Origin of the sequence: Streptomyces sp. SAI-127 (genome assembly GCF_029894425.1) — a bacterium.
Classification (GTDB): domain Bacteria; phylum Actinomycetota; class Actinomycetes; order Streptomycetales; family Streptomycetaceae; genus Streptomyces.
In genome coordinates, this window is sequence record NZ_JARXYJ010000003.1 from 280,634 (window position 1) to 336,571 (window position 55,938).

The following is a 55,938-nucleotide window of genomic DNA, read 5'->3' on the forward strand; positions in this document are numbered from 1 at the left end:
GGAACCGGACGCTGGCGGATCTTCGCCCAGACCTCCGCCCCCGCCGACAAGAACGTCCGATTCGGCGACACGGTCCTCCTCTGGAACACCTGGGACGGCAACGGCGGCTTCCTGGAGACCAACGGCGGCAGCTCCGACACCGGCGCCAAGTACGACGTCTGCACCAACGCCTACTTCAACCGCAGTTCCAACGTCGCCGACTGGAAGATCCACCAGGCCCAAGGCTGATCACACCAGCGTGCGAGCCCCGACGGCCACACACTGCCGGGGCTCGGCGTGTCCACGGCTGGCCCGTATCCCGGGCTCACGCCGGGAGCCGCGCCCGCCCCCACCCTCACGCCTCACCGCACGGGGGAGCCGTGACGCGGCGAAATTCATCCCCACGGCTGAGGCCCGGGAGGACTGCGGATTTCGCCGCACCGGAAGGAATGCACGTGCCGCAGCCCGCTCGGTTGGGCAGCGGCCGGGGCGCCAAGATCGCACCATGGCTACCGAACGAGGGACGGAACCGATGGCAACAGGCACTGTGAAGTGGTTCAACCCCGACAAGGGATACGGCTTCATCAGCCAGGACGATGGCGGCGCGGACGTGTTCGTGGAATCCGCAGCCATCCAGACCAATGGCCACAAGAGCCTGGAAGAGAACCAGCGGGTGGAGTTCGAGGTCACCCAGGGCTCGAAGGGTCCACAAGCGGAAATGGTCCGCCCCCTGTAACCCCTCGTTCTGTCTGTGCCCTGCTCCATCCGCGGGCCGATGGGGCAGGGCGCAGCCCGGGATTCGCCAACAGCATCCCGTTCAGGCCAGGCGCGCCGCCCGTACCTCCGTTGTCGGTGGCGGCTGGAACGCTGGTCGGATAAACCGAGACGAGCAGCTGCTGCGCGGCCGGGTGTACGGCCACGACCACGACGACCCTGACCCCGGCCCGCTGCCGTGGCAGACGTACGCCGCACTCGTAGGCGGGCCGCTGGACGGGCTGCTGCTGGACATCACGGGATAGCTGCCGGAAGAAGTCGACGACGGCGCTGCCCTGCCCACCGAAGTGTCGCGGTGGCCTGGCGGCCGCGCCCTGTACGACCCGCGCCCCGGCGAGCCGCGCACAGCGGGCCCGGGCGTGAGCTGCCGCCTGTACCACTCCGGCGACACCCCCTGACCACAACCCCGACCACGGCAGGTCAGCGGGCTGCTCATCCGTCACCGTCGCCTTTGCCTGCGAGAGGGCTGCGCAGACGTTGCGTGAAGGGGGCCCCGAGCTGGTGATGCCGGAACCGGGTGAACGAGACCGGGCTACTGCGGCCGTAGATCGTCGGGCAGCGGATCCAACGTCGTCCAGATCCTGACTGCCGCGGCAGGTGCTGCCATGGTCCAGGGCGGTGGTTCTTGGTAGGCGATGACCATGCTCAGTGGCAGTTGTTGGTCCATGTTGTAGTAGCCCAGAAAGAGCCCCAGGTCACGGCAGAGAGCGGAGGCTTCTCGCCCCGTCATCCCGACCACGTCAGGGACTTCGATACTTGCCAGCCTGGCACCCATCTCCGCACCATACGGTCGACAACGTCGCAGCGGCGAGGCTTTCGCGGTGCGGTGCGCACGATGCGCGCGCATCCGCACCACACCGACCGGCGCGGTGCGCACTACATGACGGTGGTGCGCGCACCCGGTGCGGGGTGCGCACTGCGAGCCTGGCCCAAGGCGGCGGCCCTCAGCGTCCCCAGGGCGTCCGCCACGTCGCCGCTGATCCTGGCGCGAACGCTGGGTGAGAGATCATTCAGCGCCAGACTGATTGCCAGTGCCCCCTGCGAGAAGCGGAGGGTGACCGAGAGGTTCGCGCCTACGTGGTGCCAGACTGCGAGTGTTGCAGGCCGCCGGTACCGGTCCCACTTGAATGCCCCAGACGCCGACCCCATCGCTCAAGATCGATCTCACCGATAGGTGCTGTACCAATCTTCTCCATGCCGATGAGGCATTCGGGCTACCTCGGTTGGCGGGTGCCAGACGCAGTTTGGGCCACGTCAGTTGGCGGGTGCCAGATGCAGGTGTCAGGCTGCCAACTACCCGCCCTACGCAGCCGGAACAGCGGGGCCGCCTCGACCACGGAGTAGCGATGGGTGCCAACGACCTCCTCATTCTTCGCTCAGCGGATCTGGATTCCAAACTGACCGCGCTCGGCGACAAGCTCGTCTCGGACCGGACCTTCCGCGAGCTCTACGTCAACGACCCAGCTCGGGTCATCCTCAAGTCGGTCTTCCCTGACCAGAGCGTGCCGGCCGCCGAGGTAAACCGCGGCAACCGTCTCCTCTATGGCTTGCTGAGCAACCAGCGGTTCACCGCATGGGCTCAGCAGTACTCCACCGAACTCGTCCAGAAAGCAAACGAGGTCACCCGGGAGAGCAACCCGGAGAAGGCGCTCCGCGAGTACCTGGCGGTAACCGACCGCGAGAAGATCCACCGCGAGGTGGCCACGGCTGTGGCGGAGTTCGCCGACGCGGAGCTCATCGCCGCCCTGACATGGCGCCCCGATCCGGATTCCATCGGCGTGGCGCGAGTGGCCGACGTCGCGGTCGACATCGAGGTGCTCATCTACGCGGTGGTGGCCGCCGCGGCCTTTGCGGTGGCCTTCGCCGCGGTGTTCCTGGCGGCACCGGTGACGGAGCGCGAGGTAGGCGTGAGCCGGATCGACGTGCAGCGGGTGGCGGCACAGCTGACGGAACGGCTGACCGAACGCGGCCAGGAGCTGCGGGACGCTGGCGTACTCGTCGACTTCAGTCGCCGCAATTCCGGCTACACCCGCTGATCGCATGGCACTCGAACCTATTCCCCGGCCTCGCGTGCTGTCCGTGATGCCCACGTTCCAGTGCACGGCGGCATGTACCCACTGCGGCACGATGTCGACGCCCAGCGTGAAGACGACGCTCGACACCGACGTCATGATGAAGACGATCGCGGAGGCCGCCGACAACGGGTTCGGCCTGGTGGTCTTCACTGGTGGGGAGCCGACCCTGGTCGGCGAACGGCTGTTGGCGGCGATCGGCCTGGCCAAGAGCCTCGGCCTGCTGACGCGGGTGGTCACCAACTGCCATTGGGCTACGGATGACGAGGAGTCCGACCGGTACGTCTCGGTGCTCCGTGAGCACGGACTCGACGAGATCAACTTCAGTACCGGGGACCAGCACGCCCGCTTCGTCCCGCTGGAGAACGTGCTGCGGGCGGTGCGGGCGGCAGTGCACCACTCCTACGCTCCAGCGGTGATGGTGGAGACGGTCGCTACCCGCGCGGTCACGAAGGAGAGCATCGAGGCCCACCCGCACTACCAGGAGACCCGGGAGCTGTATCCGGGTAAACCGGTGAAGATCAACGAGAGTCCTTGGATGCCCCTCAAGCCCAAGCGGATCACGGACTATCCACCCGGCATGGCCATCGATCGCACCAATCTGGCCTCTTGCACAGGCTGCGACAGCATTCTCCAGACCACCACCCTGCAGGCGGATGGGACCTTCGGATCGTGCTGTGGGCTCGGCATGCGACTGATTCCCGAACTGCAATTGGGGAAGGCCGGAGAGACGCCGCTCGCTGCAGCCGTCAAGGACGGCGAGGAGGACCTGCTCAAGCGCTGGATCCGTGCCGAAGGCCCCGAGCGAATCCTTGCCTGGGCTGCCGAGCATGACCCGGCCATCGAGTGGGAGGGGATGTACGCCCACCGGTGCCAGGCATGCCTGCGGCTGTACCAGGACCCCGCAGTACGCAGTGTTGTACGCGAGCACTATCAGGAAAAGGTTCCCGACGTCCTCTTCACGGAGTGGTTGCTGCACGAGTACCGGCCGGAATTCGCGGACTCCCCGACGGAAGCCCCTGCGGAGCCCATGGCGCCCTGACGACGCGGGCTCAGCTGGTCCTCAGGGGCCGACGAGCTTCTGGACGGCTGAGCGGCCGTCCAGTGTTCCCCGAGCCGGAGTATCTCCGATCTCCTGTCCCGTTCGTGCAGGTCACCTCGGTTCGAGGACCCCTCCTGTGTCTCTCAGCCTGCCTGCCGACGACCCCACACCGGAATCAGCGGTCACACTCCATCAAGCCGCGTCACCAACGTGTCAGAACAGCACACCTAGGGCCTACGTCGACGCATGGACCGCGTCCCGCATGTTGCGGTGGCTTTGTTCACGAGAACCGGTTCTGGCACGACTTCCGTGAAGCGGTCACGATCAGTGATCAATGGGTGTCTCGAGTGCTTGGAGGATCTGTCGTACTTCCTGGCGCCACTGCTCGGCGTCGCCGCTGTCCACCCAGCCGGTTGCCATTTCTGATCCGTCCTGGAGAACCCGGTCCAGTGCGAGTCTCGCCGACGCGCGAAGGGAGGCTGGCAGTTCGGGCAGCGGTTCCCTGGGGCCGTCGTCCGGGTCAATCACGATGGGACTATCCGGGAGGGTGCTCGCGACGAGAGCGCCGGCGGCAACAGCTTCGGCCCCGTCTCCGCCATCGACGCGTTCTCCCGAGTCGGTGACTCGCTGGAATGCCCGCTCCAGCACGTCAATGACCTGCTGGTGGGTGAGTCCCTCAAGTTCATCGACGAAGTCTGCGGCGAGGTCGCTGTCGAACGGGCCGGTTCCCCACGTTCCCATGCATGGCTCCTGATACGGCTGTCTCGGACGAAGGCATGGTTCCAGGAGCCACTGACATCGGTCACGGGGCGAGGAGGACCCGCTTGCGGAGGAGTGCGAAGCCGGCGCGACCGAACATCTGGCGCTTGAGCATCTTGATCCTGTTGACGTGTCCTTCGACGACGCCGGAGTTCCAGGGCAGGGTCAGGTCGGCGATGACGGCTTCGCGGTCGCGGTCGATGCCGGCCGCGAGAGTGTGGAGGCTGGGGAGGTCGTCCTGGCGGATGGCGTCGAGCCACTGCGGAAGTCGTTCCCCTTGCCGCTCGGTGAGCATCTGGGCGAAGGACCGGACGTGACCGGTCAGGGCTTCGAGTTCAGGGCAGTTGGCCAGGACGGCCTTGAGCCGGAGCTGTTCGATCTCGGTCAGCGTCTCGGGTCGGCTGAGGATCCATCTCGTCGCCACGCGGGGTGCCGGCGGCTGCGCGGTGACCGGCCGTGGCGAGGTGCGCTTCTCTCGCAGGTAGGCGCTGACCCGGCCGTAGCTGCCTCGATAGCCCAAGGGAACGATCTCCTCCCAGAGCTTCCAGGCGTTGCTGCAGCCCTCGTCCCAGCGTTCGTCCAGGTAGGGCTTGTACTCGTCGAGGACGGAGAACCTGTTGTGCTGCCACTGGCCGCGAAAGAGGTCTTCCGGCTTCGCAGCGTCGGCGAGGCTCTTGACGGTGCGGTGGGTCATGTTCAGCTGGCGCCCGATGGAACGGCGGCTGTGATCGGCTTCCAGCAGCGCGTGGACCATGGCGTGCCTGGCTCGGACGCGGTTGGCGAACCGCTCGCTCCGCCATGGAGAGTCCGCCTTCTCCTCGGGCGGCGCCGGTTCGTCGGCCTTCCCCTCGCGATCGGGGACCAGGACGCGAAGGCACTGGCGGTGGCGGGCGGCAGCCCGCTCAGCGGCCTCCCCGAGGTTGTGCCACAAGTGCCAGCGGTCGGCGACCTGCGTCGCCTGGGGTGCCCCGGCCGTGGCGCCTTCCGCGAAGAACGGGGCGCGATCCCGGCAGACGATTTCGATCCCGGGACGCTTCTCCAGCCATGCGGCCAGGCTGGACGCCTCAAGGTCAGGCAGCAGATCCACCGGCCGACGGGACTCGACGTCGACGAGCACCGTGCCGTAGACCCGTCCTTTGCGTGTGGCGTACTCATCAACACCAACCACCCGCGGGGCCGGGACTTCGGGTTCGGGCAATGCATCGAGCAGCCGCAACACCGCGCTGCGGCTGATGGACACTCCGAAGGCCCGTGCCATCCGGGCGCCAGCCCGGCCGGCGAGGGCGAGACCCACCGCGGCAAGAGTCGACCGCAACCGCTCCGTCCACCTGCTGTGCCGCCGCGTCAGTCCCGGCATCTGCTCGGCGAACGTCCGCCGAGCACACGAAGCCTCTGGGCAGAAGAAACGCCGAACTCGCAGTTGTAGGACCACGAGACGTCCCCCACTGGGCACGTCCGCAGGAAACCGCAGGTAAGAGCTGTGCACCCGGGTCGACTCGCTCCCACAGTCCGGGCATGCCGCCCCTACCGCCGTACTGCAGACGTCGATGCATATCGCCTCGTGGCTCACGTCCAGCGACAGCACCGACACGTCCGCGATGGACGGGAACAGCAGGCCCTCCAGGCGGGGCGATGTCTCTTCCACGACGCCGCACTGTCGACCACACCAAGATCGGCCCTGGTCATTTTCAGGCAACTTCCCGGAGCCTGATCGGAGCGTCAGCCGTCACTCAGCGTGCGCGCATCACGGAAAGTGAGCCAGAACCTGGGTAGGGGAGGCGTTTGTCGTCCGGTACCGGAGGCGGCTTCGTGTCGTGGAGGGTGATGTTGCCCAGTTTTGACGGCACTTGGAGCCTTGCAGTGGGACGATCGGTGTGCTTCTCCCGCTGGGGGTTCGAATGCACATATCGACGAGCAAGGTCGAGCTGTACGCGGCGATCCGCCGTGACCACCGTGCCGGTCTGTCGGTGCGTGCTCTGGAGCGCAAGTACGGGGTGACCTGGCGGACGATCCGCAAGGCCCTGGACTCGAATTGGCCCGAGCCCCGCAAGAAGCAGGCGCCGCGTCCGACCCGGCTTGACCCGTACAAGCCGGTGATCGACGGGATGCTGCGGGCGGACCTCGACGCGCCGCCGAAGCAGAAACACACGGTGAAGAGGATTTTCGACCGGCTGCTCGACGAGCACGCGGCGGACGGGATCTCCTACCAGATGGTCCGCGCCTACGTCGCGGTGCGGCGCAAGGAGGTCCGGTGGGAGGCCGGCCGCGGGCCGGAGGAGATGTTCGTCCCGCAGTCCCATATGCCGGGGGACGAGGCGGAGGTCGACTTCGGTGATGTCCACATCGTGCTGGCGGGGGTGCCCACTCGCTGCTATCTGTTCTCGCTGCGGCTGTCGTACTCCGGCAAGGCGGTGCACCGGGTGTCGGCTTCCTGCGGCCAGGAGGCGTTCTTCGAAGGCCATGTCCACGCGCTGTCCGTGCTGGGCGGGGTGCCCCGCGGCAAGGTGCGCTACGACAATCTGAAAGCGGCGGTCGCCCAGGTCCTGGGCTTCTCCCGGCAGCGCACGGAACCGGAGCGGTGGATCGCTTTCCGTTCGCACTGGGGGATCGAGAGTTTCTACTGCCGTCCGGGCATCGAGGGCGCCCACGAGAAGGGCGGGGTGGAGGGCCAGATCGGCTATTTCCGCCGCAACCACTTCGTGCCGGTCCCTGAGGTCGCCACCCTCGCCGAGCTGAACGAGATGGTCGACCGGTGGGATCTTGAGCACGAGGGCCGGCGCATCCGTTCCCGTCCCCGAACGATCGGCGAGTACTTCGCCGTCGAACGGCCGCAGTTGAAACCGCTGCCCGTCGAGCCGTTCGAGACGGGCCGCTGGTTCACCCCACGGGTCGACCGCTACGGACAGATCACGGTCCGCACCAACCGGTACTCGGTGCCGGTCCGGCTGATCGGCAAGACGCTCCGGGTGCTGCTGCACGCCTCCGAGCTGATCGTCTTCGACGACGGCCGGGAAGTGGCTCGCCACGAAAGGCTGAGCACGCAGGGCGGCTCGTGCCTGGTGCTCGATCACTACCTGGAGGCCCTGGTCCGCAAGCCAGGCGCCTTCCCCGGGGCAACAGCCCTGGAACAGGCCCGCTCGGCCGGCCGGTTCACGCCGGTCCATGACGGCTGGTGGGACGCGGCCCGCGCGGCCCACGGCGACAAGGAAGGCACCAAGGCCCTGATCGAGGTGTTGTTGCTGGCCCGGCACATGAGCCACGAGCACCTGGTCGCCGGGCTCGCGGTCGCGCTGCGGGCCGGGGCGCTGACCGCGGACGCGGTCGCGCTGGAGGCCCGCAAGATCGCCGACGGCGACCTGCCGGACCAGCCGATGCCCTCACCACCGCCAGAGCCCGCAGCGGCCGGGCCGACGCGGGCGACCGTCACCTTTCTCGCCGACTGGCGGCTGTCCCATCTGCCCCCGACACCCGGCCGCTGCCCTCGGTTGCCGCCTATGACCAGCTGCTGCGACGGCGCGGCGGGAGTGCTCCGAGCACGGGAGAAGCGACATGAACGCCAAACGCAACCGCGGGCTGACCGAGGAAGCCCGCGACCACCGCCATCGACCAGGCGTGCCGGATGCTGCGGCTGCCCACCATCCGCGGCCAGTTCCCCGACCTCGCTGAGGCGGCGTCCCGCGAGCAGATGTCCTACCGGGGCTTTCTGGCGGAACTGCTGCTGTCCGAGTGCGACGACCGGGCCCGCCGGCGCTCGGAGCGGCGCATCAAGGCCGCAGGGTTCCCGCGCGAGAAGTCACTGCGGGCCTTCGACTACGACGCGATCCCCAACATCGACGCCGCGACCATCAACACCCTCGCCACCTGCGAATGGGTCTGCAAGGGCCACCCCCTCTGCCTGATCGGCGACTCGGGCACGGGCAAGTCCCATCTGCTCATCGCGCTGGGGACCGAGGCCGCGATGAAGGGATACCGGGTGAAGTACGTCCTGGCGACCAAGCTGGTCAACGAGCTGGTCGAGGCCGCCGACGAGAAGGTCCTGGCCAAGACCATCGCCCGCTACGGACGCGTCGATCTTTTGTGCATCGACGAACTCGGCTACATGGAGCTCGACCGCCGGGGCGCCGAACTCCTCTTCCAGGTCTTAACGGAGCGTGAGGAAAAGAATTCTGTCGCGATCGCTTCGAACGAGTCGTTCGGAGGGCGGACGAAGACGTTCACCGATCCCAGGCTCTGCGCGGCCATCGTCGACCGCATCACCTTCGGCGGCAACATCATCGAGACCGGCACCGACTCCTACCGCCTCGCCCACACCAAAGCTCAGGCCGAACGCGCCAACGCCGGCTGAACCATGGACACAGCCACCGAGCTGGCCTCGTTCGTCCACGCCCGGCTGGACGAAGAAGGACGCGACGCCGTCCTCTTCCACGAACTCGACTGCCCCGTCTCGCACACGACGGGGCGCATCAGCCGCTGCGGCTGTCCCTGCCCCGCCCGGATTCTCGCCCGGATCGAGCGCACGGCGGAGCACGCCTGACCGGGGTCCTCAGAATGGGCTTCGCCACGCGGCGGGCACTCGCGGCTCGCTCCCGGCGTGGACTATGTGCGGGCAAGCGCCCGTGCCGCCGCACTCCCGGGTAGGCGGGGAAGTAGGCGTCGTGGTGACAGCTGCCACCTGCGTCGTTCCAGAAGTGCAGCGGCATGGACGGCATCGGTCGCATGATCACCAGCTCGGCGGTCTGCCCACGGACCGGCCCGCCCGCCGGACCCCACGCCTCCAGCGTGACTCCCAGGGACGGACCGGACAGCTCACCGTGCCGGACCGGCAGGATCGTGTGCCGCCGACGAGCGCGGTCGCCACGCCCGTCCCACCGCTCGCGGACTGCACCTCGACGTGTTCCCCGACCGGGGTGCGGATCCACTCGTACGCGGATGCCGGCAGGTGTGATCCGGCTGAGACGTCGTCAGGCGCCGTTTACGTTGGCCTCGGTGTGCCGGCTTTCGAGGTCGCCGTTCAGGGACCGCGCGAGTTCTGGCACAGGACGGTTTGGACGTCATGTGGTCGTGTGGTGCTTTTGGGTCAGGGGGCGGAGGTGGGGTAGAAGGCGTTGATCTCGGCCAGGACGCGGTCGGGTGCTTCGTGGAGGAGGAAGTGTCCGGCCCCGGGGACGACGGCGGAGGTGGCGTGGGGGGCGGCGTCCTGGAGGGGCGGCAGGAACGCGTCGGCGAGGCCGGCCTGGGTGATCAGGTGGACCGGGATGGTCAGCGGGGTGTCCTGGAGTTTGGTGTTTTCGGCCTCGTCCTGGGTCAGGGTCCGGTAGAGCCCGAAGCCGGCGTGCAGGACCTGGGGGCGGGAGTACACCCGGACGAACTCGGCGAGTTCGTCGTCGGAGACGTTCTCGCCGGCGGTCTTCACACTCTGGAAGAAGTAGGTGAGGAAGGTTTCGACCCGGCCGGTGACCAGTTCCTCGGCGAGCGGATTCTGCAGGAAGAAGGAGAAGTGCCAGAACATCGATTCGAGGGTGGCGAACTTCAGGTTCTTGCCGACGAGGGCGGCGTCCATGAGGAACAGGCCCGCCACCTGGTCGCGGTACTGGGCGGCCAGTGAGTAGGCGACGTTGAGGCCGTGGTCGTGGGCGGCGACCTGTACGTTCTCGTGGTGGCCGAGGTGGTTGAGCAGCTTGTGGACGTAGGTGGCCAGGACCGTCTTGGTCATGGAGGGTGGGTTTCCGGTCGAGTCGCCCAGGCCCGGCAGGTCGATGGCGATGACGGTGCGGCCGGGCAGCAGTGAGGGCATGATCGGGCGGTACTCGTACCAGCTCTGCGGCCAGCCGTGCAGCAGCACCATGACCTGCGGCCCGTCGCCGCCGATGACGTAGTGCATCTGCACGTCGTCGATGGTGGTGAAGCCGTGCCGGAAGTACTTGTTGAACTCGGCGTCGTCCTTGGTCGCCGTGTCGTAGCCGGGGCTGAGCGGCTCCTCCGACCCGACGGCTGCGGCGGTGGTGAAAGCGTTCATGGCGGTGTTACGTCCTTTTTCAGGGGTCCTTGCAGGAAGATCGTGTTGTGGCACGGTGGAGATGTACGCAATCCCGTGTTTTCTGGGGGGTGTGACCAGCCGCGGCGGAAGCCGTGGGAGGTCGGTGACGGGTTGCGGGCCGGGGTCCCTCTGCCTCGTGCAGGTGCCGGCTCAGCCGCAGCAGTCGCAGCCGGGGCGGCGGCCGCAGGCGTCTGTCTCCCCGCCGGCGGCCGGAACCCCCACGGTGGGTCGGTGTCCGGACCCGGGCAGGAGTTCCGGTTCCACCTCTTCCGCGATACTCTCCACTCACCTCCAGTCGGCGATCGAGAAGCTGCCGCCCGCGGGCCGGACGACCGTGGCGGTCAGTTCCCTCACCCGGTCGGCAGGTACCGGAACGCCCGGGGCCTGGAAGATCCATTCCATCGTCTTGTCCAAGCTCACGTCCTTGGGCACTTCCCCGAAGTAGGGCTTGCAGTAGACGGGCGTGCCTGGTTCGCTGCGCCAGCTGTCGGCGAGCGTGCCGATGTCCACCGCGTCGTAGCCGAGGAGGTCGAGCAACTCCACGACCTCCGCCTTGGCGGCGGCATCGTCGCCGGCGATCGGCATGGCACTGCGGTCCGGCGCACCCGAGGGGCGGGCCAGGCTGAACAGCTGGCTGACGACGATGTTGCTGGCCGCCTTGACCGCACGGGAGCCGGCCAGGTGGCGTTGCACCAGCTCGCTGCTCGTCAGCTCGTTCGCGTCCAGCTCGGCGATGCGGCCGTCGCGCTCCGGGTAGTAGTTCAGCGTGTCGATCACGATCTTGCCCGCCAGCGGCTGTGCCGGGATCTTCTCGTAGGCGCTCAGCGGGATGGACACCACCACCAGGTCCCCGGCCTCGGCGGCCTCGGCGGGAGTGGCCGCCCGGGCGCGGGGGCCGAGTTCGGCGACGAGACCGGCGAGGGACTCGGGGCCGCGGGAGTTGCTCAGGACGACGTCCAGGCCTGCGGCGACAGCAAGGCGGGCCAAGGTGCCGCCAGCGTTGCCACTGCCGATGAAGGCGAGTGTCTTGTTCATGGTGCTCTGTTCTCCCATGGGATGAGGGAATGCCGGACCGGTCACAGCCACGAACCGTAACCGGACCGGCTGGTCACTTTAACTACCGTACCACCTAACCGGACCGCCCGGTCATATTGCGTAGAGTGGACCCATGAGCACTGAAGAAGAAGCCGTTGCAGCGCCTCCCGCGCGACGGATGAGAGCCGACGCGGTACGGACGCGCAAGGCGCTGCTGAAGGCTGCCGCGGAGGTGTTCGCCGAGCACGGCGCGGAAGCGTCCATTGCGCAGATCGCGGCACGGGCGGGGATCGGGAAGGGAACCGTCTTCCGGCATTTCCCCACCAAGGAGGACCTGTTCGCCGCGATCATCGGCGAGGCAATCGACGGGCTGGTGGCAGTGGGCCGCCAGCAGGCCGAGCAGGCCGACGCCGACGCCGCCCTGCTGCAGTTCATGAGCGCGGGCGTCGATCTCTACGCAAACAACCGGGCGCTCGCGGAGGCCCTGCGTATGGTGTCGGATGTCCGGCACCCGGAGATACAGGCCGGACAGGAGCAGTTGATCGCAACAGCCGGGTCACTGGCGCGGCGGGCGCAACGCGACGGCTCACTCCGTGCGGATCTGAACGGGCAGGACGTGATGCTGCTGATCTGCGGCGTGTACTACGCCGCCGCACCCTTGCTGGCTGCCGATCCGTCGGCCTGGCGACGCTACCTGCGGCTCACCTTCGACGGCATGTGCGCCACCGGCACCGGGCCTCTGCCCCCGGCACTCGTCCACAACTCCTTGCTGCCGACGATCCGGTAGGGGCGACGGCGATGCTCTCCGAGGCCGATCCTCACAGGACATCACCGACCGAGAGGGTATGGCACAGCTTCTGAGCGACTTCAAATCTCATCGACATTCACGGGCCCTCAAGCCGCCAACCGCCATCCGAAGTCAGCAACAAACGCCTCCCACTGACACCTGCACAGCCAACTGGCCAAAGCTCACGCAGGATGTCCCGGTTGAGGAAGCGGCATAGGTCGTCACGCATGCCTTCGGCGAGCACCGTTCTGTACAGGCTCATGCGTTGGCGCGGCAGGTCGAGATCGAGGGTGCGCAGTCCGGACCACGCGATGTGCAGCCTCAGGCGTGTGCAGGGCTGAATCCTGGGAGTAAGCCTTCCGGTAACCGACGAACGTGTTGGTGACGGCGACCAGCGGTACGGCGACCACCGCGCCGCCGATGCCCGCGACCATGCCGCCCGAGGCCACCGCTAGCACCACGGCCAGAGGGTGCACGCGCACCGCGCGGCCAAGGATGAACGGCTGCAGGATGTGGCCCTCGATCTGGTGCACCGCCAGCACTACCGCCAGCGTCATCACGGCGGTGAACACGCCCTGGGTGACCAGCGCGATGACCACGGCCAGCGCGCCGGAGGCGACCGCGCCGATCAGCGGGATGAAGGAGAACAGGAAGATGAACACGGCGAGCGGGACGGCCATCGGGACGTTGAGGAAGTAGATGCCGATGCCGATGGAGAAGCCGTTGATGAGCGCCACCCACACTGTGCCGCGCACGTACGCCGTGAGCGTGGCCCACGCTCGCGGCCCGGCGCCGGCCACGCCCGGCCGGGCGTTCGCGGGCACCAGCTTCAGGGTCCACTCCCAGATCCGCTTGCCGTCGTAGAGCAGGAAGAGGGTGGAGAAGAAGGTGAGCAGGATGCCGGTGACGACCTCGACGACGACCGTCACACCCTCCAGCCCGGCCGAAGTGATGGCGTCCGTATTCGCGCCGACCGCATCGGCCAGACTCTGAGTGATGCCGTTGATCTGCTTGTCGGTGACGTGGAAGGGACCGTTGAGCAGCCAGCGACGCAGACCCTCGATACCCTTCTGGACCTGCTCGGAGAGGTTGTCGATGTTTTCCAGGCCCTGCCAGATCACGAACCAGCCCATGAGGCCGATGACGACGAATCCGAAGATCGCGGTGAGCGCGGTCGCGACCCCGCGCGGCATCCCTGTCCGCTTCAGCCGTGCGACGGCGGGTTCGAGGAGAGCGGTCAGCAGCAGGGCGACGACAAAGGCGAGCACGACCAGCTGGACGGTGCTGATGACCCGCATCAGCACCCACACGGTCCCGGCGAGCACCAGCAGCCGCCAGCCTGCCTCGGCGGCGACCCGTACCCCCCAGGGGACGGCCCGCGCGGGCTCAGGGCGCGACACGAAGGCCGACGGCGGCTCAGAGACGGGCGCAGGCGGTGAGGCAGCTTCCCGCACTCCTGAGGTGACCTGCAGTTCCTGAGCGTCCCGAACCGCCCGGGGTGACTCGGACGCGCCATACTCTTCGGCGGCCGTATTGTCCTTGAGCTCGCTCCCTGACCCCCGACTTTCGCGGTCGACGTCGGCGCGCCGCTCGTGGAGCCGCTCACTCAGCTCGGTGAGCCCGGCACCGAGCCGGCCGAGCCACCCTGGCACTCGCGACATGATCGTCCCTAGAACTGGGTCTCAGGAATGTGTACTTCCATTCCGGCCATTTCGGCTGTCACAGGGACTTGGCAGGTGAGGCGGCTGTTGGAGGCGCGTGGCACCGGTACCCCCTCAAGGATCATGTCCTCGTTTTCATCAGCCGCAGGAAGCACCGGCAGGAACTTCTCATCGATGTAGGCGTGGCAGGTTCCGCAGGAAGCGCAGCCGCCGCAGTCGCCGATGATGCCGGGCACGAGATGGTCGAGTGCCGTCTGCTTGAGGCTCTGGCCGACGACGGCCTCCACGGGGTGTGTTGTTCCGTCGGCCTCGATGAACCTGATCACTGGCACGTCAAACACGCCTTTCTACGGTGGGCTGGTGTCGCTTCATCAATTCGGACAGCGGGAGGTCTTCCAAGGAGGCTTCGGCCCGGGTTATGGCGGCCCGCGCGGTGACGAGCTGCCGGCCGGCCGCGAAATCCCGCGGCCGGTTGACAGCGTGCAGGCCGGTGATGACGCCGTTGCGCAGATACACCACTGCGAAGGAGTTCGATGACGGGTCGCCGCGGACGACAGCTGTGTCGCCCGCCTGCGGCACGCCGGCCATCTGGAGCTTGTGGTCGTACTGATCGGACCAGAACCAGGGCGCCGTGAAGCGTTCGGTCGGCTTCCCGCACAGGGTCCGGGCCGCGATTCTGGCCTGGTCAGTGGCGTTCTGAACGGACTCGAGGCGCACGCTGCGGCCGAGGAAACCGTGCCACTGCCGTGTGCAGTCGCCCGCGGCGACGATGTCGGGATCCTCGGTCCGGGCCACGGCGTCGACCAGGACACCGTCGTCGACGGCCAGCCCCGCGGCGGCGGCGAGGGTGTCGTTCGGAGCGATCCCCACACCGGCCAAGATCAGGTCGGCTCTGACCACGGTGTTATCGCTGAGCTCCGCAAAGAGGGCACCGTCGCGCCGGGCGACGCTGCGGACGGATGTGCCTGCGCGCAGATCGACGCCGTGACTGCGGTGCTCGCGTTCGACGAAGGCGGAGACGGCCGGTGAGCACGCCCGGGCCAGGACTCGCGGTTGGGCCTCCAGCAGCGTCACCGCGATCCCCATGTCCGTCGCGGCGGCCGCCGTCTCAAGGCCGATGAATCCGCCGCCGACGATAAGGATCGCGCCACCGGACTGGAGTTCCTGCCGCAGCGAAACTGCGTCGTCGAGGTGATGCAGGGTCCTGCCCGCGACGTGGTCGGAGCCGAATCGGAGAGGCCGCGGACTGCCACCGGTGGTGAGGGCCAGCTTGGCGTAGCGCAGCTCGCGCCCGTCGGCCAAGGTGACGGATCGTCTCTGGCGGTCAATCCCGATCGCCGCAGTGTCGAGTTCGATCTCGATACCGGCGTTGGTGTAGGCGTCCAGGGCGCGAGTCCGCAGTCCGTCCGGTTCGACCGTGCCGCGCAAGAACGCTTTGGACAGTGGCGGACGCTGGTAGGGCAGATGGCGTTCGGCCCCGACCACGACGATGCGGTCGCCGAAGCCGGTCTGCCGAAGTGCCACGGCCAGTTCCGAGCCCGCCTGACCCGCGCCGACGATGACGACGGTGCTCACTTGCCCGCCCGGCGGAGGGTGACAGGCAGGGCCGTCACGTGCCGCATCAGAGAGTGAGGCACCCACGAAGGCTCGCCCCCGACCAGCGCGATGTCGATACCGGGTGCGGTCAGCGCTGTCACGACGGTCTCGGTGAGCATCCGGGCCACGTTCCTGCCCGGACACAGGTGACCGCCGCCACCGAAGGTCGTGCCGTGCAGGATCGTCCGGGTCAGCTGGTAGCTGTCGGGATCGGTGAACACCTCGGGGTCGCGGTTTGCCGCAGCCCAGACCATGACGACCGGGGTACCGGCGGGGATGAGCACACCCTGGTGCTCGACGTCCTGCAAGGCCAGCCGCTGACTGACCATCAGCGGCGACTCCAGACGGGTGCCCTCAAAGAAGGCGTTGGCGACCAGCGACGGGTCGGCCCGGACCTGTGCATGCGCCGCTTCATTGCTCAGCAAGCGGTAGATGACGTTCACGATGGCCACGCCGACCGTGTGGAAGCCGTCGAAGAAGTTCGCGGCTACCAGCGTACCGATGTCCTCCGGCTCGCCCTCGATGTCGATCGCGGCGAGGTCGGCCGCCATGTCGAGGAGCAACTCGTTGTCCTTCTTGGCCCAGGCCTGCCGAACCGCTTCCCCGACCACCTCCATGTAGGTCGCCACAGCGGAGAACATCCGCTGGGACTGTTCGGGGGAGCGGGAGAGCAGGAAGGTCAGGTTCATCTCCTCTATGAGCTCTTGGACGTGTGCTGCCTGGTCCCTGCTCAGGCCGAGTTGCTCGGCCCAGAAGCGGGTGACGAACCGTCCGGCGTATTCATGGGCGAAGTCGATCTGCTCCCGTCCTGCGCACTCTTCGATGAGTTCCTCTGCGAGGCGCTGCGCGGCAGGGGCGAAACGCATGATCTTCCTGGGCATCAGCTGCCGGACGAGGATGTTGCGGCTCGGCTGGTGCAACGGGGGATTGGACGTGAACACCTGATTCCGCAGGAACTGCCCGAAGCCGGCGGTCTGCTCCGGGTCGGGCTTCACACCGGGTCCTGAGCCGAGATCCATCTCGGTCGCCATCCAGAACAGAACGTCTGCCGGCATGTTGCCCAGAGCCGGATTCGCCGCCAGGGCCCTGACGTCCTTGTTGCGCAGGACGACGAGGCTGTTCTCCGGGCCCTTGAGAAGTCCTGTTCCGTCCCGGCGTATCAGCTCTCGGGCGGTCTCGACGAAGTCGCGCGAAAACTCGTCGAAAGCCATGAGGTCATCAAGCGCGGGAAGATCTGTCACCGGCGTCGGCTGTGCGGAGTGCATACGTCTGTTACCACCTTTCGGAAGGCCTGGGTCAGTCACCCAGAACTCATTGCAGGTACTCGTTGCCCAAACGCCGGTCCGGGGTCAGGCGCCCGCGCAGTTGCCATGTCTTCTTGCTTCTGCGGTGAGATCGGCGTGGCGTCTTCCGCGCATTTAGCGGACGGAACGGATGCGGTACACGAGGAGCGCTCCGACGGCTGCGGCCGCGCCTACGAGGGCGAACAGGAGCGGGTAGCCGCGATTGGAACTGATGACCACGCCGGCGATCAGCGGGGCGATTGCAGGGGGTACGACCGAGCCGATGTTCATGATGCCGAGGTCCTTGGCCCGGCTCTCGGCGTCGGGGAGGACTTGTGTGATCAAAGCCTGGTCGACGGCCATGTATTCACCGAAGCCACCACCCATGAGAGCAGATGCCACCATCATGACGGTGAGGCTTGGGGTGCTCGCCAGCAGGAAGCCGGAAGCCGCCTGGAGGAGCGCCGCCAGGGCGACGAAGATCCGTCGTCGGCCGAGGCGGTCGGACAGCACGCCGGCGGCGGCGGTGGCCAGAAGGCCGGCGAGGAGATAGAGCACGGTGCAGGCCAGCAGACTGCCGGCCGGATCGGAGACCTTGAGGCCGTCGGTGAGGAAGTAGAGCGTGTAACACGTGCCCAGCGAGTTCGCCAGGTTCACCAGGAGCCGTCCGCCGAAGGCCCAGGCGAATTCCCGGTTTCTGAGCGAGCTGCCCATGGACGCGATCAGTTCTGGGATGTTGAGCGGCGCCTCGACATTGAAAGCAATGTCGCGATGGGCGGTCAGGAACGGCACTATGCAGACGATCAGTAGGACCGCGATGATGGCGAAGCCGGACATGGGGGACAGCCCGAAGGCCGATACGAGGGCGATGCCGACGACCACGCCGAGGGCCTGGGGACCGTAGATGGCGCTGGAGATCATGCCGCGCTGGCTCTCGGGCACACGGTCGGCGATGACGGCGGTGAGCCCGGCGGTGGCTGCGCTGAGCCCGATCATGCTGGCAGCCCACGCCACCGCCACACCGGTCACGGTCGTCTGCGCGCCGGTGACGATCAGCCCGGCGGCGAAGGCCACCGCGCCTGCTGCGAGCCAGAGTCTGCGTCGGCCGAAGGAGCTGCGGGAGCGATCGCACAGGGCGCCGCACAGGGGCAGGGCGATGAGGGCGACCAGTCCGGAGACACCGTTGACCACGGCGAAGTCGTAGACCTTGGAGGCCGGGTCGATCGTCTCCAGTTGCTGAGGGAGCAGAAGCTGGAGGGGGACGAGATTCGCCATCCAGAAGCCGAACCAGACCAGGCCGTACAGGGTGGTCCAGCGACGTGTGACGGGTTCGGCTGGTCCATGGGCGATGGCCTGGCCGACGGAGCCCGCAAGGGCTGGAGCGGGGGAGTCGAAGTCGGGGAGCATCGGGCCTCCGGGAGACTGGGCCGCGGATGGGGGAGTGGTCAGAGGAAGGCGTGTCCTTCACCCCGGTAGGTGAGGACCTGACCGACGTGCTCGCTCTTGGCCACCAGGTGGAGGGTGTTCACCCGCTCGCACAGTTCGCCGGCCTTGGCGTGCCGGAACCACACGTGGTCCCCGAGGCGCAATCCGTGCGCTGCCGTGCCGAGCACCGGCGTCTGCACCTCCCCCGCACCTTCCAGGGGGTTCATCCGCAGGCCCTGAGGCCAGGCCAGGGTGGGCTGACGGTCACGGCCGGTCGGTCCGGAAGCGACCCAGCCGCCCCCGAGCACGGTGGCGATCCTGTCGGTCGGGCGGCGTACGACCGACATGACGAAGTAGGCGGCAGGCCGTGGGCGGAAGCGCCGGTAGAAGTCGAACAGGCCCGGCCCGTACAGGCCCGATCCGGCGCCGATCTCGGTGATGACGTGCTCGGACGCGGTCTGCTCGATGGAGCCGGTGCCGCCGCCGTTGACGAACTCCAGCGGTGCGACGGCCTCGACGGCGGCGATGGCGGCGGCGCGCCGGTCGGCCAGTTCGCGAGCGGAGAAGCGCTGCATGGCGCGGAGCGCTGCCCGTTTGAGGGGGGAGCCGGGCTGGTTGTCGCCGAGACCGGCGATCTGGCCCTCATAGGACATCACTCCGGCCAGGCGGAACCCGGGCCGGCTCTCGATCTCCCGGGCGAGTGCTGCGGCCTGTCGCGGGGAGTGCACAGGGGAGCGGTACGGGCCCAGGTGGATGCGGCCGCCGGCCAGTTCCAGCGCGGCGTCCAGGTCGATACACACGCGCAGGTCGGGCCGGGATGCGCCCACCACATTGTCGATGAAGTCCAGTTGGCCGACAGAGTCGATCATGAGGGTGATGCGGGCGGCTGCACGCTCGTCCATCGCGAGCTGCTGCAGCGCGGTGCGGTCCGCGGTCGGATAGCCGATGACCACGTCCTCGTGGTCTTCGGCCAACCACAGGGCCTCGGGCAGAGTGAAGGCGAGGATGCCGTGGTAGCCCTCCCACTGGGCGGCACGCTGGATCAACTCGCGGCTGCGGACCGACTTGCTGGCCACGCGGATGGTGGCGAGCCCGTCTGTCCGGCGCGTCAGATCCTCGGCGTTGGCGTCGAAGGCGTCCAGGTCCACCACGGCGAACGGCGGATCCAAGTGCTCGGTGGCCCGGTGCAGTTGGGCCATCCGGACCTCGCTCAGGCCGGCGAGGGCAGAGACGGCCGATTTCACGTCCGGCCGGGACGCCACATGTGCGCTCACATCCGCACCCTTTCTCAGTAGTTCAGGTTGACCGGCCTGGTCAGCGGTGGCCGGAGACCGCAAGGGTCAGACGGTGGACCGGTCCGAAGGCTGTGCCGTGCCGGGCTGGTGGGCGCCCGTCTTGGCGATGAGGCGCTCCCGGTGCCGTCGGCCCCTGGCCTCGGCGAGCGGGATCACCCACCGCATCAGGCGGGGGAAGACGCCGGCGATCCGCTGGACCCGTCCGCCCAGCGGCGGAAACACCACCTCGACCGGCTTGGAGGCGATCGCGTCGACGACGGTCTTGGCGATCTCTTCGGGTGCGTATGACTTCTCGGCGAAGGAGATGGCGCAAGCGGGGTCGGCCATCTCCTGCTCGAGCATGTCCGTGCGCGTGGACGGAGGGTGGATGATGGTGAAGTCCAGGGGCCCGTCGCGCTCCTCCAGGGCCACGCTGTGGTGGAAGGCCCGCATCCCGTACTTCGAGCCGCAGTAGGTGGCGTATCCGGGCAGCGGGAGGAATGCCGTCATGCTGCAGACGGTGATGATGTGGCCGTGGCCCTTTGCGGTCATCCGCTCGATCGCCGTGCAGGTGCCCGTGATGGTGCCCAGCAGATTGACCTCGACGATGTCGCGATGCTGCTGAGGGCTGAGATCAGTTGCATGGCCGGTGTGAGTGATGCCCGCGTTGTTGACCAGAACGTCCACGGCTCCGAACGCGGCCTCCGCCGCTTCGAACGCCTTCACCCAGGCTGCCGGATCGCGGATGTCCAGCACGCACCCGGCGGCCCGGCTGCCCAGGCTGCTCACGCGGGCCTGCACGGCCTGCTCATTGACATCGGTCAGCATCACCCGATGACCGCGCGCGACCGCCAACTGTGCGATCGCGGCACCGATGCCGGAGGCCGCGCCGGTCACGAGAAGGACCCGGCTGTTTTCAGGCGTTTCACTCATGGCCACAGAGTCTCCTGGTCATCTGTCCAAGTCAACTGTCCGATATGAAATCGGCCCCGGTTGTTACCGAGGGCTTCACAGGCGAAACATCTCGATGCGACCGCCGTTCAGCTCGGCGGCGCGGACGGGATCGTCGGTCGGAACCGTCGCCGCGAACAAGGTGCGCCCGTCGAGTCCCGCGGCCAGGCAGCTCAGGGTGTTCTGGCTGGTCGCGACGCGATCGAGGACGCGGCCGCCCTCGGCCACGCGCACGCATTCGCCGCGCAAAGCGTTCGCGATCCACATCGTTGTGCCGTCGCTGTGCCAGGCGATGCCGTCGGGGGCGATCGGCGAGGCGGAGCGCTTGGCGATGGCCGGGTGGTCCAGGAGCGCCGAGACGCGCCGGGTGATCCTGCCGAGCAGTCCCGGGTAGTTCACCGCATGCCACAGGAGCGGTGAGATCAGCGGGGCCCAGGGTCGCGGCTCGCCCAGGGTGCCGTCCGGTAGCACGGGGAAGGCGGAGAGCCGCATGGCGAGGGTTTCGGCCGCCACCATAGTGGCGCCGTCGGCCGTGAGGACACATCCGTTGGGGAAGAGCACCGGTTCCGTCACGCCCAGCAAAGTTCCGTCAGGCGCCAGGCATGCGATCGGCGTCTTCGGTGGGCCGGGTGGCGCGTAGAGCATGGCGTTCGCGTGCTCGCGGGCGAACGCGTGGTAGTCGAAGCCGAAGTTGCCGACGTACGCGCGTCCTATCGGATCGACGAGCATGTCGTTGACCGGGCCGCCGACAAGGTGCCGCAGATCCGCGTGCTCGACGAGTCCGCCGTCTGCTTCCAGCCGGTAGACGACGCCTCCGTCCATGGAGGCGACGAGCATGCGCCCGTCCGGGAGCCAGCCGAGCCCGCCGGCCCGGCCAGGGACCTTGAGCACCGTCTCGGCTTCTCCGCTGCCGTCCCAGCGGTGCACCGTGCCGTGGGCGAGATCGGAGAACCACAGGGCTCCCTGATGCCAGCGCAGGGACTCGGGAACACCGAAGCCGCTCAAGGCGACCGATGTCATCCGCTTCATTCCAGCTGCTCCTCGGTGACGGTTTGCCCTGGCGTCCCTAAAAGTTGGACGCTTGTACAAGACACTTGACTTGTACGGGCGACCGTCTCATTCTGGGCGAACCGAAGTCAACGTTCCGGCAGGAGTTTTTCCGTGGCTCAGACTCGATCGCTCAGCCCAGGTGGCGCCCGGGCGGACACGCCCATAGCAGTGGACAATCCGGCCACCGGAGAAGTGGTCGGCCACGTCACGGACGCGTCGGCGGAAGAGGTGGCGCAGGCGGTCGCACGAGCCCGGCGGGCGCAGCCGGGCTGGGCGGAACTGAGTACCCGCAGCCGTGCGGAATTCTTCGCGCGCGGCCGTCAGTGGCTGCTGGCCCACCGACAGGAGATCACGGACTCCATCGTCGCGGAGAACGGCAAGGCGGAAGAGGACGCGATCGTCGAGATCGTCTACTGCGTCAACGCCTTCGCCTACTGGGCCAAGCATGCGCGGCACTACCTCGCCGAGACGAAGATCCGCTCACTCTCGCCGTTCGTGCTCGGGCGCAGCATGTACACCCGCCGCGTACCGCTCGGCGTCGTCGGCGTCATCGGTCCGTGGAACAACCCGTTGATCAACTCCTTCGGTGACGCCATCCCCGCCCTGGCCGCAGGCAACGCAGTCGTCCTCAAGCCCTCCGAGTACACGCCGCTGACCGCGCTGCTCATGGAGAAGATGACCCGTGAGTGCGGCTGGCCCCGGGGCGTCTTCCAGGTCGTGACCGGCGCTGGCACCACCGGCCAGGCTCTCGTCGACGCCGCCGACTTCGTGATGTTCACCGGATCGACCAAGACCGGCCGGGCCGTCGCAGCGCGGGCGGGCGAGCGGCTCATCCCGTGCTCACTCGAACTCGGCGGCAAAGACGCCCTGGTCGTGCTGGCCGACGCCTCCCTGGAACGAGCCGTGAACGTCACCCTGCACGGTGCCCTGTGCAACGGGGGCCAGATGTGCACGTCCGTGGAGCGGGTCTACGTGGAGGAACCCCTCTACGACGCATTCGTCGCCAGGCTTCGCGAGCGGTTCCAGGAGGTCACCTCAGGCAGGCCGGCGGGGCTGGGCAGTACCGACGTGGGCGCCATGACCTTCCCGCCCCAGATGGCGACTATCGAGGACCATGTCGAGGACGCCGTGAGCCGAGGGGCCCGCGTACTCGCGGGAGGCCACGCCACCCCAGGCCCCGGCCGGTTCTTCGAACCCACCTTGCTCGTCGACGTCGACCACACCATGAAATGCATGCGCGAGGAGACCTTCGGCCCCACGCTGCCCGTCATGAAGGTCGCGAGCGCGGAAGAGGCCGTCCGGCTCGTCAACGACAGCACCTACGGCCTGCAGGCCACCATCATCAGCTCCAACATGAAGCACGCCCGGCACCTCGCGGAGCAGCTCGAGGCCGGCTGCGTCACCATCAACGACGCCCAGACCAACTACATGGCCCTCGGCCTGCCCATGGGCGGCTGGAAGGAATCAGGCCTCGGCGTCCGGCACGGCGCCGAAGGAATCCGCAAATACACCCGGCTCCAAGCGGTCAGCGTGAACCGATTCCCGATGCGCCGCGACCTTCACATGATCCCGTTCGACCCCTCGGCCTACCGGTCCATCCTGCGCCTGGTGGATGTCATGTACGGCAACCGCCTGCGCCGCCGGAACAAGTGACCGTGCGATCGATCACCCGACAACGAAAGGCCCGCCGATGACCACGACCCCCGCCCCGCACGCGTCTGTCGGAGCCATGCCCGAAGGCGTCACCCTGCCGCTGCCCCAGCAGAACCTGAGCGTCGAGGAAGAGCGCCAGGTCCGCAAGCAGGAACTCGCCGCCGCCTTCCGCCTGTTCGCCCGGTTCGGATTCTCCGAAGGCGTCGCCGGGCACATCACCGCCCGCGACCCGGAGAACCCCTCAGCCTTCTGGGTCAATCCCTTCGGCATGTCGTTCAGCCAGATACGCGTCTCCGACCTCATCCTCGTCGACCACGACGGCAAGCTTCTGGAAGGCAAGCGCCCGGTCAACAACGCCGCCTTCTGCATCCACTCCGAAGTGCACCGGGCCAGGCCGGACGTGATCGCAGCCGCACACACTCACTCCGTGCACGGCAAGGCCTTCTCCAGCCTCGGCGTCCCGCTGGACCCGATCACCCAGGACGCCTGTGCCTTCTTCGAGGACCACGGCATCTACTCGGACTACCGCGGGGTCGTCAACGACACCGAGGAAGGCCGGAAGATCGGTGTGGCCCTGGGCGACGCCAAGGCGGTCATCCTGCAAAACCACGGACTGCTCACAGTCGGGGCGTCCGTGGCCGAAGCCGCCTGGTACTTCATCACCATGGAACGCTCCTGCCAGGCTCAACTCCTTGCCATGGCCGCGGGCAAGCCGAAGCTCATGGACTCCGAGACGGCCCGGATGGTGCGGGCGCAGATCACCGGCGCCCTGCCGGGCTGGTTCCAGTTCCGCCCACTGTGGGACCAGGTCACCGCGGAACAGCCCGACCTGTTCGACTGACGCGACACGCTGATTGCATAGCGACACAGGAGTCCAGGGCGGGTGGGTCCGGCGGCAGCCATCCCTGATATTGCGTGGGTATCCCCGGCTTCAGCAGGGGAGGGAAACGCATCCTCGGCCCGGAGGCGCGAAGCGCCGGAGTTCACTGTGTTGTCAGTGGCCTCCGCTAGGTTGATCACTCATTGACCGAAGGGGGGTGGGCCGGATGATCCGTGCGTACAAGTTCCTCATGCGGCCCACCGTGGGCCAGCAAGCTGCGCTCGCCGCGATGCTGGCCGATCACTGCTCTCTCTACAACGGGGCGTTGCGGGAACGCCGCGACGCCTACCGGCACACGTCGAAGACGAGCATCAAGTACGGCCAGCAGTCCGCACAGCTCAAGGAGATCCGTTCCTTCGACCCGGAGCGTCAGGGCCGCTGGTCATTCTCCAGCCAGCAGGCGACACTACGCCGCCTGGAAAGGCGTTCGCCGCGTCCTTCCGCCGGGCCAAGGCTGGCGAGACGCCGGGCTACCCGCGCTTCCGGGGTGTGAACTGGTTCGACACAGTGGACTTCCCCAAAGACGGGGACGGCTGCCGCTGGGACTCCACTGCGCGCGACCGGGTCCCCCGCGTCCGTTTGCAAGGTGTCGGGCACGTCAAGGTCAACCAGCACCGGCCGGTGGCTGGCAGGGTCAAGACCGTGTCTGTCAAGCGTGAGGGCAAACGCTGGTACGTCGTGCTGACCGCCGAGCAGGCGCAGCCCGAGCCGCTACCCAAGACGGACAGCGTGATCGGCATCGACATGGGTATCGCCCACTTCCTCGCCGATTCCAGCGGCGAGTTCGTTCCCAACCCGCGTCACGGGCGCAGGGCTGCCGCGAAGCTCGAGGCCGCTCGCCCGGTTCCCCCGAGTGCGCCGCGACAAGCGCACCGCCGGCCACCGGCGGGCCGTGGACAAGGTCGCCGCCCTGCACCGCAAGGTCCGCCGCCAGCGGCTCGACCACGCGCACAAGACCGCCTCCGGTCTCGTGCGGGAACACGGTGTCATCGCGCACGAAGACCTCAAGATCCGCAGCATGGTCAAGGCTCCCGCACCGAAGCCCGACCCCGACCGGCCGGGCGGCTTCCTGCCCAACGGGGCCGCCGCCAAAGCCGGGCTGAACCACTCGGTCAACGATGCCGGATGGGGGTGTTCCTGACGATCCTGCACGCCAAGACACCTCACGGTTGCAACGTGTCAAGCAGCGGCGGGTAGTTCGGTGCGAAAGGCGCGAGTCTCGTCGAACAGGATGTGTTTCTGGAGGCAGTGGTAGAGCTGGCCGATCATCTTGTTGAACAGGTTCCTCTGAGCGGCAGCGTGCCAGTCCCCGACCTCGCGGCGTCGGTCGTAGTGTGCCTTGGCCCCGGTAGAAGCGGTCAGGGCTGCGAAGGCCCAGAGGTATCCGGTGTGGTTGAGCCGGTCGTTCTTCACCCAGCGTCTGGTGATGCTGGACTTCTTCCCCGAGGCCCTGGTGATCGGGGATGCGCCGGCGTAGGCCTTCATGCCGCGGGCGGTGGTGAAGCGGGTGTGATCGTCCCCGATCTCAGCGAGGATCCGGGCGCCGAGCTGGGTTCCGAGTCCGGGGAAGCTCAGGATGATCTCGGCGTCCGGGTGCTGAGGGAAAGCCTCTTCCACCGCCTCGGCGAGCTGGTCGGCGGCGATGCAGGCGGCGTTGAGCTGCCGCAGCAGGGCGAGCATCTGCTTGCCGAGCGCGTCCTCGACCAACGGTGGCTGGTGCGCGCATTCGGCCCGCAGGACCTCGCGGATGCGCTCGGCGTCGGCATCGATCCCGCGCTGGCGGCCAGCGCGCTTGAGCGCCGAGCGCAGTTGCGCAAGCGACAGCCGGGCCGCCCGCGAGGGCGTGGGGGCGAGCTCCAGCAGGACGCGGGTCTCGGGGCGGCAGAGACCGTTCTGCCAGTGCAGGTAGGCGTCGAGGGCGGCGGGGAAGTACTCGCGCAGGAGCGAGCGGAGCTGGTTGGCGAGCTGCTGCCGGTTCCAGACTGCGTCCTGCTGGGCGCGGGCGAGGACAGCGATGGCGCGGGCGAGATCGCTGTCCTGGGGCAACGGCCGGTGGGCGTGCATATCGGTGCGGAGGATGTTCGCCAGGACGAGGGCGTCGCCAGGGTCGGTTTTCTTCCGTGTGACCGCGTGGCGGTCGCGATATCGTGCGGCGGCCATCGGGTTGATGGCGTAGACCTGGCGCTTGCCGGTGCGCAGGACCGCGACGAGCAGACCGCGGGAGGTCGCGATGGCGACCGAGATCGGGGTGTCCTGGGTGTCGCCGTGCTCGGCAAGCAGATCCAGAAGGATCTTGTAACCGGTCGCGTCGTCTGTGATGTGGCGCTTGGCCAGGAGCGTGCCGTCGTCGTCGACCAGGGCGACGTCGTGCGTCCTCTCGGCCCAGTCAATGCCGCAGTAGATCAACTTCCCTCCTCTATGTGCGGGTGTTTGCGCTGGTCACGAGCGCATGCGGGCCACGCAGCGACCTAATTCCAGGCCTCGATCAAGGAACGGGCCGACACCTCACAAGCCGTTCGTGGCACCAGCTCACCGCACAGGCCCCGGTCTGTTCCCAGAGCTCAGACGACTCGGGAAATGCAAGAGATCACCGTGCGACAGGCTCGCACCACCAACTCCAACGAGTGATCAAGCGAACGGTGTTGACGCCGCTGGTGGCCGTGAAGGCGCCGAACGCCGCCGATCTTGGCGGAGACATCATGGCCGGGCTGAAAGAAGGCGTGCGTCCGGAGCCCACACAACCACCAGCAGCATCAGCGCTGGGTGGGTGGCAGCCACGAGAGCACCGAATGGCGCCGCTCTCTGGGAAGGCATCTCGGCCGTGACGTTGAGAGGTATCCACCGGAACTCACGAGGCCATCACCCGCCAGCTGGGTTGCGCAGCCGTACTGTCGGAGACCTTTACGGCCCGGTGGAGTGCAGGCGTCACAACCTGTTCGAACCAACTCACCGACTGGCGAGAGCCGGTGAGTTCCTTACAAGGGAATTAGGCTGAAAGCGCCGGACGAGAAGTGATCGCCGTTGACCCCCGCAACACCTCCCGCACCTGCCCCCAATGCGGGCACTGCGCGAAGGGGCACCGGCCCACCCAGGAGAAGTTCCACTGCCGCTCGTGCGACCACACCGCGCACGCGGACACCGGGGGCGCACTCAATGTCTTACGGGCCGGGCTGGCCCGCCGCCAAGCCCCACCGGCTTAGCGAGAAGCCCCCTCGTTCACGAGGGGAAGAGTCACCGGAACCCACCCGCTCGTCGTGGGCCGCCATCTACGGGAGCGGCGCACCCGTGAGCGGTGCATTAGATAGGTGGCTCCGTACGTCCGCCGCTAACGCGGCTGGCTCTCCGGAATTTCACGCGGGAGCGCCCCGCCGGCCCGCGGACGATGAACAGTTCGATATGCCGGCAGCTGGTGACTGGCCAGCTCACCCATGCGGCATGGCTCAGACCTGGCTCACGCCCCAGGGCAGGCCCCCACCGACAGGGCAGACGCCTGTTCGGCGAGCCCGAGGCGGGAAATGCGACCGACCTCCCCGGAGACGAAGCAGCCGCGCATTCCTGGCGCATGGGCCACGGCTTGCCGACGACGATGCCGCCTTCGTGCCGGACTCAAACGGATGATCAAATCAGCAGTCGTTCTTTGCGGCGAGGCTCATAAGGTGCTCGCCTGTCAAGCGGAGCACTTCGCGAGTGTGCTCGCTGTTACGGTCGGCCAGCCAGCACAGGGTGACGCCGTCCAGCACCGAGTTGAGATAACGGGCCAAGACAGGAATGGGCACGGTCCACTGGATTCCCGCGCTTTCGGCAGCTTCCGCGAGGAGCTGCTCGTGCACTTCCAGGTAGTGCTCGTACTGCCGTCGAGCCAGGCCCTCGAAACCGTCCTGGCGCAGCGCGTAGTGGGCGAGTTCATACCCCACCTGCTGCTCTCCCGGATTGAGCTCGACCGCCTCCCAGAACGCGTACAGACTCTTGGCGATACGCGCGCCGAGGTCACCTTCCCCCTCGAACACGCTCCGCGCTTTGGCGACGCCGCTGTCCGTGATGCGGGTGATGACTTCCTGCAGGAGCTCCTCACGTGAATTGAAGCAGTAGTGAAAAACGCCCAGCGGCATCTTCGCCTCGTTGACGACCGCACGTGTCGTTGTCTTGGCGACTCCTTCGCGGACCATGACACGGACCGCCGCAGCGATGAGCTCTTCCCGCCGGTCCTTCGCTGCCATACGAGACATCCGGTCCACCGTTCCCTCAAGAGTGACATGCTCACTCGTATGTTAACCGGCGTCTTGGACGATCGACCAACTTCAATTCGGTCTTTCACGTCACGGTCATCCGATGATGAGTGACGCTTGGAGGGGGCCTGTTGGTGGGCTGGGTGGCGGCTGGCCTGGTGTGTTGTTGGTTCGTTGAGAGGCTGGGTGGAGTGGCTTTTTGGGGGGTGGTCGGGGGTTTGAGCTGGGATTGTTGGTGGTGTGTTGAGAGGGAGTGTGGCTTGTTGTAGGTATCGGTAGGGTCAGAAGGCTCGGCGGGTGTGGGTTACGTGGGGTCGTGACGGATGTCGTGGTTCGCGCTATGCCGGAAGGATGAGGTATCCCGATGGTGGAGGGCTGACAGCAGAGGAGCGGGTTCGGCGTGAGCGGGTCCGGTTGGCGGCCGCTGATCTGATCGAGGCGGGGGCCAGTGACCGGGAGGTGGCCCGGCAGTTCAGGGTGACCCGCATGTCGGCGAACCGCTGGCGACGGGCGCTGGCCACGGGCGGTCGGCAAGCCCTGGTCTGCAAGGGACCCGGCGGTGCCCGCTGCAAGCCCCATGCGAGTCAACTGCGTGTGTTGGAGGCAGTGTTGGATGCCGGTCCGCTCGCTGCGGGCTGGAGTGACCAGTGCTGGACTCTGGCGAGGATCGCCGAGGTCGTGCGCCGCCGCTTCGGCGTCGAGTACACCTTGGCCGGGGTGGATCTGCTGCTGCACCGCATCGGCTGGAGCGTGCAGGTCCCCTCCCGCAAGGCCACCGAGCGCGACGAGGAGAAGATCGCCGCCTGGAAGGACGAGCAGTGGCCCGTCATAAAAAGACGGCGGCGGACCTGGGCGCCTGGCTCTGCTTCGAGGACGAAGCCGGCCAGGGGCTGAGGCCGCCCAAAGGCCGCACCTGGGGCCGCCGAGGCTACACACCGGTCGTGCGGGTCACCGCCGCGGGCACCAAACGCGTTTCCATGGCGGCGCTGACCTGCACCAAGCCCGGCCACCGGCCCCGGCTCATCTAGCGCATCCACCTCGACCGCGGCCCCGCCAAGGTCCGGCGCAAGGGCTTCACCGAGACCGACTTGAGAGTTCAGGAGAACTCATGGCCCTCGGCCGCGTCAACGCCGCCAAGTTCATTGCCCGTCTGCTGCCGGAACCGCACGAGAGGGACCTCGGTGGCGAGCCGGCCCATCATTTGTTGGCCACCGCTCACGCTGACGGGGTCTGCCCTCCGGCGGGCCACAGCATCGGCTGGGACGACTGCTACGCCAGCGCGAAAATGTTGCCGCTGCCCCGGAAGGCCGACCTGCTGTTGAGGTCAGACGGTGAACCCGCCCCAGTTTCGGAACACCTGACGGGCGAAGCCCGGGAGCGGGCCGAGTATGCCGCGCAGTTGGCTGCTTGGATTCGTCGCGAAGCGCACCGTCGCGGAATCCTATAAGCGACTGACTTCCCCTCTGATTCGCTTACAACGGCTAAGTAGTGTTGTCTTTCCGGGCTTGAGGGCTGCGTTTTCGCTGGTGGGAATAGGGCTGGCGATTCCATGAGTGTGATGGGCTGTCGTGTCGTCGCTCCTGTGGAGGTTGCGGATGTCGTCGGTCGTGGGGCTGCTGGAACAAGCACGAACTCTCCGCTCGGCGCCGGGTGGACGAGCTGCGGGGGGAAGCCGACTGTATCCAGGCCGAGTTGGCCGTGGCCGAGCGGGATTGGAAGGAATGGGCCATCGCCCGCCTCGCGGGTCGGCGCGGTGCTGGTTTCGGAGAACGGCAACGCCGCAGCGGAGGCCACCCGGGAGCTGCGGGATGCGGTGAAGCCGAAAATCGCAGGTGCCGGTGTGGGGTGAGGGGCTGGCCTGGTCGGTGCTGTCGGTCGACTACCAGCGCATCCTGCGGCTGGGCACCTTCATCGACAACGCGCGCCGCAGGGCCGACAAGTTGAGCGAGGAACGGCGCGCGGAACTCGCCGAGTTGGGCATGCGCTGGTAGGAGGCAGCGCGGCCAAGTCGCCGGGCCTGAAGCCCCGATGGGAGTCCGGGCCCCTGCCCGCCCGCTGACGCCAAGCCGCCACACAGGCGCACAGCCGCTTTACCGGGCCACCCAAGCGGTACAGCTGCGTGATGCGGTTCCGTGGGCATCTCTCAGTTGCCGGTGGAGGCCCGGTACGCTCTTCGCCTTGCCTGATGCCCCGACTGCCCATCCGGGCAAAGGTGTTGCTGCTCGCTACGTTTTGTACCACCTGCGCCCTCGACAGCAGTCGAGGGCGCAACGCCCTGGCACGTAGTCGCAGGAGGCACCTTGTTCCATGAGCCGGTTCGCTCCACCAACGTCCGATCGGTGGGCTACAGCCAGGCGGATCAGTTGCGGAGGAAGTCCAGGGCCTGCTGCACGAACACCTCGTGATACTGGAAGATGCCGCCGTGGCCGGAGTCGGGGTAGACGGCAAGCTTGGCGGCGGGCAGCAACTGGGCGAGGCGGAGGGTGCCGGTCGCTGTGGGCCACATCGTGTCGTTGTCGCCGTTGACGACGAGTGTGGGCTGCTTCAGGGCTGCCAGGCCGGTCGGCGAGGTGTCCTGCTCCCACGCGGTGAGCGCGGTGAGCTGGGCGCCGATGGTCTCGTTGGAGATCGGGGCGTCGCGGTCGTCGGTGGTGCGCTGGTCCAGGCGGGCGAGGAAGGCGTCCGCGGCTGCCTGGCCGGCCGGTGACGGCTCGAAGAACAGGAAGTGCTTGGGGTGCTTGCCCTGCTCGGTCGCCTGCTGGATGGCCGCCTGGAGGGTGGCGCCGGTGGCAGCCGGGCCCTGGGCGCCGGCTGGCGTGGTGGCGGCCAGGATGATCCGGCGGACGCGGTCGGGGTACTGCTGGGCGACGACCTGGGCGACGATGCCGCCCAGTGAGTAGCCGAGCAGGTCGACCGCGTCCAAGCCGAGGGCGTCCAGGAAGGTGACGGCGTCGTCGGCCATCGCCTCGAAGGTGTCGGGCGTGGTCCCGCCGGAGCGGCCGACTCCGCGCAGGTCGACCAGGATCACGCGCCGCTCGGCCGCCAGGCCGTCAATCACGGCGGGGTCCCAGTCGTCCAGCACCGCGGTGACGTGGTGCAGGAGCACCAGCGGAACGCCCTCGCCCGTTCCCACCTCTCGGTAGGCGAACGGGGTTCCTGCGACGTCCACGGTCTTGGTGGGAGCCGATGTTGCGGTTGCTGCGGACATGGTGAGGTCCTTCCCTCGTACTCGGTGTCGGCGGGACTGCCTGAGTCGTCGGCGTGTGTCCGATTGACTCGGTGGGCGGTGTGGTGTTCAGGCGGGCGTGGGCAGAGCGTCGAAGAGGGACTCCACTCGGCGGGCGAGGTCGAAGAGGTTGCTGTCCTCGCCGTGGGCGGCGTCGATTTCGAGGCCGATGGGCAGGCCCTTGGTGCTGAGGCCGATGGGGATGCTGATGCCGGGCAAGCCTGCTCCGCTGGTGGGGATGGTGTTGTAGGCGAGGAACCGGTCGTCTACCTGGTGGCCAGCGATGGTGAAGTTCGATCCGTGTTCGATCAGGGGTGCGGGGCAAGGTGTGGTCGGGAAGAGCAGTGCGTCGGCCGCGTTGTGGGTGAATACCTGGCCGAGTCGGCGCTGGAGCTGCGGGCGTTCGGCGGCCAGGGCCGACTCGTAGCCTTCGTCGGAGAGGTAGCCCGGCCCGCCCGGGACGACGACCTGGCTCCAGATCGCCTTGAGCTGGGGCTTGATGTCGCTGTAAATCTCATCGAACGTGACGGGGAAGCTGTTGCGGGCGACGAATTGCGTGACCGCCTCCCGCATCTCGCGGAAGAAGAAGTTCCACGTCAGCTGGTTCGTCGTGTCCATGAAGTCGTCGCCGAGGTCGATTTCGACGACGTCGGCGCCAGCGTCGCGAAGGCGTTCGAGCGCGGCGGTGAAGTGGGCTGCGGTCTCGGGGTCGATCACCTTCATGTACTGCCGGGGGGCCTGGGCGAACCGGACCCCGCGCAGGTCGGAGCGCTGCGACATGGGGGCGGTGGTGTCCCGGGTAACAATCTGGTCGAGCAGCGCGCAGTCCTCGACGCTGCGGGCGAGGATGCCGGTGGTGTCGAGGGTGTGGGAGATCGGGGCGACGCCGCCTCCGGGCCAGCGGCCGTTGGTGGGCTTGTAGCCGACCACGCCACACAGGGACGCGGGGACTCTGATGGAGCCCACCGTGTCGCCGCCGGTCGATGCGGGGACGATGCGGGCGGCGACCGCCGCCCCGGAGCCGCTGGAGGACCCGCCGGGGACATGGGCGTGGCTGTAGGGGTTCTTCACCTGACCGTACGTGCTGTTGTGCCCGGTCAGTCCGAAGGACATCTCCACGAGATTGTTCTTGCCGAAGACGATGCCCCCGGCATTCTGGAGTGCGACGACAACGTCGGCGTCATGCTTCGGGACAAAGTCCTTCAGGTTGCCCACGCCGAGCGTGGTGCGCACACCAGCGGTGGCGTAGCTGTCCTTGATCCCGATCGGGACACCGAGGAGGGGAGCAGTGGAACCCGCGGCGCGGGCCTTGTCCGCCTCCTCCGCCGCAGCCAGCACTGCGGACTCGTCGATGGTGATGAAAGAGTTCAGGTCGGCATGCTTGCGTGCGCGCCGCAAAAGTGCGGAAGCGTACGCCTCGGACGTGATGTCGCCGTTACGGATCGCGGCAGCGGCCGCCGCTACGCCGAGCTCAACCAGCTCGTCATCACCCGACGCTGTACCCACGGTCGTGTCCTTATCCTGCATGATTTTCTCCTCGAATTTGAGTAACTGTCGACAAGCGATCAACATTTCCGCTTTCCGACAGTCGGCCCTGCATGTCGATCACGATAGGAACTGCGGGATGCTCACAATGCAGGGAAATGGGCAACCTGCCCGAACAATTGCGGGGGTCTTCGCTCTTTTCGGGCCTGCGTGTGCCTCCCCTACTCAGCGGACATTCGCTGCGGCTGCGGAAAGGGCAGGCGGGATGGTCACGTCCAGGACCTTCAGCAAGTTGACGACCTTGCGGTCCAGTTCCTGGCCGACGGCGGCGATGTCAGGAACGTCGAAGCTGGAGAAGCGGGTGCTGGGCTGGTCGATGGAGAACAGCGTGGCGCCCTGCCGGTCCTGATGGATCGTTGTACGCAGCGGGGCGTAGAGCATCACCGCCGGGTCGTGCCGGTACATGCGCTCGGCGATGGTGTGATTTCCCATCAGGTAGGTGGCGCAGAGTCCCGGGTTGCCAGCCAGCCGCATCGTCGCCCCAACATCGGTGCTCCAGAATCGCATGAAACCGTGCGGAGCGTTCTCCGCGGCGGCGGTGACCACGGTGTCCCAACTCGCTCGCTCGGTGCGGAGCTGCGTCATCCGATCGATGTCCAATACCGGTACAGCAACTTCGTACCGGGCTCGGAAATCCTCGAAGGACGTTCCTGTGTCGATCGACCACCGGACGACCTCGTGGGGAACTGCGACGAAGTTCTGAGTGGGCATGTTCGTTCCTTTCCGACGTGCCTGTGTGAAGAAATGCAGGATCTGGATCCCAGACCACGAGAGCGGAACCCAAGCACCCGAATCACCGAGTGGGCCTGCTCCTGCGTCGCTGCGACCTCATGGGGAGCGTTCGAGCGGCACCTGACCGGCCGGCGAGCGGCAGCGGTCCTCGCCGCCGCGCGACGCGATGCAGGCTACGCACAACACTCCTCGAAGTAAAGCGATCGCTGTACTTCAACCTAGCACGACCTTCCCGCAAAGTAAATCGATCGCTATACTTGCGGCATGGGAACGAGTGAGGCTATGGCCCGTGCGACCAAGGGCGGGCGGGGAGCGCGGGAGCGGATCCTGCGCGCCGCGGTCCAGTTGTTCGCGCGCGAGGGCATCCACGCGACGGGCATCGCGAAACTGACAGAAGTGGCACATGTGTCGACGCGCACGTTCTACCAGCACTTCCCAAGCAAGGAAGCCCTGGTCAGCGCCTATGTGCAGCGCGTCGAGTCCGACTCGGACGGGCCCATCGGCGTCGAGGCCGTTCTGGAGCGCAGCGACCTCAGTGCCCGCGAGCGTCTCCTGGAACTGTTCGCCGACTCGCCGCCGCGCGTGGAGGTCGTACGCGGCTGCCCACTGCACAACACCGCCGTCGAGACAGCCGGGACGATGCCCGAGGCCGCGGCCCTGGTCGAGCGCCACAAAAGGGAGTTCACTGCCCGCCTGGTCAAAACGACCGCCGAGGCAGGCGCGCGCGATCCCGAGACCCTGGGACGGCAGCTCGCGGTGCTGTTTGAGGGCGCCCGCGCGCTGTCCACTTCGCTCAACGACAGGCAGCCGTATCAAGACGTCCGAGAACTAGCCGAAACGCTGATCAACCAAGCGACCGGACCGATCTGACGGCACCACGAACTCGCTGCGCATGGATACCAGTGCGGGCTCACGGCACCGAGGCCGGAGGCTAGGAAGACCCGCCCAGGGCCCGGCACCATAGTCAGCACTCTGGGCCACCTGCGCCACTGCCCCCTCCTGATCATGCTCAAACAGCATCCGCCTCGGGGCACATGGATTGATGCGATGAGCTGGCACCGACTTCTGCTGGTGTACCCCAGTACCGGTCGGGGGGTGTGCGTCGACGAGACATGGCAGCGACATACCGAGGACGGCGCCTAGGACCGCGTCCGCCGGCAACGCCCGGGCAACGGTCATCGCGCAAAGTCCGAAGCGATTAGCACCCAGGCCGCCGCGTCCTGCTCCTACGGTCCGGCTGCAAGCAGGGGAAGTCCGATGGGATCACGCCCCGAGATGCCGCCGGCGAGCACGCAGCGGGGCACCGGCGGTCGTCTGGCCAGCGAGTATGCAGTGATGGCAGTAGTCTGGCATGAGATGGAGACGGCGCCCGGGCGGCGATGCGATGAATCCGATTGAACCCACGCCAAGCCGCACCCAGCAGATGTCCCCTGCCGAGGGCGGTCGGCAAGGCTTCCTGCTTACGGCGGCCAGGACATTGGTACGCGACGTCGACGCCGCCGCGGCGACGGTCTTTCTCCGAGCTTCAGACGCCCCCGAGTTGCGTGCTGCGGTGGTAGCCGTCACACCGCTTGGAATCGGATCTGTGGAACGCGTATCGGTGGATGACGAGGTATACCCTTCGGCCCGAGCTTGGCGAACAAATTCTGTAGTCACGGCGCACGGTCCGGAGCTCATGTCATTCCATCCGGACCTTTCAGTGTTTGCACCATTCCCACTTCAGATCGCAGCGGCCCCCATTTCCCACAAAGGGCACAAATTCGGCACGATCACCGTCTACTGGCCACGTTCCCGCAGCGGGACTACCCAGGAGGAAATCGACCGATTGGTTGAGGTGGCGGCCGACCTGGCCGTTCATCTCGAACAGCTAGCCGATCACCATGAACCAATAGACCCTCCCGCAGTTCCTTTCGTGGTAAACGCCGAGGGTGAGGGCGCCACCGCCGAGGGATTCACTTCCTCCACCGTCCCACTGATTTACCATGTCCACAAACTCGCTATGCTTTTGACGGGTGCCGTACGGACAAGTGAAGCGATTAACATGGCCAAGGATAGACTGATGGGCGGATTTTCCGCCGCAGCCGTGTTCGTCAGCCTTGTGCAGGAAAACCGGCTGCAAATAGCTGGCTCGTCCGGTTGCTCAACGGAATTTATCCGTACAGCGGACTGGGTCAGGCTTGGGAAAAGCACGCCGGAAACTGACGCTGTCGTTCGGCAACGGCATGCCCTCTACGCAGCCACCGATCAACAGACCCGGGGTCGGCTCGCGGAGCAAGCGCTGGATGAGGCTTGCGACTGGCTGGTTTTCCCCCTACTAGTCGGAAGGCGATCTGTAGGTGCACTGTCAATGGCATTCAAACGCCAGCACCGGGATGTCGCCGTACAGCAGTCGGCGCTCACAGCTCTGGCGACAGTGCTGGCCCAAGCCGTGGAGCGCACCCAAACACATGAGGCCAGGCACGTGCTGGTCGAGAAACTGCAGCAGGCGCTGCTCCCCAGGATGCTGCCACAGCCTGCCGGCGTCGTAAGCACCGGCAGGTACGCACCAGCAACGAGTGGGACTGACATGGGCGGCGATTGGTACGACCTGTTGACACTTCCCACCGGAGGCGTTGCGATGGTCATCGGCGACGTAGAAGGCCACAATCCGGATGCCGCCGCCGTGATGGGGCAGCTTGGCAGTGCCGTGCGTGCCTATGCAGACGAAGGTCAAGGCCCTGGGGAAGTACTTGAGCGGGCCAATCACTTTCTGATCAAGCTCGACACAGACCTATTCGCCACGTGCTGTTGCGTGTGGCTGGACCCCGACACGGGTGTGGCACAGTTGGCCAGCGCTGGCCATCCGCTGCCACTTATCCGCACAGCTGACGCTATAGTCCCTCCGCCAGGCGATCTCGACATCGGGATGCCGCTCGGTATCGATCCCGATACGCGCTACACAGCTGCCGAGTTGACGCTGAACCCCGACACGATGCTCGCATGCTTCACCGATGGTCTGATCAACCTCGGAAGTGAACTCGACGCCGAGGTATTGAAGACCACCTTGGCAGGCGACGCGGATATCGAGTCTCTCGGCGACCAAATCATGACGGGCCTCGGAAGACAACACGCCACGCACGCAGACGATGCAGCGCTCCTTCTCGTGCGCTACGAAGGGCCATCCAGCGAGGCGCAGCGCGCCGTACGCCAACTCAAAATCCATCGCCGCGATCTCCAGGGAACTCAACGCACACGCAAGATCATCAGGGAGTGGCTAGACGGGTGGGGCCTTTCCGGCATGGCCGACGAGGAAGAACTGCTGGTGTCGGAAGTTGTCACCAACGGTCTGGTTCATGGAGACAGCGACGTATACGTCGTCGTGCGACGATATCCAGACCGCGTGCGGGTGGAAGTGCGGGACAGCGATCCGCATCGAGCGCGGGCTGTGACGATGCCGCGCCAGGAGGATGAAGCTGAAGGCGGCCGAGGGCTCATGATCGTTTCAGCCCTCGCCTCTGCTTGGGGTAACTCCCCAAGTGGCAGGGGGAAAACCGTGTGGTTCGAACTGCCCGTGCCAGCGTGAGTTCGGCGACTGACACGCCGCCTACGGCAACGCGAGGCTGCGATGTACTCCGTACCCGACGATGCCTGGTACCTGGAGCTGGACCTCGTCGCCTATCAACGAACCCTTGTGAACGCGACCGATTCTCTCGCCGACGTGACGGTCCATGTCGCGGTCGGCGGACGCACCTGGAAGGAAGGCTCCCGAGCCGCCTCCCGGACAGTCCACCTGCCCCCGACCGGGATCGCCTATGACGCACAGACCGGAGAAAAGCTCCCCTCCGACCTCTGACGCACGCCTGTCACTGAGGGCCCGCACCCCCGAGGGTGCGGGCCCTCTCTCGTGCTCGCCTCCGGGCGCTCCGTCCAGTCCTCGCTCACCACCCCGGCGCGGTGAGCGAGGACTGAACAGGCCGCCCGGCCACCCCGCACCGCCCTGAGAGACAAGGAGATCCTGTTGTGGCGAACGTCAACGGCACCAGCGGTACCGACTTCCCGTTGCGGCGCTTCCTGTCCCCGTTCGCCATCGCCGGCGCGGTCGTCGTCGGCGGCTGGGGACTGGTCGCCGCCCTGGCCTGGCTGCTCGGCATAGCCGCCCACACCGCGACCGTCATCGCACACGCTGCCGGACCCATCGGCGTCGGCGGTATCACCCTCAAACTCTTCAGCTCCAAGCGCTGACCTGTAAAAAGGAGCGCCGTGTTCGAGATCCGCGTCATCTGCGAGCCGGACGACGCCGACCGCGTCAGCCAGACCCTGGCCACAGCGTTCGACACCGGCCCGGCATCTGCCGCACCGCCCGCAGGGCCCTGCGCACCAACGGCGGCCGTTTCGTAGCGGCAGGCCTTAACCCTGACTTCAACACCACGCCCGGCTGGTACCACCCCTACGGCTTCGACCTGACCTGCACTAGCACCGCAGAAGGCGCCCCCGTCACCCTCCACGGTCACCTCCCCGGCCAGGAACTCCGCCTCACCGGCTACCACTGGTCCACCCACGCCCACGAAACCGCCCTGGCAGCTGCCGGCTTTGACCACACCACCTGGCACCGCCCCACCGTCTCTCCCCCCCCAGGCGCCCGTCTCCACGGCGCCCCCTACTGGAAGCCGTACCTCGACTTCCCACACACTCTCATCACCGAAAGCACTGTCCAGCCGACACCACGGCCTACAGGCACGGAACAGCAGGCCGGCACCGAAAACCTCGGTTCCCGTGTCTCCGCCCGGACGCCGCCCCTCGGTTGAAAGCGGCTGCCAGGAAGCGAGAACCGGCATCTGCGGACCAGCGTTGTCCAGCTCGGGCCTCATAGAAGGGCCGCACCCGCCTCGATCATGTCGCGGCCGAGGCGCTTCATCTCGTACACGGTGAGGATGACCCGGCAGTGCCGGGCGTGCGCCTTGACCTCCTGCGCCGTCCTCAGCGCCTCCTCGAACCGGGGGCGGGCCCGCACGCGGGTGCTGATCTTCTCGCTGTAAATCTTGGCCGTTGTTGCCCCAGGCGTCGTTCACGTGACGTACTTCGCCGACAACCAAGGCCGTCGAGTACGGAGGAGTTCTGTGTGGCGGCTGACTGAGACGGGTTGGCGGATGTACTTCCACCAGGGCACTTTGGCCAGTTGAGCAATGGAACGCCGCTGCCGCCGACTTCGTCGGTGGCAGCGGACCCCACACTCTCGGCCGTGATCATGCCGCGGTGCCCGGCCGCAGGCTCGCAGGAGCTAGTGCGTTGAGGATCGTTGAGTGAGATTGGCCGTGGATGTGCGTCCTGCCAGGTTGGAGAAGGTGGGCATGCCGAGGTCGATGGTGCGTTGACGAGTTTCCTCCGCGTCGAGCTGAGCGAGCTTGTCCTGGGCGCCGGCGAGGCTGACTTCGAGTCCCTCCATCTCGCCTAGCGGTAGTTCGTTGAATCCGGTGGTGGCACGGGTTGACGGCAGGTCGGGTTGGTCGTAGGCCGGTGGTAGGAGTCAACTGCCTTGCTGGGGGCTGAAGATGACCGCTCGCCGTCCGTGTCCGCCTGCGCCGGGTCCGTTGGAGGAGTACGCGGCCCGGTTCGACGACCTCTTCTTCAGCCTGGCCCAGCGGCGAGGGTTTCGCGAGTACCTGAACCGGGCTCCTGGCGCCGCGGGAGCGGAACAAGACGATCACCTGCCTGGCAGGGGCGGAACCGGTGGCAGGTGCGGGGATGCCGGGGGTGCAGCGGCTGCAGTTCTTCCTGTCCGAGTCGCCCTGGGAGGCCGAACTGGTCAACGACCGGCGGCTCGAGCTGCTGCGTGAGGAGCCGGCGACGGCTCCGCACGACGACGGCGTCATCGTGATCGACGACTCCGGTGACCGCAAGGACGGCACAGCCACCGCACACGTCGGCCGGCAGTGGTTGGGCCGGCTGGGCAAGACGGACAACGGCATCGTCACGGTGACCACGGTGTGGACCGACAGCCGCGTGTACTACCCGCTGCACGCGACTCCCTACACCCCCGCGCATCACTTCGCCCGCGGCCGGTCCGATCCGGCCTTCCGTACGAAACCGCAGCTGGCTGCTGCCCTCGCGGCCCCGGGAAGGAGGCGGGCTTCGGCTGCCGGGCGGTGGTCGCCGACTGCGCCTACTCCGTCAGTGACGACTGGTACCTCGCGCTGCGCGAGGTCGGCCTGGCCTACGTGGTCGCGCTCAAGCCACACCGCGGCACCTGGGCTCCGGCCGACCAGCCGCACACCCCCATCGAAGCCGCCCACGCCCTGACCTGGCGCGATGCCAAGCGTCCAGGTGACTGGACGCCCGTGGAGCGTCACTTCCGCGACGGGCACACCGAAACCTGGTGGGCCGCCGATGCCCGCCTGGCCGGCTACGGACCCGACTCACCCTGCCGACTGGTCGTGGCCACCACCGACCCGGCCGCCCTGCCGGAGAAGGCCACCTGGTACCTGGCCACCAACCTGCCCCACCCCGACGCACCCCACGCCACCACCAGCCCGCACCCGCCGGCCGACCTCGCCGAGATCGCCCGCCTCTACGGCGTGCGGCCGTGGATCGAGCAGAGCTACAAGCAGGTCAAGGACGAACTCGGCTGGGCCGACTTCCAAGTCCGATCCGACCGCGCCATCCGCCGACACCAGACCCTGGTCAACTGCGCCTTCTCCTTCTGCTGGGACCAGTGGTTCGCCCCACCCAGCCTCCTGGACGCCACCAGGCCCGACCCGTGCCCCGACGACGGGCCAGAGAGGGGGCTCTGCCGCCCCCCACCAGCCCCAACTGCCTTGCTTGCCCAGGGCCTTACGGACCGTCCGTTCCTGGCTCACCCCCGCCGTCACCCTCAACCGGTGTGGCAAGCCTGGACGGACAAGGACCCGCCCTCCGAGCTCCAGGCCCTGATCGACGCGGTTGCCGCTGGACACGGTCTTGATCTCTACCGCCTGATTTAACGAACTACCGGTAGTCCTCTGCAGAACCGACGGTCGACCAGGGTCTTCCCTCTGCCGGTTTGATGGCTTCCGGCGAGAGGACAGGCACGGGCTTCCAAGATCATGGAGTTCTCTACGCCCCGTGACCTGCCTGGAAGACCGTGCCTGCCGACGCATCATCGCTGATCCCACCTGCTCTTGACCAGCTCCGCGAGCGGCCCCAGGTTGTGCCGGGAGAGGTGCCGGGCCTGCTGGAACGGCTGGCCGAGGTGCCAGATCCTCGCGGCCCGCGCGGGGTTCGGCACGCCTTGGCCGTCGTGCTCGCGCTGGCCGCGTGTGCGGTGTTGACCGGGGCAACCTCACTGCTCGCGGTCGGCGAGTGGATCGCGGACGCACCACCGCAGGTGCTGGAACGGCTCGGTGTGCAGCCTGATCCGGTACTGCCGCGGCGGCCGGTGCCGGCGGAGGCGACGGTCCGCCGACTGCTGGCACGCATCGACGGCGACGCGCTGGACCGGGCCGTGAGCGGCTGGCTCGCCGACCGCCGCCCCGAGAGCTCCGGATTGCGCGGGCTGTCCGTGGACGGGAAGAGCCTGCGCGGCGCGGCCAAGGCCAGCGGCCGCAAGGTCCACCTGCTCGCCGCCCTTGAGCACACGTCCGGCGTGGTCGTGGCCCAGCTCGACGATGGTGAGAAGATCGGCGAGACCACCTGCTTCCAGCCGCTGTTGGACACTGTCGCCAGCCTGGCCGGAACCGTGGTCACCAGCGACGCGCTCCACACGCAGCGCGAGCATGCCGGACACCTCCTGGGCCGCCGGGCCCACTACATCGCGATCGTCAAAGGCAACCAGAAGAAGCTGCGCGAGCAGCTCAAGTCCCTGCCCTGGAAAGAAATCCCGCTTCAGAGCCGCACCCGGGACAGCGGCCACGGCCGCTCCGAGATCCGCCGGATCAAGGTCGCCATCGTCAGCAACCTGCTCTTCCCCGGCGCCCGCCAGTTGGTCCAGATCAAGCGGCGCCGCACCAACCGCAAGACCGGCAGGTCACCATCGCCACCGTCTATGCGGTCACCAGCCTGACCGCCGAGCAGGCCACCCCGCCCCAGCTCGCGAAGCTGATCCGGGACCACTGGAAGATCGAGGCCCTGCACCACGTCTGCGACACCACCTTCGCCGAAGACGCCTCGCAGCTGCGGACCGGGAACGCTCCCCGGGCCATGGCGACCTGGCGCAACCTCGCCATAGGCGCCCTCCGGCTGGGCGGTGTCAGGAACATCGCCGCCGCCCTCCGCCACAACGCACGTGACGCCCGCCGCCCTCTCTCGCTCCTCGGCCTCGCATGATCACAAAACCGACGTCAGCCGACTACGACGAAGCCCTGCGTGGGTCGGGGCTTCGTCTGTTGCCCGGCGGGGATGAACACAACCACGTAGTCCTCGAAGCCCTCGTGGATGCCCCATTCCTCACGCTCCATGGCTGCCTCGTACCGGGCTCGGGAGTCCTGGCGACCCCTGGCGTAGACGTGGACGGTGTAGACCGTGGCCGGGTCGAGGGCCAGCGAACGGTCGTCGCGCTGCCCCCCGGAGAGCCAGCCCATGGCGGGCATTGCGGGGCCGGTAGTGGGGCCTGATATTCCCATCCGTCCTCCGTACATTGGCGGGTAAGGCCACTTGCCAAGCAGTTGCCACTGCTCCGTCTGTTGGACAGGCTCCACCTCGGACAGCACGAGCGTCACCCAAGCGTCATGGGACTGCACGTGACTGACGATGGTCAGCTGGCCGGGCGTGAGAATCACTGGGTCGTTGGTGCGGAAATCCGGTGCCTGCACGGTGCTGTCAAAGCCGGGCTCGACATGTTCGCTGATGTAGAAGTGCGAGTACGCGATGCTGACGACGCCGCTGACTATGTCCATGCCCTGACCGTATGTGACCGTCACGCTACCGGTGTTCAGTTCGGGAGGCGTCTGGGTTTGGTTCCCTTGCCCTGCGAGGTTAGATGCCGATCTTGTGATGGGACGGACGGCTGTAGGCCTCTTCGGCGGCACTTGGGCGGCCAGCCGCCCTTGGAGTCGTACACCCTCGGCGGTGTCGGCCGTCGCATGACGCGGTCGGAGCGGAACCAGCCGAGGATTTCGCCAGGCAGGTCGTGCAGCGGGTGGGCGATGCGGGGTGCGTCGTATCCGGCGTCCAGCACCACCAGGACGTCCGGATCGCCCGGCTCCCGACGCGCGGGTGATCGCCGAGCAGCCGTTGCGGGCCGGGCTGCCGCCGTTTCTGCTCATCAGTGGTCTGCGGAGTTGAACTCCGCGGCCCGGGCACCGCGGTGTGCAGGTGAAGGCCCCGGCTGGACGGGGGAGACCAGCCGGGGCCGTGAGTGGTGGCGTGCGGAGGGCGGTCGCCTCTCGGCGGGGTGCTCAATGGGGCTTCAGCCGGACGATCGTCCCCATGGGCGGAAGGTGAGGCCCGGGGACACTGTCCCCTCCGCTAGCCACATACAGATGAACGGTCAACCGTGGTGAGGTGTTCCCGCTCGTTGCCTTGGCCACGGTGAGCTGAGGCACAGCCGTCCCAGTGGTCAGTTGCCGAAGTCGGCGACCGGGGCCGCGAATTCGTCCGGGGTGGCCAGGAGGTTGCCGAGACGGCGCCTTCTATACATCACCATCGGCATCGGCATCGCCGGCGTGAGGAGGCACATCGCCCACGGCCAGATGGGCGGCCACGTCGTAATTCGCGATCCGTTGAGCAAGGCCACGCGGGCTGATCCCGTGCCTGTTCTCCAGGCCGGCGTTGGCACCCGCCGCCAGGAGGAGACGCAGGACCGCCGGATCACCCCGATAGCTGAAGACCACCCGCCACAAGGCGGTGTTGCCCTGGCCATCCGGGACATCCACGGACACGCCCGCCGCCAGCAGCTCCTCCACGATCACCGGTTCCTGGGCCTGAGCGGCGAAGCGCAAGGGAGTCCACCCGGCGCCATCCGCGGCGCCTGGATCAGCTCCCTGCGCCAACGCCGCACGGACCCCGACGACATCGCCGTCAACGACGGCATAGTGCACCGCCACACGACCCAACCGATCCCCATCAGTCATGCCCCACATCCTCACCCGGCTTGACGAAGCAGATAAGGGCATCCCCCGACGGGGCCAATCACACCGCCCCACCAGGCCGGACAAGCCGTGCTGGACGCCCTGACTCGTGTTGCAGGCGCACGATGAACCCAGCGGTGATCAGATCTGTCTGAACCTCTTGTATGTTCTTCGAGACTTGCAAAGAGCGAGTCCTACAGGGGCTGAAGAGGTCGATCGTGGCTGATCAGCGGCTTCAGGCCGACTGGGTCCGCAGTTGGTGCGAGCAAGCGGACGTGACACTCACGGAAATGATGGAGTCGTTCCAGGCACGGCACGGTTTCCCACCTGGCACGAACCTGGTCGCGCTCGCAACGGACGAAAGCCACCAAGCCACAGACGCCCTGGTGGAACTGACGCCTATTCCCTCGGACCTGACCACGATGTACTGGGTGATCGACGAGGTTTCCCTGCCCGACGTGGACAGTGGCTACTTCATCCACTCTGCCTCACTGGTCGCCGACCACTACCGCGAGTACGGGGCCATCCAGATCGACGGGGAGGAGCCTGCCCTGGTATTCGCCAGCGACGGCGGCGGCCATTTGTTCGCGCTGGCAGGCTCCGGGCGGGTCTGGCGGTCCACCACCGCCTCGTGGTTCGACCAGTTCGACCTCGCCGCCGCTGGCCTCCAGGAGTTCTTCGAAGGGCTGGCCCGACTGATCAGCGGTCAGCTGTGATGATGCAGCCGCCCAACGTTGGCCCAATGAGCTACTGCCACAAGTCCGCACCGTCTTGTCCGCTCGGGTCCATCGTCAGCAGGTCCTCGTGAAGACCCGAGAGGAAGCGGCCGGTGGGAGACCCGTCCTCGCCGGACTCCACGACTACCCAGCCGGCGTCGACGCCGGACACGTTCACGTCGGCTCCGCAATCGAGCTCGTCCACCGTGGCGAAGACGGCCTCGTAAGCAATGGCCCGAGCCAGAAGCGCCAGGTCGTCCCTGTCCGCACCTGCGTCCAGCAGGCGCCGGGCCGCCGCCACCTGCTCCAAAGCGCCTGGACTGGCCCAGCCGTCGATCGCACTACGCCACAAGGAGCGCAGCAACATGAACCGCGCGAGCTGCGGCTGGTTTTCCTCGATCTCCGACCTCGCCCAGTGTGGAGCGTCTGTCGCGCCGAGAGCTTCGAACTGCGACCGAAGCGTCTCCGCTGCGGCCCGTTTCGACGGCGCTAGCTCCGACGACCACGACTGCCATGTCGCTTCAGCATCATCCATCGCACCAGGATGGACCACCCGCCGTCCACCACCGACAAGATCAGCGCGCGGGGGCCGCCAGTAGATCCGCCGCGCCAAGACAGCCTGTTGGAGCACCGGTCCGCTGCCAGCGGATGGCCACGCGACGGCGGTCGCCGACCTGTTCGGGATCATCAGCTCCCACGGCGGGGGTGGTCCCCGGGAGCACGGGCGGTCACAGAAGCACCTTGCTCAGTGTTGCGCTTGACGCATTTTTTTGCGATTGCCGTAAATATGAACCTGATTGGTGACCTCACAGCCCTCCGTATCCCCCTGCCGCAGCCCGGCGACGTCACACCGGAGGACCTCTACCCCGACGCCCTCGAAGAGGCCGAACAGGCCCGCGAAGACTACGCGTTCGCCCTGGAAGCCCAGTCCGACGAGCTTCAGGAAGACCCCCTGCTGATCGCCCTCGGCAACGCCCGCGCCGCCCGCGAGGCCGCCGACCATGAGATCCGCCGGCTCCTCGCGTACGGCCGCGAGTTCCACGGAGACCGCCCCTACAAGCTCGATCCTCTCGCCCAAGCCAGCGGGCTGACCCCCTCCGGCATCCGCACCGCCTACGGCAGCAATGAAATCGACACCGTCGCCCGCTGCATCGGCCGTACACCCGACAGCCGCCGGACCCGCCCGCCGACTACACCGGAGGCCCATGACCAACGACCCCGACGCCCCTTCGCTGGCCTGCACCTGCCTGCCCTCGTGGCCTGCCCTGACCGCGGTCATCGAGGGCACCACCTACACCGCCGCGCCTGCCCCCGCCCACACCCCCGCTTCAGCGCTCTACCTCGCCCGCTGCACCGGATGCGGCGCCCTCTACACCCACCCGTGGTGACGCACCTCGCCATCCACGCACGCCGCCTGACATTCCCTCGCCGCGCATCCGTGTACCGCACCGGCGACGGAACCGTTCGCGCGTGAACCTCAGCGACCCCGGACTGGGCCGGACCAGAGGAACGATCAGCTGCTTGAGGGGAGTGGCTGGACGATCGCTGAGCACTGCAGTCCAATCGACCGGCAGGACGTCGGGGCCGCGCACGGTGACCATGGACACCGACTCTTCCTCTGCTACCACCTCCGGAGAGTCCTGATCGAGTGCTACGACAGCGTGGCGGAGGATTGGGCACTGCTTCTTGGTATGTCATGAGTGGATGATCGAGCCGTCTGCCGCCGCGCAACTCCGCCGGATCGCCCGTCGACGGGCCGCCAGGGATCATCGACGTCTACGGAGCCGTTCGATCGGGCCGGCCGGCGATAGCGGTATCAGCCGACTGACGTGGGTGGCACTCGGGGCGTCCATGCTGCCGGGGCTGGCTGCGCTCGTCGCCCTGCTGTTCACGTGGATGTCGGTCGGGCAGACCAACAAAGATCTGCAGATTTCCGAGCAAGGGCAGATCACCACCCGGTTCAACGCCGCGATCACCAACCTGGGATCAGCATCATTGGATGTGCGCCTGGGGGGCATCTACGCGTTGCAACGCATCATGCAGGACTCCTCTCGAGACCAGTTCACTGTCGTCTCGGTGTTGTCCGCGTTCGTACGTCGGCACGCTCCCGTTCCGGTCAGTGGCTTCAAGCCTGCAGAGGAGTACAGACCCCCGACCGACGTGGCGGCTGTCGTTACCGTGCTGGGCAACCGGTCCGCCGACCGGGAAGTGGCCCAGGACGGGAAGCCGCTGTACCGAGCTGACCTGAGCAGTGTCGATCTGCGCGGCCTGGAGCGCGAAGTGGGGCTCACAGAAAGCGGCATGCCCAGGCGCAGCAACTTCCGCTTCGCGTTTTTCACTGGCGCGGATCTCCGAGATGCAGGCCTCGAGAACTTCGACCTCTCAGGCGCGTCCCTCGACGACGCGAACATGTCCGGTGTGAAACTGCTGAACGCGGACCTGCGGCACGCATTTCTCGGGGGAGCCAATTTGACCAGCGCGCGCTTGGGCGGGGTCGACATGGCCGACGCGGAACTCGTCGGAGCGAACCTCCACAACGCGCACCTGAGCAGGGCCGAGGAAACCAAGGAAACCAGTGGGGCCGACTCGAGCGCCAACTTGACCCGCGCGGACCTGACTGACGCGGACCTGACCGGCGCCGACCTGCGCGGCGCAAACCTGACCCATGCAGACCTGAGCAACGCAGACTTGACCGGGGCAAAGCTGTCTGGTGCGAAGCTGTCGGGCGCGATCCTTGAGGGCGCACGCGGAGTGCCTCCCCACACCCGTGGCGGCTCGCCGTGATCCTCCAGCCGCCGCACGCAGACGGCCGCTACACGACGATCGGTGGCTGTCGGCGGCGCCGGACAAGTCTACGACGACGGACGTGGCCGCTCACGAAGACAACCACAGCCGAGGCGGGCCCCGGGCCGATGGCGGTGGTGCGGTAGCCCGCGTCCACCCAGGCCTTGGTGATATGTGGGTGGGCGGTGGCGATGCGGGCCAGCAGGGTCACGCCGGCCGCGGTGTCGGAGACGCCGGTTCTGCGCTCCTCAATCACAGCCGCGAGTACCGAACGCACTCCTCGCCCCAACGCCATGGCTACCGGCAGCGAAGGGCCATCATGGCGGCGGGACGCGTGCAGCGGCTGAGATTCGCCGCCGAAGCGCGCAAGGAGCTATACGTCCAAGCCGCCAGCCGCTGCGCTGGCAGCCTGGAAGGCACGGTCGCATCAGAAAACCGGTGACGACCCGTCACCACGCAGCAGCCCGTGACGGAAATGCGCAGTGCTGGAAGGGTCTGCTCCAGCCAGCCAAGGCTCAGGCGTTCGGTCTCAGGGAACGCAGCCGGTCGGCGATGTCGTACACGGTCAGGCGCAGTGCGCGGATGTCCTCGACCAGGTTGCGCCACGGCTCGTACGCGGCGGTGTCCACGCTCTCCCCGGAAGCCCGGAGGTAGGCGACGGCGACGCCGTAGGCGAAGAACTCGTTGCGGGCCGCCAGCGGCCGCAGCAGCACAAGCTGCTCCATGAGCGCGGCCGCCCGCCAGAAAGCATCGGGGGAACCCTCCGCCAGCTGCGGGGTGTTGACCCGGTGTCGCGCCACGGCGGCCACCAGTGCGGAGTAGTCCAGGACGCCCAGCTCCTTGCCGAGCAGTTCCTCCTGCTGGTCCAGGAGCCAACGGATGTCGATGTACAGGTGCAAGGTTAGGCGCGGCGGCCCGGGCGGGCCTCGGCGTGATGGCCCACTCCCGGGGGCTGATCCCGCCGAGTCTGGTACGGGTACCGGAGCGGGCCGGACTGCCGGAAGTCGGCCGGGTCGACTTCGTCTTGGTCCACGGCCACCGCCGCACGACCGCCGGGGACGCCGCCGACGCGCTGGCCGCCGTGATCCGGGTGGGCGGAGACCGCCACCGCCGCTGAGTCCACCCTGGAACACGGAGGCCGCCGTTCTCACCGGGTGCGACCGGTCAGCGTTCGGGCTGCCGGTAGGTGATCTGCTTGACCCGGCGCAGGAAGGGCGTCGCCTCGACGTGCCGGACCCCGGACAGGCGGCCGAGTGGGCCGCTCAGGTAGGCGTACAGGCCGGCCGTGTCCCTGACGACGGCGGTCACCACGATGTTGCAGGGGCCCGCGGTGGCGCTGGCGTAGGCGATCTCGGGGTGGGTGCTTAGGGCCTCCCCGACGGACTCGAGATCACCGGGCGCGGTCGTGATCCACAGGACGGCGGCGCGCGGGTAGCCGAGGGCCTCGGAGTGGTACTCGATGTCGATGTACAGGGCCCCGGACGCGAGCAGGGCGGAGAGGCGGCGCTTGACGGCCGACTCGGAGCGGCCGGTGGCGCGCTGGAGTTCGGGATACGCGGCCCGCCCGTCGCGTTCGAGAGCCTTGACCAGCGGCTCGTCCTCCGGGTCGATGTGTACCGGTCCCGGCCCGGGCTCCGGGTGCGGGCGCAGAGCGGCGATCTGGTCGTCGGTGAGTACCGTGAACTTCGCCAGCCAGCCCGTCGGCCCGCCGAAGTAGCGGTGGAGCAGCTGGTGGGCGCGGATCTCCACGACGCTGGGGGTTCGGGGCAGTTTGCCCAGGAGCAGTTCGTCGTGGTCCCCGGGGCTCCGGGGCCGGGTCATGCACACGATCTCGGTGCCACCGGAGGCGAGTCCGATCCATGCCGTGTCCGGGCGCCTGGCGAGTGCCTCGGAGATGGTCTGGGCGCTGTCGGGAGCGCACCGCACCCGCAGCATCCACTGGTCCTGCCCGAGCCGGTGGGCGTCCCGGACCGCGACGACCCGCAGCCCGGCCTCGGCGCACAGTCGGCGGTACCGGCGCGCGACCGTCTGGTCGGACACCCCGAGCACGGTTCCAAGGCGGCTGAAGGACGCCCGTGCGTTGATCTCCAGGGCCGCCAGCAGCCGGAGATCTAGGTCGTCCACCGTGGAGGATATCAGCGTCAGCACGCCATCTCCTGTCGAGTTCCGGCGCTCGGGTGCCCGTCACCGCGGCGATCGACCGGGGCGTGGCCATCGTACGGAGAGACAGGGAGACGTCGCAAAGGAGTGGGGACATGCGTACATGGGGACCGCTGACGGCGGTGTGCCTGGGCACGTTCATGTTGTTGCTGGACGTGACGATCGCGGTCGTCGCGCTGCCGGACATGGCGCGGGCGCTGGACGCGTCGCTGAGCGATCTGCAGTGGGTGATGGACGGGTACGCGCTGGCGCTGGCGGCGCTGCTGCTCGGAATAGGGGCGGCCGCCGACGTACTGGGTCGGCGGCGGGTGCACGTGGCCGGCGTGGTGCTGTTCGCGGTGGCCTCGCTGCTGTGCGGGCTCGCCTCCGGGCCCGGGATGCTGGTCGCGGCCCGGGCGGTGCAGGGCGTGGGCGCGGCGGCGATGTTCGCCACCACGCTGCCGCTGCTGGGCTCGGTGTACCAGGGCCGACGGCGGTCGGTGGCGCTCGGGGTGTGGGGCGCGGTCAGCGGTGCGGCGGCCGCGGTCGGGCCGGTGCTCGGCGGGGTGCTGACGGACGGGCCGGGCTGGCGGTGGATCTTCTTCGTGAACCTGCCGGTGAGCGTGGCCGCGATCTGGCTGACGCTGCGGGTGGTGCCGGAGTCGCGCGGGGCGAGCGGACGCCGGGTCGACTGGGCGGGCACGGTGACGTTCGCGGCGTTCGCCGGTGCGGTGACGTACGGGGCGGTGCGCGCGGGGGCGCACGGCTGGACCGAGGGGACGACCCTCGTGTGGTTCGGGTGCGGCGTCCTGGCGCTGGCCGGCTTCGTCGCCGTCGAGCGGCGCGCAGCCGACCCTCTGATCGATCCGCGGCTGTTCCTGAAGCCCGCGTTCTCCGGTGTGATGGCGGGCGCCCTGGCCTTCAATGCGGCCGCCTTCGGTGGCATGGCGTACACCTCGATCTGGCTCCAGACGATCCTCGGGATGAGCCCGGTGCGCGGCGGTCTGGTGTTCCTGTGGCTGTCGCTGGCGTCATTCGTGGTCGCGGCGGCCGGGGGCCGGCTGCTTCACGGAGTGCCGCCGCGGATCACCATCGGTGGCGGACTGCTGCTGGTCGCCTCCGGCCAGTTCTGCATGGCGGTCCTGGACGCGGGCTCGTCGGCCGCCGCCCTGGTCCCGGGTCTCGTGCTCGTCGGCGTCGGCACAGGGCTGGTGTCGCCGGGCATCGCGAGTGCTGCGCTGGCGGCGGTACCGGCCGAGCGGGCAGGCATGGCCGGCGGCGCGGTCAACACCTTCCGGCAGCTGGGCTATGCGCTCGGGATCGCGGTCCTGGGGACGGTGCTGACCTCGCGGATGCAGGACACGCTGCCGCACGACGCGGCGCACACCCTGGCGGGTGGCGGGGCGGGGGCACTGCGCGACGCGTTCTCCGAGCACACCCTGCGGGCCGTCTTCGCGACAGGGCTCAACCATGCGGCGGTGGCCGCCGGTCTGACGGCCCTGGGCGGCGGGATCCTGGTGCTCGCCCTGGTTCGCACGCCCCGTGCGGCCGGCGGCGCAGTGACGGATCCGACCCTGACAGAGGAGAAGGCCAACCGGCAGAGCCCAGCGATGCGTGAGTTGTAGCGCCGTGCCTTCCCCGAGCCCAACGTCGTCCCGGACGATGGGGTCTGCGGCTGGGGCAAGGTGACGTAGCCGGACGTGGAAGCGGTGCAGCGGCCCTCGCCCGCCCCTGGCTGGTTGTGAAGGGCACCGGCCGGGGCCAGGCAGCGGCACCGTCGGCTTCAGCGAGGATAGAAGCGACCGTGACCACCCAGGCGTGGCCCGCGAACACCGCTGGGAGCGGGAGCGCGGCCGCCAAGCCCCGTGCCGAAGCCGCGGCCGCGCGTCCCGTCGTCGATGAGCCGGCCGCGCCTGCGGCCCCGGTCGTGCTGCCCGCTCCCCGCCCGGCGCCCGCCGCACCGGAGCCGGAGACCATCGACGTCGACGGTGACCAGGAGCTGATCCTCGAGGACCTGACCCGGAGCAGGTCCTCGATTGGCGCACCCGCGCCGCGAAGGACCACGAGATCGTGTTCGCGCACATCGACCGGTACGGCGAGGTGTCGGCGAGGCGCCTGTTCACCAGCCGATTCGTCGACCAGGTGACGCCCCTGTCCGGCCTCGGGCACCGCAACCTCGGCTACACCCCCTGGGGGCAGGCATGAGGGGCCGGCTACTCCGCGTTCAGCGAACAGCACGGCGAGCCGCTGGACGCTGAGACCCGACGCAAGGAATACGCCGACAACAGGGGAGCCGCGGCGTCGTCGTGATCCCAGGGCGACTGAACCCCCGGGCGCCCGCCGGTGGTTCGCCGTTCCCCGACCGGGCCGATTGCGACCGGCGCGCAGGCCTCGCCCGGGCTGCGCACAACACCTTCGTCGCCACCGTCGGCCGCCTCTTGCGCACCCTGCCCCATGTCCGGTGAAACTGAACCTTGAGCGTGTGCCATCGAGCCTTGATGGACGCGAATTCGTGTCACTGAAGACGGGGGGCAAGCCCTGGAGTTGTGGCTTCGCCCTCATGGCCCGACTTTCCGCCTGGTTGTCGGTGGCGGGTCGTACCTTGTAGAGGGACTCGTCGTGTTGCTACCGGGTGGGGGACATCTGTGGCGAACTTCGTCTTGCATACGCGGTACTGCATCGAAATCAACCTTGAGTATGGCGACCTCGGGCAGCGGAGGGCGCGATGACCCACAGAGCACGACCGCGTGTTCACCTCCTGACCGGTGGCCCGGCTTGGGAAGAGCGTCGAGCCCAGGGCACCCCCGGGCGAGGTGCCAGGTCAGCTGGGTTCACGAAGAAGCAGAGGCAGGCCCGCAAACCGCTCCTCAATGCTATGAACCAGCTGGGTGAAGCCGTGAAGCGGGGAGACTGGCGCGCCGCTCGGATAGCCCGAGCGGCGGCCTGGGACGAGGTGGACAAACTCAACCCGGACCTGACCCACGAAGAACGAAGGAAGCTGTGGGAGTACAAGCAACGCATCCTCGCTGGCGAGGCGCGGAAACGCCGCCCTCCGTGCCAGCGCAACAGCCAGTCCACGTCTACGTCGACCGTGAACGCGAGGACCGGCTCGGCACGCGAGCCGTCTCCCGTATGGGTTCGCCCACCTGACGCTGACCGGATCCAGGAGCAGATCAGGCAGAACGCCGCGCGTACAAGAGCGGCGGCCGAGAAGAAGCGACAGGCACAGGCAGCTAAGAAGGCAGCCGCTCGGGCGGCCGCAAGGATGAGAGCCGCGTCTGAGGCAACGAAGAAGCCTCGGGAAGTCCGAGTGAGTACCAGCGTGCGAACGGTGTCCGGTGGACTACCCACGCTCGGGAAGCGCCGCTGAGTCCGTTATTGCGAGACACTTTCCTCAGGTACGCGGCAAACCTTTCCGCACATGCTGAATCGCGAGACGGGGGGCGCTCAGATGACGCCGCCTCCCTCTGTGCCCCCCAACCCAGACGAACCTCCCTGGCCGTTATGCGGGCATCGTGAACCGGGCGTTACTCCCACTGCCGACCCGGTCGGCTGCCGTGGGATCTACGTCCCTGGCACACTGCATGCTTCGTTCACATCACCGATACCGAACGAAACTCCTACCTCGCAACGCTCGCCACCGGCGCCGACGTCAACCACTGCGGCACCCCTTTCACTCAGAGTCTTCTAGCTGAACTCCTCGGCGCCCTAGAAGACCCCAACACCAACATCCCCCACATCGGCCATGCCAAGTTCGACGAGGCACAGTTCGCTGGCGACGCCGGGTTCATTGGCACGCAGTTCGGTGGCGGCGCCAGGTTCGACAGAGCGCAGTTTGGCGGCGATGCTTCGTTCATCAGGGCGCACTTCGCCAGTACAGCCGGGTTTGTCGAGGCGCAGTTCACCCACGACGCCGGGTTCAACGAAGCGCAGTTCACCGGCAGCGCCATGTTCGGCAGGGCGCAGTTCGTCGGCGACGCCGCTTTCCTCGATGCGCAGTTCACCGGCGACGCCAGGTTCATTGGCACGCAGTTCGGTGGTGACACCTGGTTCGTTGGAGCGAAGTTCGGCGCCACCGCCCAGTTTGAAGCGCAGTTCGGCGGCGGCGGCATGTTTGGCAGGGCGCAGTTCGCGACCGCCCTGGACCAGCTTGGCGAGGAACCCGGTAGCGCGACCATCGCGGCGTTCCTGCCGAGGGTTCAGAAAGCCGTGGTCCAGATGATCTCGGTCCGGGGCATGTGAAGCAGATCTGCTGCCCGAGCGGGCCGTCTCATGCGGCAAGTGTCCCGTCTCAACGGAGTTTGACCAGTCTCACCGATTCCTAATGCCGTTCGTCAAGCCGCGGCGCACGCTTGAGGTAGCGGGCAGGAGGTGTCGGAGGTGCGCGGTACAGTCCGTTCATCCGACTGGGGAGGGCTCATGGCGACCAAGTGGAGCTTGACGATCGACTGCGCGTACCCGTCGAAACTGGCCGCGTTCTGGGCGCTGGCGTTGGGCTACGAGGAGAAGCCCGCGCCCGCAGGGTTCGGGAGCTGGGAGGAGTGGTTCTCGCATCATGAGGTTCCGGAGGACGAGTGGGATGACGGGGCGTACCTCTCAGATCCGGACGGCGTGGGCCCCACCTTGTCCTTCCTGAAGGTGCCGGAGCCGAAGGTGGCGAAGAACCGGCTGCATATCGACGTGCAAGTTGGTGGCGGCCGTGAAACCCCGTGGGAGGTGCGCTGGCCGCGCGTGGTCGAGGCGGTACAGCGGTTGACCACTGCGGGCGCGACCGTGGTCCGCGAGGACGAGTTGCAGGGCAGGCCGGATCACGTGGTGATGGCAGACCCGGAAGGTAACGAGTTTTGCCTGGTCTGACGAGGTCGGTCAGGCCAACTGGCCGCGCGCAGCGTGTCGCGTCCCTTCCTATGCGGCAGCCCTTGCCGGCGGAGCTGGCTCGTAGCGCCGTCCGTCGCGCAGAAGGGCCCAGAGGACGTTGACGCGGCGGCGAGCGAGAGCCAGGACGGCCTGGGTATGGCGCTTGCCCTCGGCACGTTTGCGATCGTAGAAGCGCCGGGATTCCTCGCAGTGGCGGATGCTGAACAACGCCGAGGAGTGGAAGACGCGTTGTAGGCGGCGGTTGTATCGCTGCGGACGGCGCAGGTTCCCGCTCAGTTTCCCGGAATCGCGAGGCACCGGGGCGACGCCGCCGAAGCCGGCGAGGCGGTCGGCGGTGCCGAACGCCGTCATGTCGCCGCCGGTGGCTGCCAGGAACTCGGCGCCGAGGATGACGCCCAGGCCGGGCATGCTGGTGATCACCTCGAAGGTGTGGTGGTCGCGAAACCGGGCCTCGATGGCCTTGTCGAGCTCGGCGACCTGCTGGTTGAGGCTCATCACTTCCTTCGCCAGCGTGTGTACCAACGTGGCGGCCAGCTTCTCGCCGGGCAGGCTCGTGTGCTGCCGTTCGGCGGCCTGGACAGCGGTTTCGGCGAGCCGGTCGGGGCGGACGACGTCGCGGTTGCGCAGCCAGGTCTCCAGCCGCTTGACGCCGATCCGGCGAATAGCCGCGGGGGTCTGATAGCCGGTGATCAGGGTGAGGGGGCCGGTGTTGGTGAGGTCCAGGGCCCGCTCCAGGCCGGGGAAGATGCCAGTGAACTGGGCACGGAGGCGGTTGACGGTGCGGGTGCGGTCGGCGATCAGGTCCATGCGGCGGCCTGTGAGGATCTTGAGATCGATGACGGTGTCGTCGCCGGCCCGCAGCGGATGCAGATCGCGGCGGACGCGGACCTGGTCGGCGATGACGGCGGCGTCCTTCGCGTCGGTCTTGCCCTCGCCGCGGTAGCTCTCGGAAGCGCGGTGGATGGCCCGGCCGGAGATGTAGTGGACCGGCTGGTCGCGGTTGACCAGGAGCGCGATGGCCAGGGCGGCTCCGCCGTCGGCCAGGTCGATGCCCCAGGTCACCTCGTCCCCCAGGGCCAGGATGTCGGCGAGGAGTTCGAGCAGTTCGGGTTCGTCGTTAGCGACGCGTCGCGACAGCAGCCGGCGGCCGCTCTCGTCGATCGCGACGCAGTGATGGTGGGCTTTGCCTGCGTCGATGCCAGCCCAGATCGCGGCCATGTGGTGCCTCCGTGCGGTGGTGTTGCTGGTGCCTCCCACGGACGACCTCGCTGTCGATTCCCTACGTAGCGATCATTCGCAATTCCTAATTGGCAGCCGAGTCGTCGTGGGGCGTCGGGCGGCCAATCGATGGAAGCCACAAGTGACAGAAGACGGTCGCGCCCGCAGTGGTCAACCGCTGTACCGCCTCGACCACG

At 67.6% G+C, this 55,938-nt stretch carries 53 protein-coding genes and 10 pseudogenes (2 of these 63 only partly in view); 32 read left to right on the plus strand and 31 right to left on the minus strand.

The window, feature by feature from the left end:
* From M2157_RS48605 to M2157_RS48615, 3 genes and pseudogenes are all read left to right on the plus strand, one after another.
* Positions 1–228, plus strand: the final stretch of a protein-coding gene (locus M2157_RS48605) for a hypothetical protein (RefSeq protein WP_280859119.1). Its footprint begins 351 nt before the window's first position; only the last 228 of its 579 coding nucleotides appear in the window; its start codon lies beyond the left edge, outside the window; it ends in the stop codon at positions 226–228.
* A gap of 283 nt (positions 229–511) precedes the next feature.
* Positions 512–715 (plus strand): cold-shock protein, encoded by a 204-nt coding sequence (locus M2157_RS48610; RefSeq protein ID WP_280859633.1) that lies wholly within the window; start codon positions 512–514, stop codon positions 713–715.
* Positions 716–854: 139 nt separating this feature from the next.
* Positions 855–1,151, plus strand: a pseudogene (locus tag M2157_RS48615) (hypothetical protein).
* Between the two features lie 134 nt (positions 1,152–1,285).
* Here M2157_RS48615 and M2157_RS48620 read toward each other — a convergent pair.
* Positions 1,286–1,630, minus strand: a complete 345-nt coding sequence (locus tag M2157_RS48620) for a PASTA domain-containing protein (protein ID WP_280868726.1) — start codon at positions 1,628–1,630, stop codon at positions 1,286–1,288.
* Between the two features lie 469 nt (positions 1,631–2,099).
* Here M2157_RS48620 and M2157_RS48625 point away from each other — a divergent pair, with 469 nt between their 5' ends.
* Both M2157_RS48625 and M2157_RS48630 read left to right on the plus strand, forming a co-directional pair.
* A complete protein-coding gene (locus M2157_RS48625) occupies positions 2,100–2,789 on the plus strand; it encodes a hypothetical protein (RefSeq protein WP_280868727.1) in 690 nt (229 codons plus the stop codon).
* A gap of 46 nt (positions 2,790–2,835) precedes the next feature.
* The gene (locus tag M2157_RS48630; RefSeq protein ID WP_280868728.1) at positions 2,836–3,867 is read left to right on the plus strand and encodes a radical SAM protein; all 1,032 of its coding nucleotides are present in this window, start codon (positions 2,836–2,838) and stop codon (positions 3,865–3,867) included.
* 324 nt (positions 3,868–4,191) lie between these two features.
* On the opposite strand, the gene M2157_RS48635 is transcribed toward M2157_RS48630, so the two are convergent.
* Entirely contained in the window at positions 4,192–4,608 is a 417-nt protein-coding gene (locus M2157_RS48635) for a DUF4259 domain-containing protein (RefSeq protein WP_280868729.1), read from the minus strand.
* Between the two features lie 61 nt (positions 4,609–4,669).
* Positions 4,670–6,271 carry an ISL3 family transposase gene (locus tag M2157_RS48640; RefSeq protein WP_348541850.1) on the minus strand — a complete coding sequence of 534 codons (1,602 nt, stop codon included), beginning with the start codon at positions 6,269–6,271 and terminating at the stop codon, positions 4,670–4,672.
* Positions 6,272–6,524: 253 nt separating this feature from the next.
* On the opposite strand from M2157_RS48640, the pseudogene istA reads away from it, so the two are divergent.
* The 3 genes and pseudogenes from istA to M2157_RS48655 form a co-directional block, all read left to right on the plus strand.
* Positions 6,525–7,415: pseudogene (istA, locus tag M2157_RS48645) on the plus strand (IS21 family transposase); the annotation flags it as partial.
* 760 nt (positions 7,416–8,175) lie between these two features.
* Positions 8,176–8,971, plus strand: a pseudogene (gene istB, locus M2157_RS48650) (IS21-like element helper ATPase IstB).
* A 3-nt stretch (positions 8,972–8,974) separates the two neighbouring features.
* Positions 8,975–9,160 carry a hypothetical protein gene (locus M2157_RS48655; protein WP_033329514.1) on the plus strand — a complete coding sequence of 62 codons (186 nt, stop codon included), beginning with the start codon at positions 8,975–8,977 and terminating at the stop codon, positions 9,158–9,160.
* A gap of 543 nt (positions 9,161–9,703) precedes the next feature.
* Here the strand turns inward: M2157_RS48655 and M2157_RS48660 are convergent.
* Both M2157_RS48660 and M2157_RS48665 read right to left on the minus strand, forming a co-directional pair.
* Positions 9,704–10,642 carry an alpha/beta hydrolase gene (locus M2157_RS48660; protein WP_280868730.1) on the minus strand — a complete coding sequence of 313 codons (939 nt, stop codon included), beginning with the start codon at positions 10,640–10,642 and terminating at the stop codon, positions 9,704–9,706.
* Between the two features lie 306 nt (positions 10,643–10,948).
* Complete coding sequence (locus tag M2157_RS48665; RefSeq protein ID WP_280868791.1) at positions 10,949–11,698, minus strand: NAD(P)-binding domain-containing protein; 750 nt, start codon at positions 11,696–11,698, stop codon at positions 10,949–10,951.
* A 133-nt stretch (positions 11,699–11,831) separates the two neighbouring features.
* Between M2157_RS48665 and M2157_RS48670 the strand changes: the two genes are divergently transcribed.
* Positions 11,832–12,485 carry a helix-turn-helix domain-containing protein gene (locus M2157_RS48670; RefSeq protein ID WP_280865379.1) on the plus strand — a complete coding sequence of 218 codons (654 nt, stop codon included), beginning with the start codon at positions 11,832–11,834 and terminating at the stop codon, positions 12,483–12,485.
* 221 nt (positions 12,486–12,706) lie between these two features.
* On the opposite strand, the gene M2157_RS48675 is transcribed toward M2157_RS48670, so the two are convergent.
* The 8 genes from M2157_RS48675 to M2157_RS48710 form a co-directional block, all read right to left on the minus strand.
* Positions 12,707–14,146 (minus strand): AI-2E family transporter, encoded by a 1,440-nt coding sequence (locus tag M2157_RS48675; protein WP_280868731.1) that lies wholly within the window; start codon positions 14,144–14,146, stop codon positions 12,707–12,709.
* A gap of 8 nt (positions 14,147–14,154) precedes the next feature.
* Complete coding sequence (locus tag M2157_RS48680; RefSeq protein WP_280868732.1) at positions 14,155–14,487, minus strand: 2Fe-2S iron-sulfur cluster-binding protein; 333 nt, start codon at positions 14,485–14,487, stop codon at positions 14,155–14,157.
* The gene (locus M2157_RS48685) at positions 14,480–15,721 is read right to left on the minus strand and encodes an FAD-dependent oxidoreductase (RefSeq protein WP_280868733.1); all 1,242 of its coding nucleotides are present in this window, start codon (positions 15,719–15,721) and stop codon (positions 14,480–14,482) included. Before M2157_RS48685 ends, M2157_RS48680 begins: the two co-directional genes overlap by 8 nt.
* Entirely contained in the window at positions 15,718–16,953 is a 1,236-nt protein-coding gene (locus M2157_RS48690; RefSeq protein ID WP_280868734.1) for a cytochrome P450, read from the minus strand. Before M2157_RS48690 ends, M2157_RS48685 begins: the two co-directional genes overlap by 4 nt.
* Positions 16,954–17,160: 207 nt before the next feature.
* Positions 17,161–18,432 carry an MFS transporter gene (locus M2157_RS48695; RefSeq protein ID WP_280868735.1) on the minus strand — a complete coding sequence of 424 codons (1,272 nt, stop codon included), beginning with the start codon at positions 18,430–18,432 and terminating at the stop codon, positions 17,161–17,163.
* Between the two features lie 38 nt (positions 18,433–18,470).
* Positions 18,471–19,649 carry an amino acid deaminase/aldolase gene (locus tag M2157_RS48700; RefSeq protein WP_280868792.1) on the minus strand — a complete coding sequence of 393 codons (1,179 nt, stop codon included), beginning with the start codon at positions 19,647–19,649 and terminating at the stop codon, positions 18,471–18,473.
* Positions 19,650–19,790: 141 nt separating this feature from the next.
* Positions 19,791–20,657 (minus strand): SDR family NAD(P)-dependent oxidoreductase, encoded by an 867-nt coding sequence (locus tag M2157_RS48705; RefSeq protein WP_280868736.1) that lies wholly within the window; start codon positions 20,655–20,657, stop codon positions 19,791–19,793.
* A 75-nt stretch (positions 20,658–20,732) separates the two neighbouring features.
* Positions 20,733–21,704 carry an SMP-30/gluconolactonase/LRE family protein gene (locus M2157_RS48710; protein ID WP_280868737.1) on the minus strand — a complete coding sequence of 324 codons (972 nt, stop codon included), beginning with the start codon at positions 21,702–21,704 and terminating at the stop codon, positions 20,733–20,735.
* A 132-nt stretch (positions 21,705–21,836) separates the two neighbouring features.
* On the opposite strand from M2157_RS48710, the gene M2157_RS48715 reads away from it, so the two are divergent.
* From M2157_RS48715 to M2157_RS48725, 3 genes and pseudogenes are all read left to right on the plus strand, one after another.
* On the plus strand, positions 21,837–23,378 hold the full coding sequence (locus M2157_RS48715) for an aldehyde dehydrogenase family protein (protein WP_280868738.1): 1,542 nt from the start codon (positions 21,837–21,839) through the stop codon (positions 23,376–23,378).
* 37 nt (positions 23,379–23,415) lie between these two features.
* The gene (locus tag M2157_RS48720) at positions 23,416–24,219 is read left to right on the plus strand and encodes a class II aldolase/adducin family protein (RefSeq protein ID WP_280868739.1); all 804 of its coding nucleotides are present in this window, start codon (positions 23,416–23,418) and stop codon (positions 24,217–24,219) included.
* A gap of 205 nt (positions 24,220–24,424) precedes the next feature.
* Positions 24,425–25,455 (plus strand): annotated as a pseudogene (locus tag M2157_RS48725) (transposase).
* Here the strand turns inward: M2157_RS48725 and M2157_RS48730 are convergent.
* On the minus strand, positions 25,438–26,664 hold the full coding sequence (locus M2157_RS48730; protein ID WP_280868740.1) for an IS110 family transposase: 1,227 nt from the start codon (positions 26,662–26,664) through the stop codon (positions 25,438–25,440). The pseudogene M2157_RS48725 and the gene M2157_RS48730 sit on opposite strands and share 18 nt — an antisense overlap.
* 584 nt (positions 26,665–27,248) lie before the next feature.
* Between M2157_RS48730 and M2157_RS48735 the strand changes: the two are divergent.
* Positions 27,249–27,458 (plus strand): annotated as a pseudogene (locus M2157_RS48735) (zinc ribbon domain-containing protein); the annotation flags it as partial.
* 423 nt (positions 27,459–27,881) lie between these two features.
* On the opposite strand, the gene M2157_RS48740 reads toward M2157_RS48735, so the two are convergent.
* Positions 27,882–28,475 carry a TetR family transcriptional regulator gene (locus M2157_RS48740; protein ID WP_069757938.1) on the minus strand — a complete coding sequence of 198 codons (594 nt, stop codon included), beginning with the start codon at positions 28,473–28,475 and terminating at the stop codon, positions 27,882–27,884.
* Between the two features lie 360 nt (positions 28,476–28,835).
* Here M2157_RS48740 and M2157_RS48745 point away from each other — a divergent pair, with 360 nt between their 5' ends.
* From M2157_RS48745 to M2157_RS48755, 3 genes are all read left to right on the plus strand, one after another.
* Complete coding sequence (locus M2157_RS48745; RefSeq protein ID WP_280868741.1) at positions 28,836–29,378, plus strand: winged helix-turn-helix domain-containing protein; 543 nt, start codon at positions 28,836–28,838, stop codon at positions 29,376–29,378.
* Between the two features lie 214 nt (positions 29,379–29,592).
* Positions 29,593–29,931: a hypothetical protein gene (locus tag M2157_RS48750; protein ID WP_280868742.1), complete on the plus strand. Its 339-nt coding sequence runs from the start codon at positions 29,593–29,595 to the stop codon at positions 29,929–29,931.
* A gap of 385 nt (positions 29,932–30,316) precedes the next feature.
* Positions 30,317–30,475: a hypothetical protein gene (locus M2157_RS48755; protein WP_280868743.1), complete on the plus strand. Its 159-nt coding sequence runs from the start codon at positions 30,317–30,319 to the stop codon at positions 30,473–30,475.
* Positions 30,476–30,843: 368 nt separating this feature from the next.
* Here M2157_RS48755 and M2157_RS48760 read toward each other — a convergent pair whose 3' ends face one another.
* The 3 genes from M2157_RS48760 to M2157_RS48770 all read right to left on the minus strand — a co-directional run bounded on the left by M2157_RS48760 (position 30,844) and on the right by M2157_RS48770 (position 33,966).
* Positions 30,844–31,692: an alpha/beta hydrolase gene (locus M2157_RS48760; RefSeq protein WP_280859142.1), complete on the minus strand. Its 849-nt coding sequence runs from the start codon at positions 31,690–31,692 to the stop codon at positions 30,844–30,846.
* An 87-nt stretch (positions 31,693–31,779) separates the two neighbouring features.
* Complete coding sequence (locus tag M2157_RS48765; protein WP_280868744.1) at positions 31,780–33,282, minus strand: amidase family protein; 1,503 nt, start codon at positions 33,280–33,282, stop codon at positions 31,780–31,782.
* Positions 33,283–33,420: 138 nt separating this feature from the next.
* Positions 33,421–33,966, minus strand: coding sequence for a DUF302 domain-containing protein (locus tag M2157_RS48770; protein WP_280859140.1), 546 nt, complete (start codon positions 33,964–33,966; stop codon positions 33,421–33,423).
* 285 nt (positions 33,967–34,251) lie between these two features.
* Here M2157_RS48770 and M2157_RS48775 point away from each other — a divergent pair, with 285 nt between their 5' ends.
* The 4 genes from M2157_RS48775 (at position 34,252) to M2157_RS48790 (ending at position 38,208) form a co-directional block, all read left to right on the plus strand.
* Entirely contained in the window at positions 34,252–34,857 is a 606-nt protein-coding gene (locus tag M2157_RS48775; RefSeq protein ID WP_280868745.1) for a TetR/AcrR family transcriptional regulator, read from the plus strand.
* Between the two features lie 514 nt (positions 34,858–35,371).
* Positions 35,372–37,549 (plus strand): SpoIIE family protein phosphatase, encoded by a 2,178-nt coding sequence (locus M2157_RS48780; protein ID WP_280868746.1) that lies wholly within the window; start codon positions 35,372–35,374, stop codon positions 37,547–37,549.
* Between the two features lie 42 nt (positions 37,550–37,591).
* Complete coding sequence (locus M2157_RS48785) at positions 37,592–37,819, plus strand: hypothetical protein (protein WP_280868747.1); 228 nt, start codon at positions 37,592–37,594, stop codon at positions 37,817–37,819.
* Between the two features lie 167 nt (positions 37,820–37,986).
* Entirely contained in the window at positions 37,987–38,208 is a 222-nt protein-coding gene (locus tag M2157_RS48790; protein ID WP_348541851.1) for a hypothetical protein, read from the plus strand.
* Positions 38,209–38,830: 622 nt separating this feature from the next.
* Here the strand turns inward: M2157_RS48790 and M2157_RS48795 are convergent.
* Complete coding sequence (locus M2157_RS48795) at positions 38,831–38,977, minus strand: hypothetical protein (RefSeq protein ID WP_280859135.1); 147 nt, start codon at positions 38,975–38,977, stop codon at positions 38,831–38,833.
* 34 nt (positions 38,978–39,011) lie between these two features.
* Between M2157_RS48795 and M2157_RS48800 the strand changes: the two are divergent.
* The 3 genes and pseudogenes from M2157_RS48800 to M2157_RS48810 form a co-directional block, all read left to right on the plus strand.
* Positions 39,012–39,146 (plus strand): annotated as a pseudogene (locus M2157_RS48800) (DUF4440 domain-containing protein); the annotation flags it as partial.
* A gap of 529 nt (positions 39,147–39,675) precedes the next feature.
* Positions 39,676–40,035: pseudogene (locus M2157_RS48805) on the plus strand (transposase); the annotation flags it as partial.
* Between the two features lie 74 nt (positions 40,036–40,109).
* Positions 40,110–40,943: a transposase gene (locus M2157_RS48810; protein WP_280868748.1), complete on the plus strand. Its 834-nt coding sequence runs from the start codon at positions 40,110–40,112 to the stop codon at positions 40,941–40,943.
* 155 nt (positions 40,944–41,098) lie between these two features.
* Here M2157_RS48810 and M2157_RS48815 read toward each other — a convergent pair whose 3' ends face one another.
* Positions 41,099–41,227 carry a hypothetical protein gene (locus tag M2157_RS48815; protein WP_280868749.1) on the minus strand — a complete coding sequence of 43 codons (129 nt, stop codon included), beginning with the start codon at positions 41,225–41,227 and terminating at the stop codon, positions 41,099–41,101.
* 3 nt (positions 41,228–41,230) lie between these two features.
* Between M2157_RS48815 and M2157_RS48820 the strand changes: the two genes are divergently transcribed.
* Both M2157_RS48820 and M2157_RS48830 read left to right on the plus strand, forming a co-directional pair.
* Complete coding sequence (locus M2157_RS48820; protein ID WP_280868750.1) at positions 41,231–42,001, plus strand: ISAs1 family transposase; 771 nt, start codon at positions 41,231–41,233, stop codon at positions 41,999–42,001.
* Positions 42,002–42,138: 137 nt separating this feature from the next.
* Positions 42,139–42,264: a hypothetical protein gene (locus tag M2157_RS48830; protein ID WP_280868751.1), complete on the plus strand. Its 126-nt coding sequence runs from the start codon at positions 42,139–42,141 to the stop codon at positions 42,262–42,264.
* A gap of 14 nt (positions 42,265–42,278) precedes the next feature.
* On the opposite strand, the gene M2157_RS48835 is transcribed toward M2157_RS48830, so the two are convergent.
* The 3 genes and pseudogenes from M2157_RS48835 to M2157_RS48845 form a co-directional block, all read right to left on the minus strand.
* Positions 42,279–42,833: a hypothetical protein gene (locus M2157_RS48835; protein ID WP_280868752.1), complete on the minus strand. Its 555-nt coding sequence runs from the start codon at positions 42,831–42,833 to the stop codon at positions 42,279–42,281.
* Positions 42,834–42,868: 35 nt separating this feature from the next.
* A pseudogene (locus M2157_RS48840) lies at positions 42,869–43,135 on the minus strand (transposase); the annotation flags it as partial.
* A 433-nt stretch (positions 43,136–43,568) separates the two neighbouring features.
* Complete coding sequence (locus tag M2157_RS48845) at positions 43,569–44,009, minus strand: ankyrin repeat domain-containing protein (RefSeq protein WP_280868753.1); 441 nt, start codon at positions 44,007–44,009, stop codon at positions 43,569–43,571.
* Between the two features lie 215 nt (positions 44,010–44,224).
* Here M2157_RS48845 and M2157_RS48850 point away from each other — a divergent pair, with 215 nt between their 5' ends.
* Positions 44,225–44,722, plus strand: coding sequence for a hypothetical protein (locus M2157_RS48850; protein ID WP_280868754.1), 498 nt, complete (start codon positions 44,225–44,227; stop codon positions 44,720–44,722).
* Between the two features lie 31 nt (positions 44,723–44,753).
* Here M2157_RS48850 and M2157_RS48855 read toward each other — a convergent pair whose 3' ends face one another.
* Both M2157_RS48855 and M2157_RS48860 read right to left on the minus strand, forming a co-directional pair.
* Positions 44,754–45,257 carry a hypothetical protein gene (locus M2157_RS48855; RefSeq protein WP_280868755.1) on the minus strand — a complete coding sequence of 168 codons (504 nt, stop codon included), beginning with the start codon at positions 45,255–45,257 and terminating at the stop codon, positions 44,754–44,756.
* Between the two features lie 210 nt (positions 45,258–45,467).
* A complete protein-coding gene (locus M2157_RS48860; RefSeq protein WP_280868756.1) occupies positions 45,468–45,764 on the minus strand; it encodes a hypothetical protein in 297 nt (98 codons plus the stop codon).
* Between the two features lie 163 nt (positions 45,765–45,927).
* Between M2157_RS48860 and M2157_RS48865 the strand changes: the two genes are divergently transcribed.
* Together M2157_RS48865 and M2157_RS48870 are read left to right on the plus strand one after the other, a co-directional pair.
* Positions 45,928–46,110 (plus strand): hypothetical protein, encoded by a 183-nt coding sequence (locus M2157_RS48865; RefSeq protein ID WP_280868757.1) that lies wholly within the window; start codon positions 45,928–45,930, stop codon positions 46,108–46,110.
* Positions 46,111–46,426: 316 nt separating this feature from the next.
* Positions 46,427–47,506: a pentapeptide repeat-containing protein gene (locus M2157_RS48870; protein WP_280868758.1), complete on the plus strand. Its 1,080-nt coding sequence runs from the start codon at positions 46,427–46,429 to the stop codon at positions 47,504–47,506.
* A 136-nt stretch (positions 47,507–47,642) separates the two neighbouring features.
* On the opposite strand, the pseudogene M2157_RS48875 reads toward M2157_RS48870, so the two are convergent.
* Both M2157_RS48875 and M2157_RS48880 read right to left on the minus strand, forming a co-directional pair.
* Positions 47,643–47,738, minus strand: a pseudogene (locus M2157_RS48875) (IS5/IS1182 family transposase); the annotation flags it as partial.
* 283 nt (positions 47,739–48,021) lie between these two features.
* Positions 48,022–48,405: a toxin Doc gene (locus M2157_RS48880; RefSeq protein ID WP_280868759.1), complete on the minus strand. Its 384-nt coding sequence runs from the start codon at positions 48,403–48,405 to the stop codon at positions 48,022–48,024.
* 8 nt (positions 48,406–48,413) lie between these two features.
* Between M2157_RS48880 and M2157_RS48885 the strand changes: the two are divergent.
* Positions 48,414–48,623: pseudogene (locus tag M2157_RS48885) on the plus strand (LysR family transcriptional regulator); the annotation flags it as partial.
* 47 nt (positions 48,624–48,670) lie between these two features.
* On the opposite strand, the gene M2157_RS48890 reads toward M2157_RS48885, so the two are convergent.
* On the minus strand, positions 48,671–49,654 hold the full coding sequence (locus tag M2157_RS48890; RefSeq protein WP_280868760.1) for an Lrp/AsnC family transcriptional regulator: 984 nt from the start codon (positions 49,652–49,654) through the stop codon (positions 48,671–48,673).
* 107 nt (positions 49,655–49,761) lie between these two features.
* On the opposite strand from M2157_RS48890, the gene M2157_RS48895 reads away from it, so the two are divergent.
* Positions 49,762–51,270: an MFS transporter gene (locus tag M2157_RS48895; protein ID WP_280868761.1), complete on the plus strand. Its 1,509-nt coding sequence runs from the start codon at positions 49,762–49,764 to the stop codon at positions 51,268–51,270.
* A 445-nt stretch (positions 51,271–51,715) separates the two neighbouring features.
* A complete protein-coding gene (locus M2157_RS48900; RefSeq protein ID WP_280868762.1) occupies positions 51,716–51,850 on the plus strand; it encodes a hypothetical protein in 135 nt (44 codons plus the stop codon).
* Positions 51,851–53,353: 1,503 nt separating this feature from the next.
* Here M2157_RS48900 and M2157_RS48905 read toward each other — a convergent pair.
* Entirely contained in the window at positions 53,354–53,926 is a 573-nt protein-coding gene (locus M2157_RS48905) for a hypothetical protein (protein WP_280868763.1), read from the minus strand.
* A gap of 138 nt (positions 53,927–54,064) precedes the next feature.
* On the opposite strand from M2157_RS48905, the gene M2157_RS48910 reads away from it, so the two are divergent.
* The gene (locus M2157_RS48910) at positions 54,065–54,502 is read left to right on the plus strand and encodes a VOC family protein (RefSeq protein ID WP_280868764.1); all 438 of its coding nucleotides are present in this window, start codon (positions 54,065–54,067) and stop codon (positions 54,500–54,502) included.
* Between the two features lie 48 nt (positions 54,503–54,550).
* Here the strand turns inward: M2157_RS48910 and M2157_RS48915 are convergent, their stop codons facing one another.
* Both M2157_RS48915 and M2157_RS48920 read right to left on the minus strand, forming a co-directional pair.
* Positions 54,551–55,741, minus strand: a complete 1,191-nt coding sequence (locus tag M2157_RS48915; protein ID WP_280868765.1) for an IS110 family transposase — start codon at positions 55,739–55,741, stop codon at positions 54,551–54,553.
* An 85-nt stretch (positions 55,742–55,826) separates the two neighbouring features.
* Positions 55,827–55,938, minus strand: the 3' end of a protein-coding gene (locus tag M2157_RS48920) for a VOC family protein (RefSeq protein ID WP_280868766.1). The gene runs 311 nt beyond the window's last position; the window shows 112 of its 423 coding nt (coding positions 312–423); its start codon lies beyond the right edge, outside the window — the gene reads right to left on this strand; it ends in the stop codon at positions 55,827–55,829.

Coding starts and splice junctions, on each gene's coding strand:
- M2157_RS48865 (WP_280868757.1), top strand. CDS start 45,928: ATGACCAACGACCCCGACGCCCCTTCGCTGGCCTGCACCTGCCTGCCC.
- M2157_RS48740 (WP_069757938.1), bottom strand. CDS start 28,475: ATGGCAGCGAAGGACCGGCGGGAAGAGCTCATCGCTGCGGCGGTCCGT.
- M2157_RS48765 (WP_280868744.1), bottom strand. CDS start 33,282: ATGTTGATCGCTTGTCGACAGTTACTCAAATTCGAGGAGAAAATCATG.
- M2157_RS48720 (WP_280868739.1), top strand. CDS start 23,416: ATGACCACGACCCCCGCCCCGCACGCGTCTGTCGGAGCCATGCCCGAA.
- M2157_RS48775 (WP_280868745.1), top strand. CDS start 34,252: ATGGGAACGAGTGAGGCTATGGCCCGTGCGACCAAGGGCGGGCGGGGA.
- M2157_RS48705 (WP_280868736.1), bottom strand. CDS start 20,657: ATGAGTGAAACGCCTGAAAACAGCCGGGTCCTTCTCGTGACCGGCGCG.
- M2157_RS48710 (WP_280868737.1), bottom strand. CDS start 21,704: ATGAAGCGGATGACATCGGTCGCCTTGAGCGGCTTCGGTGTTCCCGAG.
- M2157_RS48855 (WP_280868755.1), bottom strand. CDS start 45,257: ATGGATGATGCTGAAGCGACATGGCAGTCGTGGTCGTCGGAGCTAGCG.
- M2157_RS48665 (WP_280868791.1), bottom strand. CDS start 11,698: ATGAACAAGACACTCGCCTTCATCGGCAGTGGCAACGCTGGCGGCACC.
- M2157_RS48780 (WP_280868746.1), top strand. CDS start 35,372: ATGAATCCGATTGAACCCACGCCAAGCCGCACCCAGCAGATGTCCCCT.
- M2157_RS48845 (WP_280868753.1), bottom strand. CDS start 44,009: ATGACTGATGGGGATCGGTTGGGTCGTGTGGCGGTGCACTATGCCGTC.
- M2157_RS48830 (WP_280868751.1), top strand. CDS start 42,139: ATGGCGACCTGGCGCAACCTCGCCATAGGCGCCCTCCGGCTGGGCGGT.
- M2157_RS48635 (WP_280868729.1), bottom strand. CDS start 4,608: ATGGGAACGTGGGGAACCGGCCCGTTCGACAGCGACCTCGCCGCAGAC.
- M2157_RS48760 (WP_280859142.1), bottom strand. CDS start 31,692: ATGTCCGCAGCAACCGCAACATCGGCTCCCACCAAGACCGTGGACGTC.
- M2157_RS48915 (WP_280868765.1), bottom strand. CDS start 55,741: ATGGCCGCGATCTGGGCTGGCATCGACGCAGGCAAAGCCCACCATCAC.
- M2157_RS48750 (WP_280868742.1), top strand. CDS start 29,593: ATGGCCCTCGGCCGCGTCAACGCCGCCAAGTTCATTGCCCGTCTGCTG.
- M2157_RS48690 (WP_280868734.1), bottom strand. CDS start 16,953: ATGGCTTTCGACGAGTTTTCGCGCGACTTCGTCGAGACCGCCCGAGAG.
- M2157_RS48625 (WP_280868727.1), top strand. CDS start 2,100: ATGGGTGCCAACGACCTCCTCATTCTTCGCTCAGCGGATCTGGATTCC.
- M2157_RS48745 (WP_280868741.1), top strand. CDS start 28,836: ATGAGGTATCCCGATGGTGGAGGGCTGACAGCAGAGGAGCGGGTTCGG.
- M2157_RS48770 (WP_280859140.1), bottom strand. CDS start 33,966: ATGCCCACTCAGAACTTCGTCGCAGTTCCCCACGAGGTCGTCCGGTGG.
- M2157_RS48835 (WP_280868752.1), bottom strand. CDS start 42,833: ATGGACATAGTCAGCGGCGTCGTCAGCATCGCGTACTCGCACTTCTAC.
- M2157_RS48895 (WP_280868761.1), top strand. CDS start 49,762: ATGCGTACATGGGGACCGCTGACGGCGGTGTGCCTGGGCACGTTCATG.
- M2157_RS48670 (WP_280865379.1), top strand. CDS start 11,832: ATGAGCACTGAAGAAGAAGCCGTTGCAGCGCCTCCCGCGCGACGGATG.
- M2157_RS48610 (WP_280859633.1), top strand. CDS start 512: ATGGCAACAGGCACTGTGAAGTGGTTCAACCCCGACAAGGGATACGGC.
- M2157_RS48870 (WP_280868758.1), top strand. CDS start 46,427: ATGATCGAGCCGTCTGCCGCCGCGCAACTCCGCCGGATCGCCCGTCGA.
- M2157_RS48785 (WP_280868747.1), top strand. CDS start 37,592: ATGTACTCCGTACCCGACGATGCCTGGTACCTGGAGCTGGACCTCGTC.
- M2157_RS48660 (WP_280868730.1), bottom strand. CDS start 10,642: ATGAACGCTTTCACCACCGCCGCAGCCGTCGGGTCGGAGGAGCCGCTC.
- M2157_RS48655 (WP_033329514.1), top strand. CDS start 8,975: ATGGACACAGCCACCGAGCTGGCCTCGTTCGTCCACGCCCGGCTGGAC.
- M2157_RS48695 (WP_280868735.1), bottom strand. CDS start 18,432: ATGCTCCCCGACTTCGACTCCCCCGCTCCAGCCCTTGCGGGCTCCGTC.
- M2157_RS48700 (WP_280868792.1), bottom strand. CDS start 19,649: ATGGCCCAACTGCACCGGGCCACCGAGCACTTGGATCCGCCGTTCGCC.
- M2157_RS48630 (WP_280868728.1), top strand. CDS start 2,836: ATGCCCACGTTCCAGTGCACGGCGGCATGTACCCACTGCGGCACGATG.
- M2157_RS48675 (WP_280868731.1), bottom strand. CDS start 14,146: ATGTCGCGAGTGCCAGGGTGGCTCGGCCGGCTCGGTGCCGGGCTCACC.
- M2157_RS48910 (WP_280868764.1), top strand. CDS start 54,065: ATGGCGACCAAGTGGAGCTTGACGATCGACTGCGCGTACCCGTCGAAA.